Below are 41,290 nucleotides of genomic sequence, written 5' to 3' on the forward strand. Positions count from 1 at the left end.
TGCCCGGGCCCCAGCGCGATATCCACCGCACGGGTCTCGATCAAGCTGCGGAACCGACTGGTGGGATGCACACTCAGCTCCACCGACAGATCCTTCGCCCGTGCCGCGAACAGGTCGATCAGGCCGGGCGCGGCATGTTCGGCGAACGCGCTCGATGCCGCAATACGTAGCAGCCGCCGGCCGTGCGCCGCCTCGCTCACCTCGATGGCGGTCTGGCGCTGCAGTCCGAGGATCTCGATCGCCCGGCTGGCCAGGCGCAACCCGCCGGGCGTGAAAGCCAGACCCGATGCCGCGCGGGTGAACAGCGGGTCGTCGAGCTCCTTGCGCAGCTGGGCGATGTGCATCGAGACACCGGCGTCGGACATCCCCAGCTCGCTGGCCGCCGCGTGGACGGAGCCGAGCCGCACCACGGTCGAGTAGGCCCGAAGCTGGGCGGGCGTCACAATCCGAGTCTACTTTGGAGGTGTACGCAGCGCCGACGGCTGCATCGCGTCTGGAGGACGCACTATGCAGGACGTGCTCACGGATCTGATGACAACATGGAACGCCGGGGGCACGGCTGGGGTCGCGACCGTCGTGCGAACCTTCCGTTCGTCGCCACGACCGCCTGGTGCGGCCATGGTCGTCACCCCGGACGGAACGGTCGGCGGTTCGGTCTCCGGTGGCTGTGTCGAGGGCGCGGTCTACGAACTCGCCACCGACGTCATCCGGACCGGTTCTCCGGTGCTGCAGCGATACGGCCTGTCCGACGAGGACGCATTCGCCGTCGGTCTCACCTGCGGCGGCATCATCGACATCTTCGTCGAAGCCATCTCGCGGGAGACGTTTCCGGAGCTCGGCGGGGTCGCCGCGGACATCGCCGAGCACCGGCCGGTCGCGATCGCGACCGTGGTCGAGCACCCCGACACCGCCCGGCTAGGGCGTCGGCTGCTGATCCGGCCGAGCGATGCGCACGGCACGCTGGGATCGGCGCGCGCCGACGATGCGGTCACCGACGACGCACGCGGGCTGCTCGCCGCGGGCCGCACCGAAGTGCTGTCCTACGGTCCGGACGGGCAGCGCCGCGGCGAGGGCATGGGGGTTTTCGTCGCCAGTTATGCCCGGCAGCCGCGGATGCTGGTGTTCGGGGCGATCGATTTCGCCGCCGCCGTCGCCCAGCAGGGATCGTTCCTCGGCTATCGGGTGACGGTGTGCGACGCGCGGCCGGTCTTCGCCACCTCCGCCCGGTTCCCGACCGCCGACGAGGTCGTCGTCGACTGGCCGCACCGCTATCTGGCCGCGCAGATCGCGGCCGGCGGGGTCGACTCGCAAACCGTCGTCTGTGTACTGACCCACGATCCCAAGTTCGACGTTCCGCTGCTCGAGGTGGCACTGCGCGCGCCGCAGATCGGCTATGTCGGTGCCATGGGGTCGCGCCGCACGCACGACGAACGGCTGGGCCGGTTGCGACAGGCAGGCCTCACCGACGAACAACTCACCCGACTCGCCAGCCCGATCGGACTGGATCTGGGCGGCCGCACACCGGAAGAGACGGCGGTGTCCATCGCGGCCGAGATCATCGCGCGACGCTGGGGCGGACACGGCGCCGCACTGAGCCGAACCGGCGGCCGGATTCACCACACGACCAGCGCGAACAGCGAATTAAGTGATTCCTTAAATCGGTCTTGACGACCGCATCGGCGGGGTCGAGGCTTGGCTCATTCCCGCTGATGTGAGGTCGATCACATGCAAGTTCCTGGGCCATTCGAATACGAGCGCGCAACGGGCGTGGATCACGCCATCGGACTACTGGACCGGCTCGGCGAGGAGGCGCGCATCGTCGCGGGCGGGCACAGTCTGCTGCCGATGATGAAGCTGCGTCTGGCCAATCCGGAATATCTCATCGACATCAACGACCTGGCCGCCGAACTGGGCTACATCGTCACAGATCCGACCCTCGTGCGCATCGGCGCTATGGTCCGGCATCGGCATGTGCTCGAATCCGACGACCTCGCCGCCGTGTGCCCGATCTTCCGTGACGCCGAGCGCGTGATCGCCGACCCGGTCGTGCGCAACCGGGGCACGATCGGTGGCTCGCTGTGCCAGGCCGATCCCGCCGAAGATCTCTGCACGGTCTGCACGGTCCTCGGCGCCACCTGCCTGGTGCGCGGACCGTCCGGCGACCGGGAGATCGCGATGGACGACTTCCTGGTCGGTCCGTACGAAACCGCCATGGCGCACAACGAACTTCTGATCGAGATCCGAATCCCGGTGCGACATCGGACATCGAGCGCCTACGCAAAGGTGGAGCGCCGCGTCGGCGACTGGGCGATCGCGGCGGCCGGCGCGACGGTGACCCTGCGCGGCGAGGCGATAGCGGCCGCACGGATCGGTCTGACCGCGGTCGACCCCGATCCGGCGGCGCTGGCCTCCTCGGTGGACGTGCTCATCGGTGAGCCGCCCACCGAGGAGGTCTTCGTGGAGGCGGGCCGCCGGGCGAGCGCAGCGTGCTCACCGATCTCCGATGCGCGCGGCAGCGCGGACTACAAACGCCATCTCGCGTCCGAACTCACGATTCGCGTGCTGCGCACCGCGGTCGAGCGCGTACTGAATCACCCTGCGCTGGAAGGGAATTAGCCATGCAGGTAACCATGACCGTCAACGGCGAGCCGGTGACCGCGCAGGTCGAGCCACGCACCCTGCTCGTGCATTTCCTGCGAGATCAGTTGCGGCTCACCGGAACCCACTGGGGCTGTGACACCAGCAACTGCGGCGCCTGTGTGGTGCAGGTCGACGGCGAACCGGTGAAGTCGTGCACGATGCTGGCCGTCATGGCCGGCGGTCGTGCGGTGCGCACCGTCGAGGCGCTCGAGGTGGACGGCCAACTCGATCCCGTGCAGGAGGGTTTCATGCAGTGCCACGGGTTGCAGTGCGGATTCTGCACGCCCGGAATGATGATCACCGCCCGCGCCCTGCTCGACCGCAACCCGAATCCCGACGAGCAGACCATCCGCGAGGCGATCTCGGGCCAGATCTGCCGCTGCACCGGATACACCACCATCGTGCGGTCGATCCAGTGGGCCGCGGCGAAACAACGAGGCGAAGCGGTCGAGCCCGAACCCGCCGCCACGCCTACGCCGGTAGGGAGCACGTCATGACCGCCGTCGAGTCCCGGCCCGAAGACCGGGTCGACAACGACCACAAGCCGTGCGGTCACGGCAGGATGCTCCGCAAGGAGGATCCGCGGTTCATTCGCGGACACGGCAACTACGTCGACGACGTATCGCTGCCCGGCATGCTGCATTTGGCGATCCTGCGTTCCCCGTTCGCGCACGCGCGGATCGTGAGCGTCGATGTCTCCGCGGCACAGGCGCATCCGAAGGTCAGGGCGGTTGTCACGGGTGCGGATCTGGCGGCGAAGGGACTGGCCTGGATGCCGACGCTGTCCAACGACGTGCAAGCGGTGCTGGCGACGGACAAGGTCCGGTTCCAGGGCCAGGAGGTGGCCTTCGTCGTCGCCGAGGACCGCTACTCCGCCCGGGATGCGTTGGAACTCATCAACGTCGAGTACGAGATGCTCGATCCGGTGATCGACTCCCGGACCGCACTGGCGCCCGGGATGCCGGTGATCCGCGACGACCTCGAGGGCAAGCGCGACAACCACTGTTTCGACTGGGAAACCGGCGACGCCGCCGCGACCGAGGCGGTGTTCGCGCGCGCCGACGTCATCGTAAAACAGGAGATCGTCTATCCGCGAGTGCATCCCGCCCCGATGGAGACCTGCGGCGCCGTCGCGGATCTCGATCCCGTGACGGGCAAGCTCACCCTGTGGTCGACGAGCCAGGCGCCGCATGCCCACCGCACGCTCTATGCGTTGGTGGCCGGACTGCCCGAGCACAAGATCCGGGTGATCTCACCCGATATCGGCGGCGGGTTCGGCAACAAGGTGCCCATCTATCCGGGATACGTCTGCGCCATCGTCGGGTCGCTGTTGCTGGGCAAGCCGGTGAAGTGGATGGAGGATCGCAGCGAAAACCTCACCAGCACCGGATTCGCCCGCGACTACATCATGGTCGGCGAGATCGCCGCCACCGCCGAGGGCAAGATCCTGGCCATCCGGTCGACCGTGCTCGCCGATCACGGCGCCTTCAACGGCACCGCCGCGCCGTTGAAGTATCCGGCCGGCTTCTTCGGCGTCTTCACCGGCAGCTACGACATCGAGGCCGCCTACTGCAAGATGACCGCGGTCTACACGAACAAGGCCCCCGGCGGCGTCGCCTACGCATGCTCGTTCCGGATCACCGAGGCCGTCTACTTCGTCGAGCGGTTGGTCGATTGCCTCGCCTACGAACTGAAGATGGATCCGGCCGAACTGCGGCTGCGCAATCTCCTTCGCCCCGACCAGTTCCCCTACACCACCAAAACCGGCTGGGTCTACGACTCCGGCGACTACGAGAAGACCATGCGCCTGGCGATGGACATGATCGGCTACGACGCCTTGCGAAAGGAGCAGCAGGACAAGCGCGCCCGCGGCGAGCTGATGGGCATCGGGATGTCCTTCTTCACCGAAGCCGTCGGTGCGGGTCCGCGCAAGGATATGGACATCCTCGGACTCGGGATGGCCGACGGGTGCGAGCTGCGCATCCACCCAACCGGCAAAGCCGTTGTGCGCATAGCGGTGCAGACCCAGGGGCAGGGACACGAGACGACATTCGCCCAGATCGTCGCCGAAGAACTCGGCATCCCACCGGAGGATATCGACGTGGTGCACGGCGATACCGATCAGACTCCGTTCGGCCTCGGCACCTACGGCAGCCGGTCGACACCGGTCTCGGGCGCCGCTGCCGCACTGGTGGCGCGCAAGGTGCGCGACAAGGCGCGGATCATCGCCTCCGGCATGCTCGAGGTCTCCGTCGCCGACCTCGAGTGGGAGAAGGGCTCGTTCCACGTCAAGGGCGATCCGTCCGCGGCCGTGACGATCCAGCAGATCGCGATGCGAGCACACGGTGCCGGAGATCTGCCCGAAGGTATCGAGGGCGGACTCGACGCGCAGATCTGCTACAACCCCGAGAATCTCACCTACCCGTACGGTGCGTACTTCTGCGTCGTCGACATCGACCCGGGGACGGCCGTGGTGAAGGTGCGGCGCTTCCTCGCCGTCGACGACTGCGGCACCCGGATCAATCCGATGATCATCGAGGGGCAGGTACACGGCGGCATCACCGACGGCATCGGCATGGCGCTGATGCAGATCATGGCCTTCGACGAGGACGGCAACTGCCTGAGCGGATCCCTGATGGATTACCTCATCCCGACAGCGCTCGAAGTACCGCATTTCGAGACCGGCTACACGGTGACCCCTTCGCCGCATCACCCGATCGGCGCGAAAGGCATCGGCGAATCGGCCACGGTCGGATCGCCGGCAGCGGTGGTCAATGCGGTGGTGGATGCATTGGCGCCGTACGGAGTTCGGCACGCCGACATGCCGCTGACGCCGTCGCGGGTGTGGGAAGCGATGCAGGGCCGGGCCACACCGCCTATCTGAGTGGGTGCCAGCGATGGAATCGCCGATGAAGATGACCGAGCGGGCGCAGCAGCTGGTTCGCACCCGGACTCCGTTCGTGCACGCGACCGTCGTGCGTGCGCAGCAACCGACCTCGGCGCATGCCGGGGACGAGGCGATCCTGTTGCAGGACGGGACGATCGAAGGATTCGTCGGCGGCCAGTGCGCCCAGAACTCGGTCCGCAAGGCGGCCCTGGGTGCCTTGCAGTCGCACGAGAGTGTGCTGCTACGCGTGCTGCCCGACGGCGATCTGCAGTTTCCCGAAGCGCCCGGTGCGGCGGTCGTGGTGAATCCCTGTCTGTCCGGCGGAGCGTTGGAGATATTCCTCGAGCCGCAGATCCCGGCGCCGTTGGTGCGCATCTGCGGCGCGACACCCATCGCGGATGCCCTGGCCGAAATGTGCGAACTGGTCGGATTCGGAGTGCAGCGCAGTGCGGCCGGAGCCGACTCGCCGGATTCGCTGGCCGACACGACGGCGATGGTGATCGCCAGCCACGGTGGCCCGGAAGCCGAGCTGATCCGCGCCGCGCTCGACGCGGGTCTGGGATATATCGGCTTGGTGGCCAGCAGGATTCGAGGAGCGACGATTCTCGACGAGCTCGGGTTGACCGACGCCGAGCGGGCGCGCGTGCGCACCCCGGTGGGTTTGCCGATCGGCGCCAAGACCTCCGCGGAGATCGCCGTCTCGATTGTCGCGCAAGTGATCCAGGCGATCCGCAAAGATGGCTTGGTCGTGACGCCCCGTCCGATGAATACCGTAGTGGAGGCGCTCGATCCGGTGTGCGGTATGACCGTGACGGTCGGGCCGGACACACCGCATCTCACCATCGACGATGTCGACCACTGGTTCTGCAGCTCCGGCTGCCGCGCCTCCTTCGCGAAGACGGGCTCATGACAATCGAGGTCGTCACCGGAGTCGTACTCGCCGCGGGTGCCTCACGGCGCCTCGGCACTGCGAAACAGTTACTGCCGTACCGGAATACGACGGTTCTCGGCGCCACTCTCGACGCGGTCCGTTCCTGTGCTTTCGACCAGATCATCGTCACCCTCGGCGGCGCGGGCGCGGCGATCCGGCAACAGGTCGAACTCGCCGGGCTGGAGGTGGTCATCGCTGACGACTTCGGTTCGGGCTGTTCGTCGTCGTTGCGTTCGGCCCTGAGCGTGGTGCATCCCCGTGCCGCCGGAATCGTGCTGATGCTCGGTGATCAACCGGATCTGTCGGCGGCGACCGTCGACCGGCTGATCGCCGAAGCAACGTCCACGGAGATCACCGTCTGTCGCTACCACGACGGTGTCGGACATCCATTCTGGCTGAGTCGCAGCGTATTCGGCGAGTTGGCCCGATTGCGCGGCGACAAAGCCGTGTGGAAGATCATCGAGTCGGGCCACGTCGCGGTGTCTCGACTCGACATCGACGCGCCCATGCCCTTGGATGTGGACACCTGGGACGACTACGAGCGCCTGCGCGCCGCCACGTCGCCATGATGTCGCCGTTCGACGATATCGAGGACGTGGTCCGACGATTCGACGCCGACGACTACCTACTCGATACCGGGACCGCCGCCGCCTTCTATCTGGCCACCACCTTGGGTCGGCCGCTGCTGCTGGAAGGCGAACCGGGAGTGGGCAAGACGACGGCGGCCAAGACCCTGGCCACCGTACTCGGTGCACCGCTGATCCGCCTGCAGTGCTACGAGGGCCTCACCGTGAGCGAAGCGCTCTACGACTGGAACTACCAGCGTCAACTGCTCAGCATCCGGCTCGCCGAGGCGCGCGGCGCCGATCTCACCGAAGCCGACCTGTTCACCGAGGCATTCCTGGTGGACCGCCCGATCCTGCGCTGTGTGCGCTACCGCGGTCCCACGCCCCCAGTGCTGTTGGTCGACGAAATCGACCGTGCCGACGACGAATTCGAAGCGCTGCTGCTCGAATTCCTCGGTGAGGCCACGGTGACCGTTCCCGAACTCGGGACCTTCGTCGCCGAACACCCGCCGCTCGCGGTGCTGACCTCGAACCGCAGTCGCGACCTGCACGACGCACTGCGGCGGCGCTGCCTCTACCACTGGATCGACTACCCGGAGCCCACCCGCGCGGTGGCGATCGTGCGACGCACCGTGCCCGGGGCAACCGATGCGCTGATCGAGCACGCCACCCGATTCGTCGGCAGCGCCCGCGATCTCGATCTCGACAAGCCGCCCGGCGTCGCCGAGACCATCGACTGGATCGCCGCACTGGCAACACTCGACGTCGCCGATCTCACCGCACCGGAGGCGGTCGCCGCGCTGAGCGCACTGGCGAAGACACCCGACGACCGCGCCACCGTCCACGCTGCATTCGTCGAATACACCCGAAGCCTGGCCACCGGATGAGAGGGATACTCCGATGAAGATCGCCAACGAGTTCACCGTCAACGCACCCGTCGAGCAGGCATGGGAGGTGCTGACCGACCTCGAACAGGTGGTCCCGCTCATGCCCGGCGCACAAATGGTCGGCTGGGAGGGAGAGGACTTCCTCGGCAAATTGAAGGTCAAAGTCGGCCCGGTGACCAGTGAATTCACCGGGAAGGCGAACTTCGTCGAACGCGACGAACACGACCATCGCGCCGTCATCAACGGCAGCGGCCGAGATTCACACGGATCCGGAAACGCCGCGGCGACCATCACCACACAACTGCGCGAAGACGGCGGCAAGACCCGCGTCACCGTTGACACCGACCTCAAGATCGTCGGCAAGCTCGCCCAATTCGGCAGCGGGATGCTGCAGCAGGTATCCGAGAAACTGCTCGGTCAATTCGTCACATCTCTCGAAGCGAAACTCGCGGCGGGCGATACGACCGTCGCGCAGACCGACGTTGGACCCGACAGCCGAGAGATGCGGCCGCAAACGGTCGCACAACCCGAGCCGGCACCACTGGACCTCGTCGGTCTGGTCGGGCCCACGATGATCAAGAAGTATGCGCCCGCGATCGCGCTCGGACTGGCGGCCGTGCTCGGAATCATCCTGGTACGCAGGCGGATGCGCGGGAAGCGATGACACGCGCGGTAATGCCGCGCGGCGTCGATCTGGCCGCATTCGCCGTCGCGATGGTCGCACGGTTGCGACGTGGTGGCGTCGCGGTCGCGCCGAGCGGGCCCGCGCTGTTCGTACAAGCCTTGCGCCGCATGGCACCGTGGTCGCGCACCGAACTCTACTGGGCCGCGCGACTCACGCTCGTCGACCGCATGCAGGATCTCGCCGCCTTCGACGCGGTCTTCGCGACGGTATTCGCCGATGCGGTGCTGGGTGTGGACCCGCCGAGCCGAACGCACGGATTGCCGACCGAACGAGTGTCGGCGCCGGGTACGGGCAGTCGGGGGCATATTCGGCAAGGTGGTGAAGTCCCGTGGGCGACACTGCAATCAGCGACCGACGCCGACCGATCGACCGACAAGGGTGTGACGCTGCCGGACGTACTGCCCAGCAGATTCGCGGCACGAGCACAGGAACCCTTCGACCACTTCGATCCCGACGATCTGCGGGTAGTCGGGGCCTGGCTCGAGCAGGCATCGGCGCACTGGCCGCAGCGGCGCACCAGGCGCTACGAAAACCATCCGCACGGCAAGCGGATCGGCTTCCGGGCGACGATGAACAACTCCCGCCGCACCGGCTGGGAGTCGGCGGTCCTGGTCCGCACCCGCCCCCGTAGCCGCCCGCGCCGGATCGTCATGATCTGTGACGTCAGCCGCTCCATGCGGCCGTATTCGACGATCTACCTACACCTGATGCGAGCCGCGATGCAGCGCCGGACACCCGATCGACCCGAGGTGTTCGCCTTCTCCACCTCGCTGACCAGGCTGACCTCGGTGCTGGCGCACCGTTCCCCGGACGTCGCGATGACCCGGGCCAACGACAAGGTGGTCGACCGCTACGGCGGCACGCATATCGGACGGTGCCTCGGCACGCTGCTCGCCACTCCGTCCGGCAACGCGGTGCGCGGCGCCGTCGTCGTCATCGCATCGGATGGCTGGGACAGCGACACCCCCGATGTCCTCGCCCGTGCGATGGCCCGGATCCGGCGCCGGGCTTGGCGCGTGATCTGGCTCAATCCCCGTGCGGGCGACTCCCGATTCCAGCCGACCACCGGTGCGATGGCGGCCGCCCTGCCATACTGCGACATCATGATGCCCGCGCACACGCTGGCGGGCATGCAGGCGTTCCTGCAAACCCTGGCATCGGCGAATGTCACCTGATGGGAATACCGACCCGGTCGACGCACACGCACCGGTGACAAGGCGGAAGAAACGGCGATAGTCTTCCTCCGCGCCGCCGGATCCCGCCTTCAGCCGGCGCGCCGTTGCCGAAAGACCTTGTCGAGACTTCGGAAGTTGTTATGCGCGAACGGATTTCGTAACGATGCAATATCGCCCCTCGGCCGCCGAGCTACTGGCAGCACTCGCCGAACTCCTCGAGGACACACTGCTGCCCGCACTCGATCCGGCATTGCGGCACCAGGCGCGAGTCGGGGCCAATATCGCGCGGATCGTGCAGCGGGAGCTCGAACTCGGTGATGAGGGCGCGCAACTGGAGCGGGATCTGCTGGCAGCGGTACCCGACGGCGACGATGCGGCGCTCTGGCAGACCTCGGCTACTCCCGCCACACCCCGTTCGAACACATCTACCGTCACCACCGCCGCTACCGCATCACCGAGGGCACCGAAGAAATCCAGATGCGTCGCATCGCGGGCTATCTCTTCGGGTTCATGAGTCAACGTGAACCCAAAGGCGTCAAACCGGAGTAATCGGCAACCGAAGCGCGCCCGGCGCCGAATCCGGCACCACCGGATTCTTCGGCGCGATCGCATCGATCCGCTGATACGGCGCCCCCAACGACGGACGCTGATCGTCTTCACCCTTGTTCGGCCACAACGACATCGCGCGCTCGGCCTGCGCGGTGATGGTCAGCGACGGGTTCACCCCGAGATTCGCCGAGATCGTCGAACCATCCACGATGTGCAGCCCCTCGTAGCCGTAGAGCCGCTGATACGGGTCGACCACGCCGGTATCGGGGGAGTCGCCGATCGCGCAACCGCCGATGAAGTGGCCGGTGATCGGGATATTGGCCATCTCTGTCCAGGAGCCCTGCGCAATGCCGTTGATCTTCTCGGCGACCCGCCGCGTGACCTCGTTCCCCTCCGGAATCCACGCCGGAGGCGCTTGTCCCGCACCCGGTTTGGTGGTCATCCGCTTTCCGAACAGACCGCGCTTGTTATAGGTGATGATCGAATTGTCGACGTTCTGCATGACCAGCAGCCCGATCATCCGCTCGGACCAGTGCGCCGGATTGTGCATGCGCAGCAGATCCCGCCGATACCGCACCATCTCCCGCAGACCGAGCACCCAGCGACGCTTACCCTCCTGCCCGTCGACCAGCACCGTCGTCAACAGACCCATGAAATTGCTGCCCTTGCCGTAACGCACCGGCTCCACATGGGTGTAGGAGTTCGGATGGATCGACGAGGTGATAGCGACCCCCTTGGTGAAATCCGAATCCTTATCGCGCGTTCGCGCCGCCAGCACCGCCTCGGAATTCGTGCGCGCCAGATGACCCAGGCGCGGCGAAATGTTCGGCAGCACACCGCGATCCCGAAGATCGTGCAGCAGCTGCTGGGTGCCGAGCGCGGCCGCGGAGAACACCACCTGATCGGCGGTGAAGGTCTGCTTCGCCTTACGAACCCAGCGTCCGGTGCGTACGGTCTCGATCGCATACCCGCCACCGGACAGTGGCCGCAACGACACCGCGGTCGTCAACGGATGCACGGTCGCGCCCGCCTGCTCCGCCAGATACAGATAGTTCTTCACCAGGGTGTTCTTCGCGCCGTGCCGACACCCGGTCATGCACTCACCACAATGGGTACACGAGCGCCGCTCAGGCCCGATACCACCGAAGAACGGATCCGCGACCGCTGCCCCGGGCCGAGTGTCCTTATCCGCGAACAACACTCCGACCGGCGTGCGACGGTAGGTATCGCCGATACCCATATCCTCGGCGACCTCCTGCAGCACCCGATCCGACGGGGTGGTCGCCGGATTGGTCGTCACCCCCAGCATGCGCTTGGCCTGGTCGTAATGCGGTGCCAGCTCGGACTTCCAATCGGTGATATGCGACCACTGCTTATCGCCGTAGAAGGTGTCCGGCGCCTCGTACAGCGTGTTCGCGTAAACCAGCGAACCGCCACCGACACCGGAACCGCTCATGATGAAGGTGTCGTTCAGCAACGTCATCCGCTGAATACCGAAGCAGCCCAGTTTCGGCGCCCACAGGTACTCGCGCAAATGCCAGGAGTTCTCAGCGAATTCGTGATCGGCGAAGCGCCGCCCGGTCTCCAGGACACCGACCCGGTAGCCCTTCTCGGTCAACCGCAGCGCCGTGACACTGCCACCGAAGCCGGAACCGATCACCAGCACGTCATAGTGCGTCATGGATTACCTTCCGGTGCGAACAAGCTCGTAGTCGCGGACATCGAAATGCGTCCGCTTGTCGTATTCACTCATCCGGCCCGGCCAGTTCGTCGTCACCCGACCGCTGGCCTCCCGATACCAGCTGGTGCACTTGGTCCACACCGTATGTTCGAGCCGCCCCTGGATCTCCTCGTCGAACCGCGCCTCCACCTCGGGCTTGACCGACAGATAACCACCGGCCCCGCGCAGATGCTCGACCGCTTGGCGCAGATAACGCGCCTGCCGCTCGTGCATGTAGATGATCGAACCCGCGCCGAGGTTGGTATTCGGCCCGTACATGATGAACATATTCGGGAAATGCGGCACGGTGAGGCCCTGGTAGGCTCGCGCACCGCCCGACCACACCTCGCGCAGCTCCTTGCCACCGATCCCGCGAATCGTCATGGGCGCCAGGAACTCCGTGGCCTTGAATCCGGTGCAGTACACGATCACGTCGACCTCGTACAGCGTGCCGTCCTCGGTGCGCACACCGGTCGGCGTGATCTCGGCGATATGCGAGGTCTCGACGTGCACATTCGGCTGCGACACCGCCGGGTAGTAGTTGCTCGCCATCAGCCCGCGCTTACAGCCCGCCTCGTAATCCGGCGTCATCTTCGCCAGCAATTCGGGATCGGAGATCTGCGAGGCCCGATGCCGGTCCGCCCACCCGGAGATCACATCGGCGATTCGGCCGTTGCCTTCCAGCCCCGAAGTCACCAACTCGTAGAACGAATACCAGCCGAACCGCTCCGCGCGCTGGATCAGCGGGAACTTCGTCACGATCGACAGTTTGTCGAGCGCGTTGAGTTTAGGTGGCGCGTAATAGCTTTCGATCTTCGGAATGATCCACGGCGCCGACCGTTGGAAGACGGTCAACTGTCCGACCTTCGGCTGAATCGCCGGAATGATCTGAATCGCACTCGCACCGGTGCCGATGATCGCGACCCGCTTACCGGACAGCTCGACATCGTGATCCCAGCGTGCCGAATGGAAGGCATCGCCGGTGAACGAATCCATGCCCGGAATATTCGGCCACACCGGACGCGACAGCTGACCCACCGCGGGCACGAAGACATCGGCTTCGAGCAGCTCACCCGCGGTCGTGCGCACCTGCCAGATGCCACGGTCGGCATCGAAGTCCGCCGAGTCGACCTCCACCCCGAACCGCATGTGCTTGTCGAGGTCGTAGCGGCGCGCGACATCATGCATGTAGGTGAGGATGTCGGGCTGCTCGGCGAAGCGCTTCGGCCAGTACGCATTGGGGGCGAAGGAGAACGAGTACAGATCCGACGGTGCGTCACAGGCGGCGCCCGGATACGTATTGTCCCGCCAGACCCCGCCGAGCCCGTCGGCCTTATCGATAACGGTGAACGCGTCGTAGCCGCGGCGCTTGAGCTCCAGCGCGGCCGCGAGGCCGCCGAATCCGGCGCCGACGATGAGCACGGACGGAGTGCTAGTCATGTCGATAACTGTATGAACGGTGACGCGGTTGCCGAGAGAGCGCTGCGGCCAGGAAATCAACATTTTCGGCCATCAAGTGATGACATCATTTGTCACAGTGACGATTTACGGTGGGGTGACAGGAAGGGCGAAGAGGAGTGGTCCGGCGGTATCTTCTTGCCACCGAGGGCAATTCGGACATCGGCCGCCAGCGTCGAGGCGGCCGCACCGATTCGACCGATTGCGGTCAAGGCGCCGCCGGTACGACATCGGGCTCAGCCTTGCGATCAACATGAAATCCCGGCAGATAGCGATTCGCGAACGGAATCAAGACCTGAATCAGCGGACCGATGCCGAACGCATAGACCACCGTGCCGATGCCGACGCTGCCGCCCAATAGCCAGCCGGTCGTCAATACCGATACTTCGATCCCGGTACGCACCAACCGCACCGACCATCCGGTCCGGCGGACCAGTCCAGTCATCAGTCCATCTCGCGGCCCGGGCCCCATACCCGCGCCGATATACAGCACCGTAGCCACCGCGTTCAAAACCACCGCGGCACCCATCGCGCCGACCCGCACCGGCAGGACATCCCAGTCCGGCAACATCCACAACCCGACATCGACCGACACACCGATCACCACGACATTGCTCACCGTGCCAAGACCCGGCCACTGCCGCAACGGAATCCATGCCAACAACACCGCGACTCCGGTCAGGGCCGTCACCGCCCCGAAACTGATCGGCACATGCGCGGCCACCCCTTGATGAAACACATCCCACGGATCCAACCCGAGCCCGGCCCGAATCATCACCGCCATCGAAAACCCGTACAACCACAACCCGACATAAAGCGCCACCAGCCGCCGAACCAACATCACCCCAGCCTGCCGCCGACTGGACCCGCAAAACAGATCCAATCATCAACCACTGGCCTCATAGCCAGAAACCAATCCAATCCGGCGAGCCCTCACACAACCCCCTTGAATCGTCAACGCGACGATTCAAGGGGCACGTTGATGGAAGGCAACGGATGGCTCTTAGTGCTGCCGTTGGGGTGCGCACCCAACGCGACAGATGTGTCGCAGACGTGGGGCCCACCTGGATGTATCGAGGGTAACGATTACTTTGCCGAGTTGGGGTTTTTGCGCTGGTTGGCATTGAAGCGCGCTTTCTTCTGACGATTCCCGCACGTGTTCATGTCACACCATTTGCGGGTGCGACTTTGGCTGGTGTCGAAGAAGGCGGCTCGGCAGGTCGGCGATGCGCACAAGGCCAATTTTCCGTCTCGTTCGCCTGCGATGATGCTGATCGCGTCGGCGGCGATCACGCCTAGGGCATCTTCTACGCAGGAAGCCGAGCTGAGTCGCCATCGCCGATTGCCCTCGGGCGTCAGGACAGCCGCGGCCCGACCCTGAATGCTGCAGTCATTGATGACTTGGACAGCAGACGCGGGGAGAGCGTCTTGGATCGCGGCCGCTGTCGCGGCGGCATGAATTGATTCCCTCAGTTCCCGAGCGAGTTCGAGCTGGGCGATAGTGCAGGAGTCCACGGCGAGGCCGTTCACCGCCAACCAGTCGATGAGTCGCTGCGGCGTGGGAATGCGCTCCACAGCGGTGCCATGACGCTCCGACAGAGTCCCCGTGAAGCTGGTCGCTAGCACGGTACCAAGGCGAAAGTCAGGAAACCCAGCACGCATGGAACCACCTTAGCTGGTTGCACGCCGACACGGAGACATGTTAGAACCGTCTTAGACGGTTCTAGATAGGTCTTAGCCGGTTCCACGACGATCAGGAGGTCTGATGCCCCGCCCAACCAACGACGTGCAAGCATTTGAAGCCCACGCAACTGACGCTGACCTCGACGATCTACGCGCGCGATTAACCGCGGCTCGACTGCCGGAAGCCGAGACGGTCTATCGCGCCGCGCCCGACCCTCGCCGATGGGAACAGGGCGTTCCTCTCGCCGACCTCGTCGATGTCGTGAACTACTGGCGCACCGGGTACGACTGGCGGTCGTTCGAAGCGCGCCTCAACCGGATCGGCCAGTTCCGCACGACCATTGATGATCTGGGAATCCACTTCCTGCACCGCCGATCCGCGCGCGCGGATGCCACTCCTCTGATCTTGACGCACGGCTGGCCAGGCAGCATTGCCGAGTTCATCGATGTAGTAGACGAGCTGGCAGATCCGAAAGATCCAGACGCGCCGGCGTTCCACGTCGTGGCCCCGTCGCTACCAGGCTTCGGTTACAGCGACAAGCCGGCCACCACCGGGTGGGGGATCGAAAAGATCGCGGCCGCATGGGTGGAACTGATGGGAAGGCTCGGCTACCGCAAGTTCGCAGCCCACGGTGGCGACTGGGGAGGTGTGATCACCACGGTCCTCGGCGGCAGGTTCCCGGAACACGTTCTCGGCATCCACACATTGACCCCGCAGGCACCGCCCGGGTTGACAACGGACGGGCTGACGGCGGCCGAGCGCACATGGACCGAGGAAACCCGCGATTTCTGGGGCGGGCGCCACGCGGCGTACGCGAAGCAGCAGGCGGCACGACCGCAGACCATCGGCTACTCGCTCGTCGATTCACCAGTCGGGCTTCTCGCCTGGATCCTCGACAAGTTCGCCGAGTGGACAGATACCGAAGACAGCCCGTTCGAGACGATTTCCAGAGACCGCATTCTCGACGACGTCACCCTGTATTGGCTTACACGGACCGGCGCATCGGCAGCCCGCATTTACTACGAAAGCCACAACTCGCTCGACCCCGAACTTCGGGTCGACGTCCCGTCAGCAATCAGTGTGTATCCCCGCGACATCGAGAAGTGTCCGCGCCCCTGGGCGCAGGAGCGGTTCCGGCAGATCGTCCGATGGAGGGCGCCCGAAACCGGGGGACATTTCCCGTCGCTGGAGGTTCCCGAGTATTTCGTCAAGGATCTGCAAGAAGGCCTCGCGGCAGTGCTGGCAGCTGATCGGTGAACGCGGCCGGATGCCGGGAGAATTAGTCCGAGGATCTGAGCTGCGCGCCGAATGCTCGGCCCGGCGAGGGCTCTAGCTCATCGCCCACCACGGCGAAGAGCAGGCACCAGCCTCGGCCCGGCCGGCCGCGCTCGTCGAATCCCCAGCCTGCCGCCGACTGGACCCCCAAAACAGATCCGATCAATCACCAAGCCGTGCCTGCATAACCAGAAACCAATCCAACCGGAGGCCCCCCATATGGACCCTTAAATCGTCACTGTGACGATTTAAGGGTGGCGGCAAGGCGAAGAGGGGAGTCGAACCCAAACGATCCAGATCCGAGACTTCGAACGGATTCAATATTTTCCGCCAAAATCAGGGATCAACCGGAATATTTACATCAACAGAATCGGACATCGAGGGGACATCACACATCCACAGCACATGGTTCCGTGCACAGAACACCCGGTAGCCAGCCAGCCGCTCAGCAAGCGAAGTCCGAAATCCCATACCTGCCAACGTCATACAACACGAATCGCCCGCTTCCAGCACCTCCGTTGTAACGCCGATAATCAACATTATGTCAGGTAAATGCCATGGCGATGACCGCTCACAGTTCATCCGCCGCTCCCCTCCCGATAACCACGACCTCGGACCGTCAGCGGATTGTGGATTGATCAGACACGACAGGCCCAGAGAGCAGCGGAAGTTGTGGGATCGTCTCGAGATTTCGCAAAACCCTCCCCGTGAAGACTTGAATGAGTCATACTCTTGAATGTGTCCACGAATTCGGAATTCGAGCGTATGTTGCGCGGGGTGTCGCTGCGCGTTACGGCGCCGCGGGTTGCCGTGCTGACTGCCGTGCACGAGCATCCGCACTCCGATACGGACTCGATCCTCGGTCATGTGCGCGCGACACTCGGTGCGGTATCCCATCAGGCGGTATACGACGTGTTGCGCGCACTGACGGCCGCCGGTCTGCTGCGGCGCATCCAGCCGATGGGATCTGTCGCGCGCTACGAAACGCGAGTCGGCGATAACCATCACCATGTGGTGTGCCGCTCGTGCGGCGTCATCGCTGATGTCGACTGCGCCGTCGGCGAGGCGCCCTGCCTGACCGCATCACACGACAACGGATTCGTACTCGATGAGGCCGAGGTCATCTATTGGGGCCTGTGCCCCGACTGCTCGGCAGCGCAAATGTCCGGATCACACCCGTGATCACAGCCCGATTCACTCACTCCCCCGAAAGGAAATGCCGTGCCTGAGGAACATCCGCCCATCGGAGAGGCCAATACGGAACCCGCCGCCGGTGGTTGCCCCGTTACATCCGGTCGCCTCAAGTCCCCGGCCGAGGGCGGAAGCAACCGTGACTGGTGGCCGAACCAGCTCAATCTCAAGATCCTGCAGAAGAATCCGGCCGTAGCCAACCCCATGAACGCGGACTTCGACTACGCCGCGGAATTCAAAACCCTCGATCTGGCTGCCGTGAAGGCCGACATCGTCCAGGTTATGACCACCTCGCAGGAGTGGTGGCCCGCCGACTTCGGTCACTACGGACCGTTCTTCATCCGGATGGCCTGGCATGCCGCGGGTACCTACCGGATCAGCGACGGCCGCGGCGGAGCCGGCGCCGGTATGCAGCGGTTCGCCCCGCTCAACAGCTGGCCCGACAACGGAAACCTCGACAAGGCCCGACGCCTGCTGTGGCCGGTCAAGAAGAAGTACGGCAAGAAGCTCTCCTGGGCCGACCTCATGGTCTACGCGGGCAATGTCGCGCTCGAAGACATGGGCTTTCCGACCTTCGGTTTCGGCGGCGGCCGCGTCGACCAGTGGGAGCCCGAGGAGGACGTGTACTGGGGTCCCGAGCAGACCTGGCTCGGCGACGAGCGCTACACCGGCACCCGCGATCTCGAAAACCCCTTGGCCGCAGTCCAAATGGGTCTGATCTACGTCAACCCCGAAGGCCCCAACGGCAATCCGGATCCGCTTGCCGCGGCAGTCGACATCCGTGAGACGTTCCACCGCATGGCCATGAACGATATCGAGACGGCGGCGCTGATCGTCGGTGGCCACACCTTCGGCAAGACCCACGGCGCCGGCGATGCCGGGCTCGTCGGGCCCGAGCCCGAGGCCGCCCCGCTCGAGGAGCAGGGCCTGGGTTGGAAGAACGCCTTCGGCACCGGCGTCGGCAAGGACGCGATCACCTCCGGCCTGGAGGGCACCTGGACGCCCACCCCGACCAAGTGGGACAACAGCTTCCTCGAGACACTGTACGGGTACGAGTGGGAGCTGACCAAGAGCCCGGCCGGTGCGAACCAGTGGATCCCCAAGGACGGTGCAGGCGCGGGCACTGTGGTCGATGCCCACGACCCGTCGAAGTCCCACACTCCGGTCATGCTGACAACGGACCTCTCGCTCCGGATCGACCCGATCTACGAGCAGATCACCCGGCGCTGGCTCGAGCACCCCGAGGAGCTCACCGAGGAGTTCGGCAAGGCCTGGTACAAGCTCACCCACCGCGATATGGGCCCGAAGGTCCTCTACCTCGGGCCGGAGGTGCCGGAAGAGACGCTGCTCTGGCAGGACCCCGTCCCTGCCGCCGACTACGACCTCATCGGCGCCGCCGATATCGCCGCACTCAAGAGCCAGATCCTGGCTTCGGGTCTGACTGTCGCACAGCTTGTTTCGACCACGTGGGCGGCGGCAGCGTCGTTCCGTGGCAGCGACAAGCGCGGTGGCGCCAACGGCGGACGCATCCGCCTGCAGCCGCAGGCCGGCTGGGAGGTCAACGAGCCCGACGAACTCGCCCAGGTGGTGCGCGTTCTCGAGGGCATCCAGGAGTCCTTCAACTCCGCCCAGACCGGGAACACCCGGGTGTCCTTCGCCGACCTCGTCGTGCTCGGCGGCGCCGCGGCCGTCGAGCAGGCAGCCAAGAACGCCGGCTACGACGTCGAGGTGCCGTTCACCCCGGGTCGCACGGACGCCACCCAGGAACAGACCGATGTGGAGTCCTTCTCCGCGCTCGAGCCCAGCGCGGACGGTTTCCGCAACTACCTCGGGAAGGGTAACCGGATCCCGGCCGAGTACCTGCTGATCGACCGGGCGAACCTGCTCACCCTCAGCGGCCCCGAGTTGACCGTCCTCATCGGTGGTCTGCGCGTCCTCGGCGCGAACCACAAGCAGTCGCCGCTGGGCGTATTCACCGCGAACCCGGGATCGTTGACCAACGACTTCTTCGTGAACCTGCTCGATCTGGGCACGAAGTGGGAGCCGTCGGCCACCGATGACGGAACCTACGAGGGCACCGACCGCGCCACCGGTGCCGTCAAGTGGACCGGCAGCCGCGCCGACCTGGTCTTCGGGTCGAACTCGCAGCTGCGCGCCCTCGCGGAGGTCTACGCGACCGACGACTCGAAGGAGAAGTTCGTCAACGACTTCATCGCCGCGTGGGTCAAGGTGTCGAACCTGGACCGGTTCGACCTGGTGTGATGAAGGAGGAATGACCGACCGATAAGGCCGGTCGTCCCCCGTGCGGTGCCCCCGTGAACTCCTATAGTTCGCGGGGGCACCGTCATTCGAAGCGCACGTTCTTCGTCTCGGCGACAGCGGCCGTCCGTCCCGGTGCGGTCTGGTAACGCCAGTACAGATTTGTGTGCGCGATGACCTGCTCCGGGGCCGGCGCGCCCCATTCGCTCTTGTCGAATGTGGTGTGCCCGTCGCTGACAAGTGTCACGTCGTATCCCCGCGCGAAGGCGCCATGGATCGTGGACCGGATGCAGGCATCGGTCTCCGCACCGGTCACCACGAGACGCCCGACCCCGGCCCGCGCCAGCACCTCCGCAAGCTCGGTATCCTCGAACGAATCGCCGAACTTCTTATGTACCAACGGTTCCGACTCCGCACGCACCAACTCCGGGACGTATTCCCACGCAATGGTCCCCGGTACGAGCTCCTCGCTCGAGTGCTGCACCCAGACGATCGGAACACCGTCCTGCCGGGCCTTCTCGACGAGCGTGCCGATATTCGCGACCACCGTGTCCCGCTGATACGCCTCCCCCACGACACCGTTCTGCACGTCGATCACGATCAAGGCGGCATTCGGTCGATCCGACAGCGTGCTCATGACGGTCTCCTCCTACTGGTCGAAAGGCGCTGGTCCGCACGATCACTCAACTACGAATCGAGCGCCGGGACCAGCCCGGCGATCCACATCGGTGGCGAAGATCAGCAGCGGACGACGATAATCGAATATTCTCGGTTCTGTCCGGGACACCAACCTTGATCGAGTGAGCCGACGATGAATACCCAGCTCGGCGCGGTACCACCTGAGCACGGTGGAGATCGCGCGATGGCTGCTCAGGCCGTATTGGCCAGGGCGGTCGCCGATTTCGCGGGTGAGTGGGAGGCCGCGGGCGAACCACCCGAGCTGACCCCGCATCTGCCCACCGAAACCGCACTGCGGCGGTCGGCGCTGATCGAGTTGATCAAGGTGGATCTGCATCACCGGTCGATCCGCAAAACGGCCGAAAAGCGCCTCGACGAATACCTGGCCGAATTTCCCGAACTCCACACCGCCCCACTGCCTCCGGATCTGATCTACGAGGAGATCACCGCGCGCCGCCAGTTCGATCACGATCTGGATCTCACCGAATACGACCAGCGGTATTCGCAGCAGATGGCGCGGATCGCCGACCGCCTCGATGGCGATCACTTCCGGACCACCGTCCTGACCGATCCGGCCGCGCTCGCGACGCTCGACTCCATCAATCCCGGTGCGACCGTTGACGATTTCGATATGTTGATCCTGCTCGGCCAGGGTGCGTTCGGCCGGGTCTTCCTGGCGCGGCAGCGATCGATGCAGCGGCTCGTCGCGGTCAAGATCTCCCATGATCGCGGTAGTGAGGGTCAGACGCTGGCCCGGCTCGATCACGAAAACATCGTGCGCGTCTTCGATCAGCGTCGGATCGCCGATCAGCACTTGAAATTGATGTACATGCAGTACGTTCCGGGCGGCACCCTGCTCGGCGTACTGCGGCTGCTGCGCCGCACCGGAGCCGAGGGAAAGTCCGGTCGACTACTGCTCGACGCCGTCGACGCGGCGGCCGCCAGCGGCGGGGTGCTCGAACCGCAGCCATCCGCCACCCGTACCGAGCTCGCACGGCTGAGCTGGCCGGAAACCGTTGCGTGGCTGGGTAGTCGACTCGCCTCCGCATTGGAGTACGCCAACCGTGCCGGTGTGCTGCACCGCGATATCAAACCCGCCAACGTACTGCTCACGGTCGACGGGCAACCCAAACTCGCCGACTTCAATATCAGCTTCAGCCGTCACATCCCCGGCGCCAGCCCCGCCGCCTACTTCGGTGGCTCACTGGCCTACATGTCCCCCGAGCAGCTCGAGGCCTGCCATCCCACCATGGTGACCACCGCCGCCGACCTCGACACCCGGAGTGACCTGTACGCACTCGCGGTCGTGCTGTGGGAACTGCTCACCGGCCGACTCCCCTTCGACGACGAACGCGGTGCGGGCGAATCGGATACCTCACTGGAACGGATGATCGAACTGCGTCGCCAGCCGGTCCCCGACCGCTTCGCCGCCGATATCCCGCCGGACTGCCCGCCGGTACTGCAGCATGCCCTGCTCACCTGCCTGTCCCCCGATCCCGCCGACCGCTTCGCCACCGGCGCCGAATTCGCCAGTCAGCTCGATCTCACCCTGGACCGCACCGCCCGCGATCTCGTCGACCCGCCGGCGCGCAGTATCCGCGCCAAACTGCGGATGCGGCCGATGCCGGTGGTGACGCTGTCCAGCATGCTGGGGCAATTCCTCGGCATGCTCTATCTTTCCGCGCACAACACGCGCCTGCTCGATGCACAACTCACCGCGGAGGCCAGCGCCCAACTCCAACGTCTCGCAACACTGCTCGGCGCGATCGGCTATCCGATCGGGATTCTCGCGCTGCTGTATTGGTGCCGTCTGGTGTTCCTGGTTCCCGACGGACTGCGGCGCGGTAAGCATTTCGACGAGCAGACCCTCGCGCGGGCGCGCACCGATACGCTCGCCTGCGGCGACCGCATCGCGGTGGTCGGGTTCGCCGGGTGGGCATTGTCGCTGGTGATCTTCCTGACCCAGCTGCATTACACCGCGGACCTGTCCACCGGATTCACCATCAACCTCATCGCATCCCATCTGGTCGCGGCCGCGGTCGCGGTGGTGTACTCCTACTTCCCGGTCACCTTCTTCGTATTGCGCTGGTACTACCCGGGTTTGCTCGGCACCGCACAGACCTCCCCCGACGACGCCATCCGATTGCAGCGGCTCATCCGACGCAGCCGGATCTACCTCGGCATCGCCGCCTCGGTACCGCTGATCGGGGTGGCGGGCGGTCTGGTCTATCTCGATGCGGCACAGCAGCAGACGGTAATCGGTCCCATCGTGATCCTGTGCGTGGTCAGCCTTTTCGCATTCGTCGGCGCGCTGCGCGTGTTCTACGCACTGGAATCGGATCTGCACGCCCTCGATCGCATTGTAAATCCGCGTTCGCGGCGCTCCGCATAGCTATTTCAAAGGTTTCCCAAAGGACCTCAGCAGATTTCGTGACTACTCTCGAAGCTGTTTGGAATGCCACTGTCCTCGGGGGCGCCATGAAAGAGCAGCGGACACAGGTCTATGGATCGGTCGTCGAGTTCGTCGAGAACTACCTGTCCCAGGTCTATCGGCGCAAAGTAGCCGACAACGGTCTGGCCTGGTGCCCGGAATGGTGGCGGCACACCGAAGCCGTGGCCCGGCTGGAGGCGCTCTGGCAATCCTGGGAACTCTATCGGCTCAACGCCGAATTGGGCCTGTCACTTTGGTTTCTAGACCATGCAGACAGCCATATGGACATGCTGTTCGACCCGAACGGACCGTTCGCCGGCTGTTCCATGCACAACGGGCACACCGATCGCGTCTGGCCACTCTCGGTGAAATCTCCTCCCCCCGATACGTTTTCACCAGCTGGTTAGTCTCGTTTGTTTGAAATCGGTTGTGGTCAACTAACCTTCATGTAGTGCTAGGACATTCACATGCGACCAGCGGCGCTTTCGCCTGGTCGGTGGCAGCGGCGACGCTGCCCATCTCGGCGTTGGTCTATCCGGTATTGCCAACTGGCAACGCCCATCTCGGTGCCGTCGAGGTATTACTCGGCACCTTCCTGACGGCGGGTGCCGCGCTGCTGCCCGATGCGGACCATCCGAACGGCACCATCGCGCATGTGCTCGGCCCGATCTCCTATCACCTGTGCCGCTTGATCTCCTGGATCTCCGGTGGACATCGGCACGCCACACACTCGTTCGCGTTCGTGATCGCCGTCGCCTACGGGACCTGGGCGGGTGAGCATTGGCTCGGAAGATATTTCACACTCGGTTTGGTGTTCTTCCTGCTCGCACTGGCGGTGCGGGCACTGCATCTGTGTCCCTCCGGCGAGGGCATCGAGGCGTGGGGCACGGTCATAATCCTCGCCGTGGCAGGGACGTTCGCGATGGATCACTGGATCACCGATAAACCGGCGTGGTTGCCGTTCGCTGTCGGACTCGGGGCCCTGGCCCATCTCGCCGGTGATTGCCTCACCGATAAGGGGTGCCGACTGTTCTGGCCGTTCCCGCTGCGTACTTGCGTGCCGGTGATCGAACGGACCGGGAACAAGGTCGAAACCTGGATTCTGTCACCGCTTTTCACGCTGGCCACGCTTGCTGTCCTCTGGCACGTCTTCTCGGTCAATCCCTAGGACCAGTCGCTGCGCCCGCCGATGATGCCTCGGCTGGCGCAGCGACTGGAGGCTCCCCTGGTCTGTGCGGTCTTTTGGGGTGTGGCGTTGGTGAGATGGGAGTTGGAGAGTTACATAGTTCAATACGCATATCTATATAATCAGATGTTTTTCAAGCGCACTGAAGATTGTAGTTCCACCGGATTCGTTCCTTGTGAACCGATCTCGGTCCCCCGCGACGTCGTCCAGAGCGCTGCTGCACGTCTGCGCGCTCCCCCATCCGCGGACCCGGCCCGAACGATCCTGGGCCGGGATCCGCGCATGGATCAGCTCGCTACGCTCTCGAACGTGCCGGGCACGTACGAGCCGCCCTTGGTCTGCGTAATCACCAGGAGCCGGTTGGCGGCGTTGATCATGGCGACCAGGTAGACCAGCGCGGCGATCTGATCATCGTCGTAGTGCTTACGCACCTGAGCCCAGGTCTCGTCGGACACACCGCGATTCGCGTCGGCGAGTCGAGTACCCTCCTCCGCGAATGCCAGCACGGCCTGCTCAGCCTCACTGAAAACGGTGGACTCACGCCAAGCCGCGACCAGGTTGATCCGAACCGCGGGTTCGCCGGCGGCCGCCAGCTCTTTGGTGTGGGCGTCGACGCAGTAACCACAGCCGTTGATCTGGCTGGCGCGCAACTCCACCAACTCCACCGTGGACTTCGGCAGCGACGACTGCATGATCGCCATGCTCGTGTTGGCGAACCGCTTGCCGATCTTGGCGCCGAGCTCGTTGTTGTTCAGGTTGAAACGGGGTTCCATCACTTCGGTCCTCACTCGTGGTGTTGATTCGAACGACCATGAGACGGCGGCGCCCCGATTCACATAACACCGCTTCGATGTGACGCACACCACCACTGCCCCGCTGTTACGAAACGGCAGGATCGGACGTCTGATGGGTGACATTCGAGAGTGAACAGGAGCCGCCCATGTCCGGCATATCGCAGACCACGCCCGCCGACCACGGCGAGAGCAGCAGCGACCGTCCGGATCCCGCGACGAAAGCATTCGTCGCGCACCGCAACTTGCTGTTCACCGTCGCCTACGAAATGCTCGGCTCGGCCGCCGACGCCGAAGACGTCCTCCAGGAAACCTGGCTGCGGTGGGCAGGCGTCGATCTCGACACGGTGCAGGATCAACGCGCGTATCTGGTCCGAATCACCACCCGTCAGTCGCTCGACCGGCTGCGCGCGCTCGGTCGCCGCAAAGAGTCCTACGTGGGCCCCTGGCTGCCCGAACCGCTGCTGACCGCACCCGACGTCGCCGAGGACATCGAACTGGCCGACAGCGTCTCGATGGCGATGCTGTTGGTATTGGAGACCCTCACGCCCGTCGAGCGGGCGGTGTTCGTGCTGCGCGAAGTATTCGATCTGGAGTATGACGAGATCGCCGAAGCGGTCGACAAGAGCCCGGCCGCGGTCCGCCAGCTCGCGTACCGGGCTCGGTCACACGTCGCCGCGCGCCGACCACGCGAGGTGGTCTCCGCAGCCGAAACCCGAGACGCGCTCGCAGCATTCCAGCGAGCCGTCGAAACCGGCGAGCTCCAAAGTCTGCTCGACATTCTCGCACCGGATGTCGTCTTCCTCGGTGACGGTGGCGGACTCGCACAGGCCGCGCTGGTGCCCATCGTCGGGGCCGACGCGGTAGCCGGCCTCCTCTCCGCCGCGCTCGGTAACCTCACCGCGAGGTCGGCACAGCCTGCCTTCGTCAACGGCCACCCGGCGCTGATACTGCGATTCGACGGCGCGATCGATGCCGTCATTGCGGCGCGAATCGACGACGGCCTCATCACCGGGATCTACTCCGTGCGCAATCCCCAGAAGCTGTCGCGTTTGCAGCGCGAGACCGCCCTGCACCGCTGACGCGGCGGGGAAGCAACGACCTCCCGAACCCACGGTGTCGAGCCCAGCCCTCCCCTGCTCTCCCTGCATGAACCATCCACTCTGTAGGGGTTCCGGTAGTAATCGCGCGAAAAACACCCGGCGCCACCACGACCCCGACGAGACGGCCTTTCGCGCGGGCCTTCGCCATCCCCCCGCAAATGGTTCAGGTTCGCCTCGAACTCGGCGACCAGGGCGGGGATTTGCAGGAACAGTTTGCCGAACGGGTCGTTCCAGTCGTAGATCTGGCTGCCGAGGCCGAACAGGACATCGCGCTCGCGCAGGCTGGTCATGATCTCGCCGGCCTCGGCCATGTTGCGGGCGAACCGGTCGAATTTCGTCGTTGTCAGCACCACTTGCCGGTTCGTGACCGCCGCGGCGGCGGAAGTGACGGCCGTCAGCGCGTTGTTCAGCCCGGTGCGGTTCTTGCGGGTGGTGCCGGAGAATCCTTTGTCGACGAAGATCCGTTCATGCGGCACGCCGAGGGAGATCAGCTGGTCGGTTTGAATCTCGACGTCTTGTTCGTCGGTGGAGCAACGCACGTCTCCGACGCGGAAGGGTTCGACCACACCTGGTTATCGTTCCATATGACGGCGGATCACCGGGACACTCCAACGGAACACTGTCGACCAGGGCCGAAGTCTTCGCATGGTGGTGTTCCGCTGGCCGGTCGGCTACCGGAACACCACCCTCGGAGATCGTCGCCAAACCCGTGGGCCGCCTGAGCCGGGTTGCGCGTCATCCGCCCGGCCGGTGTTCAGAGCGTCCAGCGACGTGCGACAAGGTTTCCGTTTGCACAGCGGCGGGAGGCCGCTCGTGGCGGTAGTGGTTCGGGGGGCGGCCGAATTCGCGTTTGAATGCTTTGGAGAAGGCGTATTCGGAGCTGTATCCGCAGCGGTGGGCGATGGTTTGGATGGGGGTGTCGCTGCGGCGCAGGAGGCGGGCGGCTGTGGTCATTCGCCACCAGGTGAGGTAGGTCAAGGGTGGCTGGCCGACGGCGGTGGTGAAACGTTTGGCGAAGGTGGCGCGGGAGATTCCGGCTCGGGTGGCCAGTCCTTCGACAGTCCAAGGATTTTCGGGTTGGCGGTGGATGTGGTGCAGGGCGGTGGCGATGGCCGGGTCGGTGAGCGCGGTGGCCCATCCGATGTCGGTGTGGTCGGCATGTTCGTCGAGCCAGGTCCGGAGCACGTGGAGCAGCAGCATGTCGATGAGTGCGGGCAGGATGGCGTCGGTGCCCGAGCGTGGCTGGTGTAGTTCGGTACCGAGCATGTCCACGGTGGCGCGCAGCGCCGTGTGGTCGCCGACTCGGGCGGGCAGGTGGATTTCCGGTGGCAGGGTGTCGAGCAGTGGGTGCGGCCTGACCAGGTCGAAGGTGTAGCAGACGCACAGCATTTCGGTGGCGGCGCCGACGCCGGGGATATCGAGTTCGATCACGGAGTAGCCGTCGGCTTTGTTGGGCTGGAAGTCGATGGCCGGGCTGCCAGGTTGGTCTGCGAGTGTGTGGGCGTGTCGGGGCCCGGTGAACAGGATGTCGCCAACGCCCAAGGCGGTGGGGGGACCGGTGGCCGGGATCAGGGTGCAGCCACCTTGCAGGACGATATGGCAGCAGGCTGCATCGCTGGCAGCGAATCGCACCCCCCAGGGCGCGCGGCAGGTGCTTCGCCCGGCGTAAGGCTGGCCGGCCCGCATGGCGGCGAGCACGTCGCTGAGAACATCCACGAAGCTATCCTATCGTCGGCGGCGTCAGACGATCAGACAAGAAATCCGGACAATAAGCCATTCATCATCTGAAGTCGGATTCATAGTGTCGTGTCGTGGATGAATTCAAGATCGCTGAACATGGTCGTGGAGCGACGGTTGATGACGCCGATGCAGGCCGCGCAGCGGCGTCGATCGGGCCGGTGAATGACGCCCGGTGGGGCGCGGCGTGGTCGACTTCGCTGCAGCGACCCAGCCTGGGCTTCGACCCGAACTGGTCGGTGCAGGGCTTCGCGAATCAGACACTGCGACAGGTGGTCCGGCTCACCGCGGGCGGTGACCTGCTCCGCGTTCGGCTGTCGAACGTCTTCGGGCACACGCCGCTGTCGGTTACCGCCGCGACCGTGGCCCTCAGCAGAGGCCGCGCAGCAGTCCGGATAGACACGGCTCGACCCCTCACCGTCGGCGGGGAGGCTGCGTTCGCGATCCCGGCCGGTGAGGAGGTCGCGAGCGATCCGGTGGTGTTCCGGTCGGCGCCGCTGGATTCGGTTGTGGTGAGCATGTATTCGGCCGCGCCGACCGGCCTCGCCAGTTATCACGCGCAGGCCCTGGCCACCAGCTACCGCGCGGCCGGGGATGCGTGCGCCGACGGCTCGGGCCGGCTGTTCACCGAGACCTCACGTTCCTGGTATTTCCTCAGCGGCGTGGATGTGGCCGGCGGTCCGGCGCGCCCGCCCGGCATCGTCGTCTTCGGCGACTCCCTGACCGACGGGTCGTTCAGCACCCCGGACGCCAACCGGCGATTTCCGGACATCCTGGCCGAGCGGTTCATCGCTGCGGGCAGGCCGCGCGCGGTGTTGAATCACGGCATCGGCGGCAACCGGCTCACCGTCGACTCGGCGTGGCTCGGTGCGAAGGCGACCTCCCGATTCCGCCGAGACGTACTATCCCAGCCAGGCATCGGCACGGTCGTTGTCCTGTTGGGTATCAACGACATCGGCATCAGCGAAGCCGCTAACATCGCGCCGCTGCCGATCTTCGAGCCCTACACCGAGGTGTCCGCCGACGAGGTCATCGCCGCGCACCGCGACTTGGTGGCTCAAGCCCATATCGCCGGCCTGCGGATGGTCGGTGCGACAGTGCCGTCCGCGAAACCGTCCCCGTTCTCCACCGCGCGGAGCGAGGCCAAGCGCGCCGCGATCAATACATGGATCCGGACCTCCAGTACATACGACGCGGTCGTCGACCTCGACGCCGCCTTGGGCTCGCCCACCGACCCGGATCGGCTGCACGCCGACTATGACTCCGGCGATCATCTGCACCCCAACGACGCCGGGTACCGGGCCATGGCCGAAGCGATCGACCTCGCCACCCTCGACCCGACCCCAACCGGCTCGAAATCGCCAGCACCCCACCATGTTCCCACCGAAGGAGTGAATTCGTGATGACCGAAATCCGCACCGCAGCGCCCGCGGGCCAGATCGAGCACCGCACCCTCGACGTCAACGGCCTGCGCATGCATATCGCCGAAGCGGGGTCCGGGCCGCTGGTGCTGCTGCTGCACGGCTGGCCCGAATCGTGGTACTCCTGGCGGCATCAGATTCCCGTGCTCGCCGCGGCCGGGTACCACGTCGTCGCCCCAGACCAGCGCGGTTACGGCGACACCGATGTCCCCGAACGCGTCGAGGACTACGCCATCGATCATCTCGCCGGCGACGTCACTGGGCTCATCGATGCCCTCGGCGAGCAACGCGCGACGGTAATCGGCCACGACTGGGGCGCCATCGTCGCCTGGGAGACGGCCAAAATGCGCCCGGAGCGCATCACCGCGGTGGCTGGACTCAGCATTCCCGACCGGTTCGCCGAACCCCAGGGCAGCGCGGCCACCCCTATCGCCGATCTGCACGCCGCGCTCGGACCGGCCTTCTACATTGTGCACTTCCAGCAGCCCGGCATCGCTGACACCGCATTGGAATCGGCCCTCGAGCACGACCCGGAGGGACTGTTCCGCAGAATCTTGCGTACCGCCTCGGGTGACGGGCCGGGATGGACCGGGATGGTTCCCGACGGCGGCACGATCGTCGATTCCCTAGCCGCCGACACACCGGCGCTACTGGCCTGGGAGGGCGAGCAGGACGCGAAAACCTATGCGTCCCAATTCCAGAAGTCCGGCTTCACCGGCGGAATCAACTGGTACCGCAATCTCGACCGCAACTGGAAACTATCAAAAGATTGGCGGGACAACGATGTCCACGCACCCGCCCTCTACCTCATCGGCGGCCGCGACGGCGCGCTGACACTGCCGCAATCTCAGCGACTGATGTCCGGCGACAGCGGTTTCCGCAACCTGCGCGAGACCGTCGTTCTCCCCGAGGCCGGCCACGCCATCCAGCAAGAACGGCCCGACCAGGTCAATGACGTACTCACCCGGTTCCTGCGATCGCTGTGAACCCCGGCCGAAACACTCACCACGGACTCTTCATGCCTGATTCTCCGCGGCCGCGGCACATACTCGCCCTTGCGCTGCTGGCCTTCGCACAGTTCGTCATCGCCATCGACTACAACATCGTCTACGTCGCTCTCCCCGACATCGGCCACGCACTCGGCTTCTCCTCCCAGTCGCTGCAGTGGGTGGTCAGCGCGTACGCCGTCGGTCTCGGTGGATTGCTGCTTCTCGGCGGACGAGCAGTCGACCGGTTCGGCCAACGGCGCGTGTTCATCGGCGGCCTGACCCTATACGGCACATCCTCACTGCTCGGCGGCCTGGCGGTGGCACCCGGCATGCTGATTGCCGCCCGCGCTATCCAAGGACTCGGCGGCGCCCTGCTCACCCCGGCCACCCTCGCGCTCATCGCCACTGTCTTCCCCGAGGGATCACCACGTAATCGTGCGATGGCCGTGTGGGGCACCGCCGGCGGCGCCGGCCTCGCCGCTGGCTCTCTGCTCGGTGGTGTTCTCGCCAGCAGCCTTGGCTGGCAATGGGTGTTCTATGTCAACGTTCCCCTGACCGCGGTCGCCGTGCTCGCGGCACCGCGCCTGCTGCCCGCCGATCCGCCACCAAGTACCCGCGACGGATTCGACCTTCCGGGAGCTCTGGTCGCGACTCTCGGCGCCTGTCTGCTGGTCTTCGGGTTGGCCGCCGGACCCGAGGCCGGTTGGACGAGCCCGCGCGGCATCGGCGCCATCGGGGCCGGCGCCGGTCTGCTCGCAGTGTTCGTACTCATCGAGCGGCATACCCGCGACCCGCTGATGCCGCTGCGGCTGTTGCGGATCCGCAGCCTCGCCACTGCCATGGCAGTGATGTTCATCTTCATGGGCACACTCAGCGGCCAGTACTACGTCTTCACCACCTATCTGCAGGACGTGCTCGGCTTCGACGCACTGCACGCCGGTCTGGCGTTCCTCCCCCTGACCCTGATCGCCATCGCATCCACCGAACGGTTGGTGGCTCCGCTGTTGAACCGCTGGGGCCTGCGCACCACACTGTCGGTCGGATTGCTGATCAACGCCCTGGGGATGGGCGCATTCACCATCGGAATTGCCCCGGGCGGCTCCTACTGGGCGCTGGTGCCCGGGATCATCGTGTGGGGCGCAGGCTCATTCACCTACGCGACGATGTTCGTGGCCGCCGCGTCCGACGCCCCACCCGCCCAGCAAGGCGTCGCATCCGCACTCGCCAACACCGCCCTGCAGATCGGCGGCGCCGTCGGCCTAGCAGTCCTCGTCGCCATCACCAACACCACCAACGAGCCCACGACCACATCTGGCATCACCACCGGCCTACGCACCGCCAGCTGGACAGCCGCCGCAGCGCTACTGTGCGCAGCCGCGATCGCCGCCACGCTCAAACCATCGGTTGCGGCTACCACCGCCGAGCAACACGAACAAATGCAGCCGTAATTGGACACAGTCCGAATCATCGCCGACTCGTCGGCCGGGCGTTTGCCCGGACCGAATGTAACGCAACTCGGTGTGCCGCACCGAGATACGGAAGGCTTCTCAAGGGCGTAGGGGCGGTGCGCCCGATTCCTTCAGCGCCGCAGCGAGGGCGTTCTGACGGGTCGACGCGGACAGCTTGCCCACCAGCAGCGACGCGGTGGCGTGCCCGAACTTCAGTGATCCGGCCAACCTGAGCAGGTCGTCGTAGTGCTCGGCGATCAGGTCCAGATTCAGCTTGCGGGTCAGCAGCGGGCCCGCGTGCGGGAACCGGGCCTCGGCGTCGGCGCGCGAGGTCGGCCGGTACAGGGTAATCTCGCCCAGATCCCAGATCCCAGATCCCAGGTGAGAGCTGCATGCCCAGAAGATCGAACCATGCGAAGTTCACTACGGTGACCCCGTGGGTGTCGGTGGCGTGTTCGGTGATCGGCACATCCGCTGCGTTACCGAGGATTTCATCCAGCACGTAGTGCGCTTCGCGGCGGGTGGTGACGATGACCTTGGTTCCGTGGGTGGTGTGCTGGTCGGTGCCATGGGTGTAGGTGGACAGCCCCTCGTCGGCGAAGAAGTGATTCACCGCGCGTGCAGTGGTGGACTTGCCGCACGTAGGGAACCGCTGCCCGTCCGACGACAGCGTGCCCGCACCGAAAACGCTGGTCAACGGGAGCCGCTGGTGGTAGCCGATGATCGCCAGGTTCGCCGCCCGCAGCGTCTCCTCCCGTACATACCACTCCGCTGTCCAGGTGAGAATGTCGTAGGAGATGCCCGTCGCATCGGCATCCGGTCAGGCCGAGATTCGTGGCGCCAGCCAGCAGTATCGCGATCAGGTTGCGTTTGAGTTCCGGTGTGCGGGTTTGCTTTCCACCGGCATGAGTGAAGCAGTCCAGGTAGCCGGTGCGTTTGTCCAGTTCGATCAACAGCGACACGATCGGCGCGAACGGCAGCATCTCGGTCAGCTCGGCCTTCAGCGCCGTCGCCTCCGACGGGATGTCTTCCGCGGTCAACGGTGAGATCGCCAGATCACCGGCCCCGTCCAGGCGCACCGGACCATCACCAGCGGCCAGCACGGTGTCCAGCTCGTCGAGGGCCTGATGCCATTCGTCGGTGAGCTCGGCCAGCGCGCGAGCCGGATCCGCCTACACCGACTCGTCCCCCGTTATCCGAGGGGCGCCCCTTCCCTTTCTCTGCTGCGTTCGGCGAAGCCGGACGTATGTTATTGCCGTTCCGTCGAAAGGGGATACATGTTTAGATGCACATATCTACGTATGGAGATGTAATAGTTGAGGGTCGGTTCTCGACGGCCGGTCGTCGGCCCCGGGATAAGGTGAGCCATGGTCGCCGGATCGACAATGCAGCCGCAGCGCTGGACGCCACCGCCTGCCCCACCCCGGGCTCGCGAAACACGTAGTGCCATACCACTTCCCCAGATCACGCGATTGGAACTGCCCGGTGCGGCACCCGAGGATGTGGTGCGCACCGGCGAGGGGCGAATCATTGCGGGAGTCGATGACGGTTCGGTCTACAGCATCGATCCCGTGGCCGGCACGGTGAGCCTGCTGGCGAATACCGGCGGCCGTCCGCTCGGTATGCATGCCGATGCCGATGGGTCGCTGCTGATCTGCGATTTCCATCGCGGCCTGTTGCGGCTGGACAGCGCGGGCGCGATCGAGGTGCTCGTGGACGAGGTCGACGGCGAACCACTCCCCTTCGCCAGCAATGTGGTTCGCGCCGCGGACGGCACCATCTACTTCTCCTCCTCGTCGCGTCGTTATCCGCTGGACGAGTGGATGGGTGACCTGCTGGAGCATTCCGGCACCGGCCGGCTGTTCCGCCTCGATCCGTCCGGCAAGCTCGAAACCCTCATCGACGGACTGCAATTCGCCAATGGCGTCGTCCTGTCCCCCGACGGCTCCAGCGTGCTCGTCGCGGAGACCGGCGCCTACCGCGTGACCCGCTACTGGCTCACCGGGCCGAAGGCGGGCACCTACGACCGCCTGATCGAGAACCTGCCCGGCTTCCCGGACAATATGGCTCTCGGCAGCGACGGTCTGGTGTGGATCACCCTGCCGTCACCACGAAATCCATTGCTGGACCGTCTGCTTCCCCTGCCCGGCATCCTACGTCGGATCGTCTGGGCGCTACCGGAATGGGTACAACCCAAACCGCCGCGCACCGCCTGGGTGATGGCCGTCGACTTCGACGGCAAGGTCGTGCACGACCTACAGGCCGAGGGCACCGATTACGCGATGGTCACCGGAGTTGTCGAACACGACGGCATGCTCTACCTCGGCAGTCTCACCGAAACCGCGGTCGGAGTCAGCCGCATCCCGTCCTAGGCCGCCGCTTCCGACACGAAATTTCAGTGAACAATTGTACACTGAATGAATGAGTGAGCCCGAGCGGCAACGACAGGCGGAGATACAGGCACTCGCACGGTTGGCGGGCGATGAGCTGGGTGGTGCGATCGAAGGGGTCGCCGCGGTGCATCGAGCCATCTCGGACCGAGTGTTCGCGGCGGTGCGAATGGGTGTCGGACCGGCCGCGCAGCCGGTCAAGGTGGTGCACGATGCGATTACCGATGGGGTATATCGGCTGGTCGGCGGAACCGCAGTAGCTGCGGGAGCCCTGGCGGAGCGCACCGTGGACGTACCCGGTGCTCCGGTGCCCTCACGCACGGTCTACGGGTCCGGATTCCTGGCGGCACTGCAGGGTTTGATCGGAGACAGTCTCGAGGATGAGCTGCCGATTCTGGCCGGGCCGATGACATTTCGGATCAATGGGGAACCGGTCGCGCCGGGGTGGGTCGGCGATGTGGTGTCGAATCCGCGCCCGCGCATCGTAGTTTTTCTGCACGGTCTGGTGGAGACCGAACACGCTTGGCGACTCGGCGCGCGGCCCAGCTATGCCGAGCGGCTCGAAGCCGATCTCGACTGCACGACGCTGATGGTTCGATACAACAGCGGGCTGCACATCTCGGAGAACGCCCGTCTGCTGAACGGGATGCTGCAGCGGTTGGTCGAGAACTGGCCGGTGCAGGTCGAGCAGATCGCACTCGTCGGACATTCCATGGGCGGCCTGATCGCGCGGGGCGCCTGCTACGACGCCGACCAGGCCGACCTGCCATGGGTGCGCCGGGTGCGGCAGATCGTCTGTCTCGGATCACCGCATTTGGGCGCACCGTTGGAACAGCTCGTCCACTACGCCTCCGCCGCACTGGTGAAAATACCCGAGACCCGGCCATTCGGTCGGCTGCTGCGCCGTCGCAGTGCCGGGATTCGCGATCTGCGCCACGGCTCACTCGTCGATGAGGATTGGCACGGTCTGGACGCGGATGCCTTGCGCCGCAGAGTCATTCGCGAGGTGCCGCTGCTCGACTGCGCCGACCACTATTTCGTCACCGCCTCGGTCACGCGCAGCCCGCGCCATCCGCTCGGCCGGATCATCGGTGACGGTCTGGTCCTGCCGGCCAGCGGCTCCGGCCGAAATCGGGCCCGCCGCATCGGTTTCGACGACGCCAACGGTCTGCATATCCCCGGATCGAACCACTTCACCCTGCTCAACCACGACGCCGTTTACGAGGCGCTGCTCCGCTGGCTGGCCGCCGATGCACGCCAGGAGTCTGTGCGCTGTGGTTGATCAGCCGCGCCCAGGTCAGAACAGTTGGTCGGGGTGGGTGTCGGCTTCCCCTCTGACATCGGCGGCGAACTGGGCTTCGACTTCCGCGTCGGCGCCCGCGGTGTGGGCCGAGTAGAGCAGTAGGCAGCCGCGGATACCGTCGAGGAGATCTTCCAGCAGGTCCAGTGCCGGGCGGGTGGGGTCGAGGCGGCTGATCCGGAATTCATCGAGGAGGGCGGCGCGGGAGGCACCGTCGAGATCGAATTTGCGTACCTGCTCTTCGATTTCGGCGACTCGGGCCACCACCGCCCATGGTGCGGGCACGTGTCCTTCGGAGACGGCCATGGCCTCGGCGATGAGGTCGACGACGATCTCGGTCGGGGTCTCGCCGCCGGTCAGGCGCTCCAGCACCAGGGTCGGGGTTTCGACCTGCAGTGCCTCGATATCGTCGGCTTCGACGACCACATCGGCGGTCGGCACGCCCGCGAGTTCGCCCGCGACTTCGGCGGCGGCGTAGAGCCAGTGCGCGGCCGCGACGGATGCGGAGGCGGGGTCGAGTTCGGTGAACAGTTCCACGGTGCCGAGGGGATCGGCGCGCAGCAGGTCGTCGGCGGCCTGGACCTGGGCCGGTGAGACATCCGGGCGTGACAGTTCGACCGCTTGGCGTGCGCGCCCGGACAGATCGCCGAGTTCGGCGGATTCGATGGCGGCCTGTTCGGTGCGGACCTCGCCGGCGATGGTGTCACACAGGGCTGAGTCGTCGATGGCGTGCAGGGTGCGCCCGACGCGGTGCGCGGATTCGACCACGCCGCTGTAGGAAACGACGAGGCCGTGGGCGGTCGGCAGGTTCGGGTTGCGGATTCCGGCCTCGACCTCCTTGAAGTTGCGGCGCTCCTCCGCGCGCCGCCAGGCCTCGCTATTGGGAACGTCGGGATCGCCTGCGGCACTTGCCGGATGCGTATAGGTGCGCCACTGGAACCGGGACAGGGTGGTCAGATTCGACGCCAAACTCGTTGCCTGGTCATGGTTTATCGGTGGCAGCTGGGCCACCGTGGTCGAGAGATCGCCGCGTCCGGTCGCCCAGATGGCGACGAGGGCGTTGCGGTCGGCGTCGAATGCATATCGGGTCACGCACGCCAGTCTTGCCGATCCGCGGCGGTTGTGCGCGCGATCGATCGCTTCGATATCCGGTCGTCGGTGTTTCGAGTGTCCGATGTCAGCGGTTCCGTGTCCTTGGTGGTCCCGCCGCGCTGCCGCGTTCTGGTCGGGACAGCGCGCTGGATGGCAGTGGATACCTGCGAGGATGGACGGTATGACTCTCGATCACGGTGATCCGGGCGACGCGCCTTCGATTCCACAGCCGACCGCGCCGGTGGTGAATCCCGCTCGCCCGTCGGCGGCCGAGGAGGCCAGAACCGTTGCGGCCGCGACGAATATCGCGACCCTGGCGAGTTTGAGCGAGGACGGCGGCCCGTGGGCGTCGTTCGTCACCTACGGGCTGCTCGACGGTCAGCCGGTGCTGTGTGTGTCGCAGATGGCCGAGCACGGGCGCAATCTCGCGGCGGATCCGCGGGCCAGTCTGTCGGTGGTTTCACCCGATGTTCCGGCTGATCCGCTGGCCGGAACACGGATCACGCTGGCCGGTGTGATGGAGCGTCCGGTCGGCGATGAGGCTGCGGCGGCGCGTGCGGCGCATCTGGCGGCCGTGCCCGCGGCGAAGTACTACGTGGATTACAGCGATTTCTCGCTGTGGGTGTTGCGGGTGCGGCGAGTTCGATGGGTCGGTGGGTACGGGCGGATGGATTCCGCGACCGCGGAGCAGTATCTTGCGGCCGCGCCGGATCCGGTCGTTCCGGTGGCGGGGCGGGCGATCACGCACCTCAATGACGATCACGCCGATGCGCTGTTGTCGATGGCGCAGGTATTGGGTGGATATCCGGACGCGACGGAGGCGAGTTGCGAGCGCGCCGACCGGTACGGACTGGATCTGCGAGTGGTGACGCCACGTGGAGTGGCGCGGACACGGGTCGGCTACGCGACCCCGATCGATTCCGCAGCCGAATTGCGCACGGCGACAGTTGAATTGACGCGGCGCTCGCGCGAGGGCTGATGGCACATTTCGGCCGTGTTCCGGTTGCCGGGAAGCACGGCGGGTTCCGCGGTCGCCAGCCGACCGAATAACAGTATACTCAATATCGGTGCCACCCGGCACGGGCGAGTCGGACACGTTGCGAATCGTCGCCTCGCTGACGGTGCATACCGCAGACGACGGCGCGCATAGCCGTCTCGCCGGCGGATCTCGCGGACACCGATGGGAGAGCTTCACATGACCGATCTCGGTGACCACATGTCACAGCACGGGCCGACCGAGACGATGACGGCCCGGGCACATGCGGCCAGATCGGCTCGTGCCGCGCGAAGCCGCCAGATCGTCGCAAGCGCAGGCGAAGTTTTCGCGACACGCGGCTACCACGGGACCAGCATGGATCAGATCGCAAGGCGGTCCGGCATCAGCAAACCGAGTCTGTACCAATACTTTCCGAGCAAATTGGAGCTGTACCTGGCGGTATTGCAACAGCATCTCGACAGACTCGTGTCCGCTGTCCACGACGCCCTGCATTCGACCGACGACAGTCATGGGCGGCTATCCGCGGCGGTACATGCCTATTTCGACTTCATCGACGATGATCCCGACGGATTCCGGCTGGTCTTCGAGTCGGAGGTGCCGACCGAGCCGTCAGTGCAGTGGCGTGTCGGGCAGGCTGATGCGGCCTGCGTCGGTGCTGTGCACGATCTACTCGTGCGGGACTCCGACCTCGGTCCACAGCGCGCGTGGGTATTCGCGGTCGGGCTTGTCGGCGCCAGCCAGTTCACCTCGCGCTACTGGCTGCACGCCGATCGGCCCATACCGAAGGAGCAAGCCGTTGAAATAACCGTCGCCCTCTGCTGGGGCGGTCTGTCGGGCGTACCACTTCGGACGGTTTCCGCTCCACGGAAAGAGGATCATCAATTCGACCTCGCCCGTACTATCTTGAGCCGATGTTCAGAGTGAGGTTCGGGGTTCGAACGCGGATTCTGGCGATCGCGCTCATCCCGAGTCTGTCCCTGCTCGTGGTCGGCGCGAGTACCGCGGGATACCTGGTTGCCGAGGGAAATAAGGCTCAGGAGTGGGCCTCGCAGAATCGGAACGTGATTCCGACGGCTCGGGAGTTCGTGGCGGCAGTGCAGGATGAACGGCAGTTCACATTGGCTGCCCTCGGCGGTGACGAAGCGGCCGTGCCGGCGCTCGGTGCGGCGCGCTTGCAGTTGGATGATGCGTTCAAAAGCCTCATTGCCGGGTCGTCCGGAGTGCGCGCGGTGGACGATTCGAAAATCGGTGCCACCGCGCAGAATTTTCTCGCCCTCGACGCTCAACTGGCCCGGGCGCGTACGGCTATCGACGCAAGCCAACTGCCGATTGCTGATGCGTATGCCTTCTACAATCGACTCCTCGACGGCATCGTCCAAGGCTCCAGGGTCATCGCACGAACCGCGCCGGACGCCGAAATCGCCGCACAGCTCGCCGATGGGGTGCAGCTGTTCCGAATAGACGAAGCGATGTCGCGCAGTAATGCCTTGGCCGGCGTGCTGGTCACCGCGAGTGGGCCGACACTCGTTCCGATGGAAGATTTTCTGCGTGAGACCGGCTTCTACCACACCGAAGTCATCAGTCTTATCGGCGCACTCGGCCCGGACCAGAAACAGGGTCTGCAAACTCTTACCTCGAGCCAAGCGTGGCAGCGACTCACGGCTATGGAGAATGCCCTCGTCCAGCGTAATACGGTAGGAGCGGGTAACGCAGCGTCGAGCACCACCGGAGCACCGGGCAGGCAATCCGCACCGCTGTCGTTCAGCACCGAGGACTGGCACAACTCGGCCGCCGAGGTGAACCGCGGTCTGATCGATATCTGGCTCGCGCAGAATGAGCACGCGCAAAAGCTGGCCGAGGGCAAGGCCGCCGAGGCCACCACGAAATCCGCATGGGCGGGCGGCGCCGTCGTCGCGGTCAGCGTGATCGCCTTTCTGATCGCGGTGGTCCTGGCCAATCGAATCATCCGGCGGCTCAGGCGACTGCGCGGTGAAACGCTCACCCTCGCCGACGAGCGGCTCCCCGATATGATGCGGCGGCTCGGTGACGGTGAAGTGATCGACCCCGCGACCGAATCGCCGGATCTGGACTATGGTCACGACGAAATCGGTGAGGTGGCCAAGGCCTTCCAGCACGCGCATGCCGCGGCCGTGGCGGGCGCGGTGAACGAGGCGCGCACTCGCGAGGGCGTTAAGGCAGTGTTCCTGAATATCGCCCACCGCAGCCAGATGGTGGTGCACCGGCAACTCGAGATCCTCGACAAGGCCGAAGCGCGTCAAGAGGACCCAGCACTGCTGGATACGCTGTTCAAGCTCGATCATCTCGCGACCCGCGAGCGCCGCAACGCCGAGAACCTCATTGTGCTCGGCGGCGGACAGCCGGGGCGGCAGTGGCGCAATCCGGTACCGCTGATCGACGTGGTGCGCAGCGCCGTCGGCGAAACCCTCGACTACACACAGGTCCGCATCGCTCGACTACCCGAGACCCAGGTGTTGGGCGCGGCCGTCGCCGATGTCACTCACCTGCTCGCCGAACTCATGGACAACGCGACCTCGTTTTCCCCGCCGCAAGCGCGAGTCGAGGTGACCGGCGCTGTTGTCGGGAAGGGGGTGGCGGTCGAGATCAACGATCAGGGTATGGGGATACCTCCTTCGGAGGCGGCCAGGATCAACGAGCTACTTTGTGAGCCACCGGATTTCGGTCTCGCCGCGTTGTCGGCCGACTCTCGTCTGGGGCTGTTCGTCGTCGCGAAACTGGCGGCTCGGCAAGGCATCTCGGTGCGGCTGACGGAGTCCGACTACGGCGGGATTCGCGCGATCGTGCTCATCCCCACGACCGTACTGACCTCTGGAACAGCCGCGCCGCCAATAGCTTCGGAGCCGACGATATCGGCTCGGAGCAGGCAGCTGATGCCCGCCGCCGACCGGTCGGCCACCGCAATGGTCGCCGAATCCCGGTCGCGCACTGCCCTGACGGCGACCCCGCCCACGGTCGCAGCTACGCGATCGCCAGCGCAGCCGACGTTCGAGGCGCCACAGCCGACCGAATTCGATAGTCGGCCCGCCCTGCCGCGCAGGCGCCGACAGGCAAGTATCGCACCGCAACTGGCGCACCCGGTGCCGGCCGAACCGGCCACCGAGCAACCGCGACACCGAGCGCGTTCGGCGGAGCAGGCGCGAGATCTGATGTCCGCCATCGAAAACGGGACCAAGCAGGGCCGCCACGCCGCCCCCGATCAACGCGCTATCGCGACATCCGCCGAGGGTTTCGAAGCGTCGGTCAGCAATCCCTCGGATGAACAGGAAGGCAACGGTGACTTCTTCAACCCCCGGTGATCTCAACTGGCTCCTCGACGACCTCGTCGACCGACTGGCAGGCGCGTGCTACGCCGTAGTGCTGTCCACCGACGGCTTACTCCTCGGCCGCTCCACCACCATCAGCCGCGAGGACGCCGAACACTTCGCCGCCATGTCCTCCACCCTCTACGGTCTGGCCCGCAGCGCGGGCAGCCGCTTCGACGGCGGCAGCGTACGACAGGCGGTGATCGAACTCGACCGCGCGGTAATGTTCGTGACCTCCGCAGGCGACAACGCCTGCCTCGCACTACAGGCCGCCGAAACCGCGAACCTCGGCATGGTGGCCTACGAAATGAACATCACCGTCCAACGCGTCGGCACTTATCTGTCCACCCCCGCACGACTGCCATGACCACACCGCAGCTGGCCGCTTCGGTCAAAATCCTCATAGCCGGTGGATTCGGCGTCGGCAAAACAACCATGGTGTCCTCCATCAGCGAGGTCGCACCACTACGCACCGAAGA

35 protein-coding genes and 4 pseudogenes (1 of these 39 cut by a window edge) are annotated in these 41,290 nt (G+C 65.4%); 28 read left to right on the plus strand and 11 right to left on the minus strand.

All coding sequences use genetic code 11. The features are described from left to right. Positions 1-443, minus strand: partial view of a LysR family transcriptional regulator gene (locus ACIBW7_RS40835; protein ID WP_397056110.1) — the 5' portion only. It extends 514 nt beyond the left edge of the window; only the first 443 of its 957 coding nucleotides appear in the window; it begins with the start codon at positions 441-443; its stop codon lies off the left edge, out of view. Positions 444-507: 64 nt separating this feature from the next. Here ACIBW7_RS40835 and ACIBW7_RS40840 point away from each other — a divergent pair, with 64 nt between their 5' ends. The 11 genes and pseudogenes from ACIBW7_RS40840 to ACIBW7_RS40890 form a co-directional block, all read left to right on the plus strand. Continuing rightward, positions 508-1,668 carry an XdhC family protein gene (locus ACIBW7_RS40840; protein ID WP_397056112.1) on the plus strand — a complete coding sequence of 387 codons (1,161 nt, stop codon included), beginning with the start codon at positions 508-510 and terminating at the stop codon, positions 1,666-1,668. A gap of 57 nt (positions 1,669-1,725) precedes the next feature. Continuing rightward, the gene (locus ACIBW7_RS40845; protein WP_397056114.1) at positions 1,726-2,616 is read left to right on the plus strand and encodes an FAD binding domain-containing protein; all 891 of its coding nucleotides are present in this window, start codon (positions 1,726-1,728) and stop codon (positions 2,614-2,616) included. Between the two features lie 2 nt (positions 2,617-2,618). Next, positions 2,619-3,137 carry a (2Fe-2S)-binding protein gene (locus tag ACIBW7_RS40850; RefSeq protein WP_397056117.1) on the plus strand — a complete coding sequence of 173 codons (519 nt, stop codon included), beginning with the start codon at positions 2,619-2,621 and terminating at the stop codon, positions 3,135-3,137. Then, positions 3,134-5,524, plus strand: a complete 2,391-nt coding sequence (locus ACIBW7_RS40855; RefSeq protein WP_397056119.1) for an aerobic carbon-monoxide dehydrogenase large subunit — start codon at positions 3,134-3,136, stop codon at positions 5,522-5,524. The genes ACIBW7_RS40850 and ACIBW7_RS40855 overlap by 4 nt, the downstream gene beginning before the upstream one ends. A 25-nt stretch (positions 5,525-5,549) precedes the next feature. Next, complete coding sequence (locus ACIBW7_RS40860) at positions 5,550-6,437, plus strand: XdhC family protein (protein WP_397056121.1); 888 nt, start codon at positions 5,550-5,552, stop codon at positions 6,435-6,437. After that, positions 6,434-7,027, plus strand: coding sequence for an NTP transferase domain-containing protein (locus ACIBW7_RS40865; protein WP_397056124.1), 594 nt, complete (start codon positions 6,434-6,436; stop codon positions 7,025-7,027). Before ACIBW7_RS40860 ends, ACIBW7_RS40865 begins: the two co-directional genes overlap by 4 nt. After that, the gene (locus ACIBW7_RS40870) at positions 7,024-7,911 is read left to right on the plus strand and encodes an AAA family ATPase (RefSeq protein WP_397056126.1); all 888 of its coding nucleotides are present in this window, start codon (positions 7,024-7,026) and stop codon (positions 7,909-7,911) included. The genes ACIBW7_RS40865 and ACIBW7_RS40870 overlap by 4 nt, the downstream gene beginning before the upstream one ends. A 13-nt stretch (positions 7,912-7,924) precedes the next feature. Continuing rightward, complete coding sequence (locus ACIBW7_RS40875; protein WP_397056128.1) at positions 7,925-8,575, plus strand: SRPBCC family protein; 651 nt, start codon at positions 7,925-7,927, stop codon at positions 8,573-8,575. Next, positions 8,572-9,771, plus strand: coding sequence for a VWA domain-containing protein (locus ACIBW7_RS40880; protein WP_397056130.1), 1,200 nt, complete (start codon positions 8,572-8,574; stop codon positions 9,769-9,771). The genes ACIBW7_RS40875 and ACIBW7_RS40880 overlap by 4 nt, the downstream gene beginning before the upstream one ends. A gap of 163 nt (positions 9,772-9,934) precedes the next feature. Then, positions 9,935-10,081: pseudogene (locus ACIBW7_RS40885) on the plus strand (hypothetical protein); the annotation flags it as partial. An 80-nt stretch (positions 10,082-10,161) separates the two neighbouring features. Further along, positions 10,162-10,320, plus strand: a pseudogene (locus ACIBW7_RS40890) (acyl-CoA dehydrogenase family protein); the annotation flags it as partial. Here ACIBW7_RS40890 and ACIBW7_RS40895 read toward each other — a convergent pair. The 4 genes from ACIBW7_RS40895 to ACIBW7_RS40910 all read right to left on the minus strand — a co-directional run bounded on the left by ACIBW7_RS40895 (position 10,307) and on the right by ACIBW7_RS40910 (position 15,160). Further along, positions 10,307-12,001, minus strand: coding sequence for an FAD-dependent oxidoreductase (locus tag ACIBW7_RS40895; protein WP_397056133.1), 1,695 nt, complete (start codon positions 11,999-12,001; stop codon positions 10,307-10,309). The pseudogene ACIBW7_RS40890 and the gene ACIBW7_RS40895 overlap by 14 nt on opposite strands. A gap of 3 nt (positions 12,002-12,004) precedes the next feature. Continuing rightward, the gene (locus tag ACIBW7_RS40900) at positions 12,005-13,480 is read right to left on the minus strand and encodes a flavin-containing monooxygenase (protein ID WP_397056135.1); all 1,476 of its coding nucleotides are present in this window, start codon (positions 13,478-13,480) and stop codon (positions 12,005-12,007) included. Between the two features lie 226 nt (positions 13,481-13,706). Next, the gene (locus tag ACIBW7_RS40905) at positions 13,707-14,339 is read right to left on the minus strand and encodes a YitT family protein (protein WP_397056137.1); all 633 of its coding nucleotides are present in this window, start codon (positions 14,337-14,339) and stop codon (positions 13,707-13,709) included. Positions 14,340-14,584: 245 nt separating this feature from the next. Beyond that, entirely contained in the window at positions 14,585-15,160 is a 576-nt protein-coding gene (locus tag ACIBW7_RS40910) for a CGNR zinc finger domain-containing protein (RefSeq protein ID WP_397056139.1), read from the minus strand. Positions 15,161-15,263: 103 nt separating this feature from the next. On the opposite strand from ACIBW7_RS40910, the gene ACIBW7_RS40915 reads away from it, so the two are divergent. The 3 genes from ACIBW7_RS40915 (at position 15,264) to katG (ending at position 19,910) form a co-directional block, all read left to right on the plus strand. After that, complete coding sequence (locus ACIBW7_RS40915) at positions 15,264-16,439, plus strand: epoxide hydrolase family protein (RefSeq protein WP_397056141.1); 1,176 nt, start codon at positions 15,264-15,266, stop codon at positions 16,437-16,439. Positions 16,440-17,222: 783 nt separating this feature from the next. After that, positions 17,223-17,639, plus strand: a complete 417-nt coding sequence (locus ACIBW7_RS40920) for a Fur family transcriptional regulator (protein WP_397056192.1) — start codon at positions 17,223-17,225, stop codon at positions 17,637-17,639. Positions 17,640-17,678: 39 nt separating this feature from the next. Beyond that, a complete protein-coding gene (katG, locus tag ACIBW7_RS40925) occupies positions 17,679-19,910 on the plus strand; it encodes a catalase/peroxidase HPI (RefSeq protein WP_397056143.1) in 2,232 nt (743 codons plus the stop codon). An 82-nt stretch (positions 19,911-19,992) separates the two neighbouring features. On the opposite strand, the gene ACIBW7_RS40930 is transcribed toward katG, so the two are convergent. Further along, positions 19,993-20,544, minus strand: coding sequence for a cysteine hydrolase family protein (locus ACIBW7_RS40930; RefSeq protein ID WP_397056145.1), 552 nt, complete (start codon positions 20,542-20,544; stop codon positions 19,993-19,995). A 174-nt stretch (positions 20,545-20,718) separates the two neighbouring features. Here ACIBW7_RS40930 and ACIBW7_RS40935 point away from each other — a divergent pair, with 174 nt between their 5' ends. From ACIBW7_RS40935 to ACIBW7_RS40945, 3 genes are all read left to right on the plus strand, one after another. Continuing rightward, positions 20,719-22,977, plus strand: coding sequence for a serine/threonine-protein kinase (locus ACIBW7_RS40935; protein ID WP_397056147.1), 2,259 nt, complete (start codon positions 20,719-20,721; stop codon positions 22,975-22,977). A gap of 86 nt (positions 22,978-23,063) precedes the next feature. After that, positions 23,064-23,423 carry a DUF4913 domain-containing protein gene (locus tag ACIBW7_RS40940; RefSeq protein ID WP_397056149.1) on the plus strand — a complete coding sequence of 120 codons (360 nt, stop codon included), beginning with the start codon at positions 23,064-23,066 and terminating at the stop codon, positions 23,421-23,423. Between the two features lie 44 nt (positions 23,424-23,467). Further along, entirely contained in the window at positions 23,468-24,184 is a 717-nt protein-coding gene (locus tag ACIBW7_RS40945) for a metal-dependent hydrolase (RefSeq protein ID WP_397056151.1), read from the plus strand. Between the two features lie 305 nt (positions 24,185-24,489). On the opposite strand, the gene ACIBW7_RS40950 is transcribed toward ACIBW7_RS40945, so the two are convergent. Further along, positions 24,490-24,975, minus strand: coding sequence for a carboxymuconolactone decarboxylase family protein (locus ACIBW7_RS40950; RefSeq protein WP_397056153.1), 486 nt, complete (start codon positions 24,973-24,975; stop codon positions 24,490-24,492). A 167-nt stretch (positions 24,976-25,142) separates the two neighbouring features. On the opposite strand from ACIBW7_RS40950, the gene ACIBW7_RS40955 reads away from it, so the two are divergent. Continuing rightward, positions 25,143-26,075, plus strand: a complete 933-nt coding sequence (locus ACIBW7_RS40955; RefSeq protein ID WP_397056155.1) for an RNA polymerase sigma-70 factor — start codon at positions 25,143-25,145, stop codon at positions 26,073-26,075. On the opposite strand, the gene ACIBW7_RS40960 is transcribed toward ACIBW7_RS40955, so the two are convergent. Both ACIBW7_RS40960 and ACIBW7_RS40965 read right to left on the minus strand, forming a co-directional pair. Next, positions 26,012-26,662 carry a recombinase family protein gene (locus ACIBW7_RS40960; protein WP_397056157.1) on the minus strand — a complete coding sequence of 217 codons (651 nt, stop codon included), beginning with the start codon at positions 26,660-26,662 and terminating at the stop codon, positions 26,012-26,014. The two genes, ACIBW7_RS40955 and ACIBW7_RS40960, sit on opposite strands and share 64 nt — an antisense overlap. 169 nt (positions 26,663-26,831) lie before the next feature. Beyond that, complete coding sequence (locus ACIBW7_RS40965) at positions 26,832-27,812, minus strand: AraC family transcriptional regulator (protein ID WP_397056159.1); 981 nt, start codon at positions 27,810-27,812, stop codon at positions 26,832-26,834. A 95-nt stretch (positions 27,813-27,907) separates the two neighbouring features. On the opposite strand from ACIBW7_RS40965, the gene ACIBW7_RS40970 reads away from it, so the two are divergent. The 3 genes from ACIBW7_RS40970 to ACIBW7_RS40980 are packed head-to-tail and all read left to right on the plus strand — an operon-like array spanning position 27,908 to position 31,691. Next, complete coding sequence (locus tag ACIBW7_RS40970) at positions 27,908-29,236, plus strand: SGNH/GDSL hydrolase family protein (RefSeq protein WP_397056161.1); 1,329 nt, start codon at positions 27,908-27,910, stop codon at positions 29,234-29,236. After that, entirely contained in the window at positions 29,236-30,240 is a 1,005-nt protein-coding gene (locus ACIBW7_RS40975) for an alpha/beta fold hydrolase (RefSeq protein ID WP_397056194.1), read from the plus strand. Before ACIBW7_RS40970 ends, ACIBW7_RS40975 begins: the two co-directional genes overlap by 1 nt. Before the next feature lie 32 nt (positions 30,241-30,272). Beyond that, positions 30,273-31,691, plus strand: coding sequence for an MFS transporter (locus tag ACIBW7_RS40980; protein ID WP_397056163.1), 1,419 nt, complete (start codon positions 30,273-30,275; stop codon positions 31,689-31,691). Between the two features lie 117 nt (positions 31,692-31,808). Here the strand turns inward: ACIBW7_RS40980 and ACIBW7_RS40985 are convergent. Beyond that, a pseudogene (locus ACIBW7_RS40985) lies at positions 31,809-32,863 on the minus strand (Tn3 family transposase); the annotation flags it as partial. Positions 32,864-33,058: 195 nt separating this feature from the next. Between ACIBW7_RS40985 and ACIBW7_RS40990 the strand changes: the two are divergent. After that, the gene (locus tag ACIBW7_RS40990; protein ID WP_397056165.1) at positions 33,059-34,063 is read left to right on the plus strand and encodes an SMP-30/gluconolactonase/LRE family protein; all 1,005 of its coding nucleotides are present in this window, start codon (positions 33,059-33,061) and stop codon (positions 34,061-34,063) included. A gap of 49 nt (positions 34,064-34,112) precedes the next feature. Further along, on the plus strand, positions 34,113-35,363 hold the full coding sequence (locus tag ACIBW7_RS40995) for a lipase family alpha/beta hydrolase (RefSeq protein WP_397056167.1): 1,251 nt from the start codon (positions 34,113-34,115) through the stop codon (positions 35,361-35,363). 15 nt (positions 35,364-35,378) lie between these two features. Here ACIBW7_RS40995 and ACIBW7_RS41000 read toward each other — a convergent pair whose 3' ends face one another. Next, positions 35,379-36,473, minus strand: a complete 1,095-nt coding sequence (locus ACIBW7_RS41000) for a hypothetical protein (RefSeq protein ID WP_397056169.1) — start codon at positions 36,471-36,473, stop codon at positions 35,379-35,381. 181 nt (positions 36,474-36,654) lie between these two features. Here ACIBW7_RS41000 and ACIBW7_RS41005 point away from each other — a divergent pair, with 181 nt between their 5' ends. From ACIBW7_RS41005 to ACIBW7_RS41025, 5 genes and pseudogenes are all read left to right on the plus strand, one after another. After that, entirely contained in the window at positions 36,655-37,452 is a 798-nt protein-coding gene (locus ACIBW7_RS41005) for a HugZ family protein (RefSeq protein ID WP_397056171.1), read from the plus strand. A gap of 216 nt (positions 37,453-37,668) precedes the next feature. Next, positions 37,669-38,394 carry a TetR/AcrR family transcriptional regulator gene (locus tag ACIBW7_RS41010; RefSeq protein WP_397056173.1) on the plus strand — a complete coding sequence of 242 codons (726 nt, stop codon included), beginning with the start codon at positions 37,669-37,671 and terminating at the stop codon, positions 38,392-38,394. Further along, the gene (locus ACIBW7_RS41015; RefSeq protein ID WP_397056175.1) at positions 38,382-40,805 is read left to right on the plus strand and encodes a nitrate- and nitrite sensing domain-containing protein; all 2,424 of its coding nucleotides are present in this window, start codon (positions 38,382-38,384) and stop codon (positions 40,803-40,805) included. Before ACIBW7_RS41010 ends, ACIBW7_RS41015 begins: the two co-directional genes overlap by 13 nt. Next, the gene (locus tag ACIBW7_RS41020) at positions 40,783-41,178 is read left to right on the plus strand and encodes a roadblock/LC7 domain-containing protein (RefSeq protein WP_397056177.1); all 396 of its coding nucleotides are present in this window, start codon (positions 40,783-40,785) and stop codon (positions 41,176-41,178) included. The genes ACIBW7_RS41015 and ACIBW7_RS41020 overlap by 23 nt, the downstream gene beginning before the upstream one ends. Beyond that, positions 41,175-41,290: pseudogene (locus ACIBW7_RS41025) on the plus strand (ATP-binding protein); the annotation flags it as partial. The gene ACIBW7_RS41020 and the pseudogene ACIBW7_RS41025, both read left to right, overlap by 4 nt.

The sequence above is a fragment of the Nocardia sp. NPDC049526 genome (assembly GCF_044465765.1).
Lineage (GTDB): Bacteria > Actinomycetota > Actinomycetes > Mycobacteriales > Mycobacteriaceae > Nocardia.

Coding starts and splice junctions, on each gene's coding strand:
- ACIBW7_RS40840 (WP_397056112.1), top strand. CDS start 508: ATGCAGGACGTGCTCACGGATCTGATGACAACATGGAACGCCGGGGGC.
- ACIBW7_RS40845 (WP_397056114.1), top strand. CDS start 1,726: ATGCAAGTTCCTGGGCCATTCGAATACGAGCGCGCAACGGGCGTGGAT.
- ACIBW7_RS40850 (WP_397056117.1), top strand. CDS start 2,619: ATGCAGGTAACCATGACCGTCAACGGCGAGCCGGTGACCGCGCAGGTC.
- ACIBW7_RS40855 (WP_397056119.1), top strand. CDS start 3,134: ATGACCGCCGTCGAGTCCCGGCCCGAAGACCGGGTCGACAACGACCAC.
- ACIBW7_RS40860 (WP_397056121.1), top strand. CDS start 5,550: ATGAAGATGACCGAGCGGGCGCAGCAGCTGGTTCGCACCCGGACTCCG.
- ACIBW7_RS40865 (WP_397056124.1), top strand. CDS start 6,434: ATGACAATCGAGGTCGTCACCGGAGTCGTACTCGCCGCGGGTGCCTCA.
- ACIBW7_RS40870 (WP_397056126.1), top strand. CDS start 7,024: ATGATGTCGCCGTTCGACGATATCGAGGACGTGGTCCGACGATTCGAC.
- ACIBW7_RS40875 (WP_397056128.1), top strand. CDS start 7,925: ATGAAGATCGCCAACGAGTTCACCGTCAACGCACCCGTCGAGCAGGCA.
- ACIBW7_RS40880 (WP_397056130.1), top strand. CDS start 8,572: ATGACACGCGCGGTAATGCCGCGCGGCGTCGATCTGGCCGCATTCGCC.
- ACIBW7_RS40895 (WP_397056133.1), bottom strand. CDS start 12,001: ATGACGCACTATGACGTGCTGGTGATCGGTTCCGGCTTCGGTGGCAGT.
- ACIBW7_RS40900 (WP_397056135.1), bottom strand. CDS start 13,480: ATGACTAGCACTCCGTCCGTGCTCATCGTCGGCGCCGGATTCGGCGGC.
- ACIBW7_RS40905 (WP_397056137.1), bottom strand. CDS start 14,339: ATGTTGGTTCGGCGGCTGGTGGCGCTTTATGTCGGGTTGTGGTTGTAC.
- ACIBW7_RS40910 (WP_397056139.1), bottom strand. CDS start 15,160: ATGCGTGCTGGGTTTCCTGACTTTCGCCTTGGTACCGTGCTAGCGACC.
- ACIBW7_RS40915 (WP_397056141.1), top strand. CDS start 15,264: ATGCCCCGCCCAACCAACGACGTGCAAGCATTTGAAGCCCACGCAACT.
- ACIBW7_RS40920 (WP_397056192.1), top strand. CDS start 17,223: ATGTTGCGCGGGGTGTCGCTGCGCGTTACGGCGCCGCGGGTTGCCGTG.
- ACIBW7_RS40930 (WP_397056145.1), bottom strand. CDS start 20,544: ATGAGCACGCTGTCGGATCGACCGAATGCCGCCTTGATCGTGATCGAC.
- ACIBW7_RS40935 (WP_397056147.1), top strand. CDS start 20,719: ATGAATACCCAGCTCGGCGCGGTACCACCTGAGCACGGTGGAGATCGC.
- ACIBW7_RS40940 (WP_397056149.1), top strand. CDS start 23,064: ATGAAAGAGCAGCGGACACAGGTCTATGGATCGGTCGTCGAGTTCGTC.
- ACIBW7_RS40950 (WP_397056153.1), bottom strand. CDS start 24,975: ATGGAACCCCGTTTCAACCTGAACAACAACGAGCTCGGCGCCAAGATC.
- ACIBW7_RS40955 (WP_397056155.1), top strand. CDS start 25,143: ATGTCCGGCATATCGCAGACCACGCCCGCCGACCACGGCGAGAGCAGC.
- ACIBW7_RS40975 (WP_397056194.1), top strand. CDS start 29,236: ATGACCGAAATCCGCACCGCAGCGCCCGCGGGCCAGATCGAGCACCGC.
- ACIBW7_RS40980 (WP_397056163.1), top strand. CDS start 30,273: ATGCCTGATTCTCCGCGGCCGCGGCACATACTCGCCCTTGCGCTGCTG.
- ACIBW7_RS40990 (WP_397056165.1), top strand. CDS start 33,059: ATGGTCGCCGGATCGACAATGCAGCCGCAGCGCTGGACGCCACCGCCT.
- ACIBW7_RS40995 (WP_397056167.1), top strand. CDS start 34,113: ATGAGTGAGCCCGAGCGGCAACGACAGGCGGAGATACAGGCACTCGCA.
- ACIBW7_RS41005 (WP_397056171.1), top strand. CDS start 36,655: ATGACTCTCGATCACGGTGATCCGGGCGACGCGCCTTCGATTCCACAG.
- ACIBW7_RS41010 (WP_397056173.1), top strand. CDS start 37,669: ATGACCGATCTCGGTGACCACATGTCACAGCACGGGCCGACCGAGACG.
- ACIBW7_RS41015 (WP_397056175.1), top strand. CDS start 38,382: ATGTTCAGAGTGAGGTTCGGGGTTCGAACGCGGATTCTGGCGATCGCG.